The organism is Trichococcus sp., from assembly GCF_055118575.1.
Genome location: NZ_JBSQPW010000012.1, coordinates 1 through 56,928, shown reverse-complemented (window position 1 = coordinate 56,928; position 56,928 = coordinate 1). Strand labels below are relative to the sequence as shown.

Here is a 56,928-nt window from a genome sequence, read left to right as displayed (position 1 = left end):
AGGTTTCGCCCAAAGTTTGTCCGTAATCTGCTGCCACTTCTTGCATGCCGTTGTAGACATCTTTGTCGATTGTACTGTATACGTTGTAGCCGGACAAGCGCAACGTGTTGTCGGCATCGGCGTAATATTCGTTGTACAATTCAATGTTGGCTTCCAGATCGTCCATCGTAAGCTCGTTTGCGGCTGCGGCCTGTTCCATCAGAACAAGGATTGCTTCACGTTCGACAGCTTGATAAAGGTAACTGTTCCGGTCCTCTTGTGTGGCATTAGCAGGTACGAAATCTTGGGTGATGTCATACGCGATTGCAGCATCATATTCTTCCTTGGTGATATATCCCTCGCTGAGCATCCGGAAAAGCACAGTATTTTTTCGGTTAAGGGCTGAAGTCAAATCTTCTTTTCTTTCTCCGTATTGGGTGAAAGGGGTATGAGTGTATGGGTTCTGTGGGATACCTACCAAAAATGCCGCCTGAGCCAACGAAACATCGATAGCATGGACGCCAAAAATACCGTTCGCCGCTTCCTCTATACCGGCGATGTTGGAACCACTGCTGTTTCGGCCGAATGGCGAGACATTCAGGTAGGCTGTCAGAATTTCATCTTTCGTAAAGAAATTTTCAAGCCTTAGCGCCAATAAAATCTCATTGGCTTTGCGGGAAAAAGTCACTTCATTCGTCAAAATCTGTTGTTTGACGAGCTGCTGCGTCAATGTTGAACCGCCGCTTTGACTGCCGAATCCGGTCAGTTCAGTCACCAACGCCCTTAAAATGGCCTTAGGTACAATCCCATTATGCTCATAAAAATTTTCATCTTCTGTTGCGATGAGTGCTTCTTTGATGAGCGGAGAGATGTTTTCTGATCCGACAGTTGTCCTGACCAAATCGGTGCGTATTTCCGAAATGGCTTCGCTGTTCGCATAATACATAGTGGAAACGAGTTCGACATTCCCGATGTCTTCAGCCATGCTTTCATAGGTGGGTACAGTTTCTTTTGAAATTAAATTAGCGAAATAACCCAGACCAACGCCACCGCCGAACATGCCCAACAAGACCATCAGAAGTAGGATTCCGGTAAAAATGTTCCGGATGACACCGAAAAAAACATTGAGACCGAAAGCTCCTTTTGAGAGGAGCGGCTTCATGTTTGTTTCGGTGTCCAACTTTTGTTTCATTTTTCGCAATGAAGTCTTACTTTGGTTTATACGCTTGTGGGTTTTTTGTTCCCAAAGCAAAGCTTTCTCTTTTGTTTTTGAAGCATTTTCTTTCGTGAAAATCCGCTGGAGGCGGCTATTTATTGATTGCCCAAGGCGTTTAACAAATTCGCCGGTTTTTTTCAGCCATTTTTCCGCATTATTTCCATCTGGATTCTTCATAAATTCCCTCTTTCCTTTTCAGGTGGTCACTTATAAGTATAACAAAAAAGCTTTGCCCTGACTATTACATAGCGTGAACAATCACTAAGTGAGAGGAACACAAAAAATCAGCAAGGAATAATATCCTTGCTGACAATGTTATTGCTATACTGTTGTAGTAGCAGTATTCTCAAATGTTTCACCGATGGCAGCCAAACGTTCCTCAACGTCAGACTGCGTCAATTGATTACGTTGCACATAATAATTCGGCTGATGGACGCGACATTCATGCGAACAGCTGCGCATGTATTTGTGCTCGTTTTCTTCGGAACAAAGTATTCTCCGGTTGCAGCTTGGATTGGCGCAATTCACGTAGCGTTCGCATGGTGTTCCATCGAACCAGTCCTTTCCGACCACGACATGTTCGATACGATTGATATCCACACCGATGCGCTCATCGAAGACATACATTTTCCCATCCCAAAGATCGCCTTTAACCGTTTCGTCTTTGCCGTAGGTTGCGATCCCGCCATGCAGTTGGCCGACATCTTTAAAACCTTCTTTGACGAGCCAACCTGAGAATTTTTCACAACGGATGCCGCCGGTGCAATAAGTCACAACTCGTTTTTCCATAAATTGTTCTTTGTTTTCACGGATCCATTGCGGCAATTCGCGGAAGTTTGCAATATCCGGACGAACAGCTCCGCGGAAGTGGCCGAGGTCGTACTCATAATCGTTGCGGGCATCAATGACGACAGTATTTTCGTCTAGAATGGCTTCGCGGAAAGCTTCCGGAGATAAGTATTCACCAGTAGTTTCGTTGGGATCGAGATCGTCTCCTCCCAAATGCAAGGAAACGATTTCCTGGCGTGGGCGGACGAACATCTTTTTGAAGGCATGACCGTCTGTCTCATCGATTTTGTAGGTGATGTCGCTGAAGCGCGGATCTGCATTCATTTGAGCGATGTAGGCTTGTGTTTGATCGATTGTTCCGGAGACCGTGCCGTTGATGCCTTCCGGTGCTACCAAAATTCTTCCTTTTAAGCCGATTTCTTTGCAGAATCGTAGATGTTCTTGCGCGAATGTTTCTGCATCCTCTATCGGTGTATATTTATAATAGAGTAGGACACGATAGTCTTTTGTCATACTGCTCCCCCTAATTCAATCTGTTTTACTTCGAACGTTATGAAATTATACACATTTTGTAAGCGAAAAGCCAAGGATATGCTCAAAATTCGAAAAATGGTGTTCTACTTTATGGATGTGAGTGTTGCATGCTATACTTACATTAGAGATAAAATGAAAGTGGGGGAATGAAATGGGCATTTGTACATTGATCGTCAATCCATCATCAGGGGGCGAAATGGCCTCTAGTTATCTGGAATTGATGGAAACGCAATTGAGAAACATGTTCGAAGAGGTGACAGTCAAAGAAACAGGGAAACAGGGCGATGCCATGAAGTTTGCGTATGAAGCTGCAAAGAACGGCCATGAAGCTGTGTTTTGCATGGGAGGTGATGGCACAGTCAATGAAACCATCAACGGCTTGGCGGCTGCCGGAACAGATGTCGCTTTCGGTTTCGTACCATTGGGCACTGTCAATGATCTGGCAAGGGCGCTCGGCATCCCTTTAGACCCCGGGCAGGCTATCGAAATGTTTGAAACTGCGGTCTTGTTGGATTTGGATATCGGCAAAGTCAATGACCGATATTTTGTGTCTAATGTAGCTGCCGGCGCGATTCCTGAAGCTGTGGAAGAAGTGAGTGTGGAGCAAAAAACAAAATTAGGTCCACTGGCTTACTTCATTGAAGGAGGGAAAGCGCTGGCGAACCAGCCGATGCATCGTTTCCGCATAACAGTGGATGAGGAAACATTTACTCAGGAATCCCCGCTCCTCCTGATTGCTTTAACGAATTCAATCGCCAGTTTCGAGCGTTTCATGCCACAAGCAGAAGTCGATGACGGGAAAATGCGAATGGTCGTTTTCAAGGAGTTCAGTCTGTTGGATTCTCTGAAAATCCTGCCTCAGCTTATCATGGGTGAACTCAAAAATTCGGATACTGTCATCTATAGAACATTCAAACACGCTACTGTCGCCATTGCGGATGGCGATAAACTGATCACGAATGTAGACGGTGATGAAGGCCCTGCATTTCCGCTTGAAATCGCGATACTACCTTCCTTTATAAAGGTTTATGGACCGGCACGCTCTTAAAAACACATCCCTACGACCCAAAATACAGGTCGCAGGGATGTGTTTTGTCTTTTGTCTTTAGACATACTTTTCGGTCAGGCGCAGGAATTCCTTTACATCAGCTGCCATGATCTCCAATCCTTGATTCCAGAAGTCCGGCTGCGTGATATCGGCACCAAGATGCTTCAGCACAAGGTCTTCAGTTGTCATCGAACCAGTATCCCGCAGTAACGAAATATAGGTTTCTTCAAAATTTTCAGTCTGCTGCAACGATTGCGCATAGATTCCCAGGCTGAACAGGAACCCAAACGTGTAAGGGAAATTGTAGAAGGGCACATCATCGATGAAAAAGTGCAATTTACTCGCCCAGAATAGGGGATGGTAGTCACTCAAGGCATCTTGATAAGCCTCTTTTTGGGCGGCTTCCATCATTACTGACAGTCGTTCTGCAGTGACAAAGCCGTTCATCCTTTCGGTGTAGAAGGTCTTCTCGAAAAGATAACGAGCATGTATATTCAGAAACATGGCCGTCGCATTTTCGAGCTTCGTGTTGAGCAAGGAAATTTTTTCTTCATCGCTGCTCGCTTCCCTGACTGTGGCAGCGCTGATGATGGTTTCCGCAAAAGTCGATGCCGTTTCGGCGACGTTCATGGCGTAGCGCGTGTTCAGATCCGGCAGATCGCGCATCACGTGTGAATGGAAGGCATGTCCCAATTCATGGGCCAGTGTACTCATATCGCTGGCTGAACCCGTAAAGGTCATGAAAATCCGTGACTCTTTCGATTCCGGGTAATCTTCGCAATAGCCTCCAGGTCTTTTGCCTGATCGGTTCTCGGCTTCTACCCAGCGGTTTTTGACGGCGTCCAAGGAAAAGTCTGCCAGTTTCGGACCGAAGGAGGCAAAGTGTTCGATGATGTAATCGACTGCTTCGTCGAAGCTGAAGGTTTTTGACTGGAAACTGCCGAGTGACACAGGGGCATCGACATCATACCAAGCCAGCCTGTCTTTGCCCATCAGAGCGGCTTTGCGGTCCAAAAATGAAAGGAAGGGCTGTTTGTTCGCACTGATGGCTTGCCACATCGTATCCAGTGTCTCGCGTTTGATGCGGTTGTAACGCAATGGCTCCACCAAGAAGTCCTCATCCTGATGCGCCTCGAAATCCGCCAAACGGAAACCTTGCAGGTGATTCAGCGTATCGGCGAAGGCTGGAGCAAGGTATCCCCAAGCTTTTTCCCACTCGACGAATATTTTTCTGCGGACGCTCGGATCAGGATCGGCATACATCCGGTTCATCGCTTGACCAGCTGATAGTTCGTTCAAAGTTCCGTCAGCTTCTTCAAAAGGAATCTTGATGAAGGATACGAGCGTGTCATAGTGCGCGCTCCAGCCATTGAATCCATCGACACGCAAATTTGCCAATAAGGCTTCTTCCTTATCGGAGAGGAGGCGACTGCCCTGTTGGCGCCATTCTGACAGTGCAAATGCAAGAGCTGAAAAGGCAGGCATTTCCACCAACAACGTCCAATCGTTTTCTTCGATGGCGGTTATTTTTTTCTTCAGAGTCGTTTGAATAATCGTTAATTTGCTGTACAATTGAATTATTCGCGCATGGATTGCGCTTGCATTCAAATCCGATACATCGGCGGATTGGACACCTGTTATGAAACTGTTGCACTGCATCAGGGCTTTTGTGTACTGTTCCTCGTAATGAAGCAAATCCTTCAAATCAGAGTATTCCGGTTTATCACGTTCAGGGTTCCAATTGTTTGCTGCGGATTCAAAATCCTTCAATCCGTCTTGGATGGATTTTATCTTTTCTTGTAGGTCCGGTGAAGAACTCCCGCCTTCGAAAAACGAGTCCAAATCCCAGGTAAGGCTATATTTCATGCTGATCATCCTCTCAGTCTTGATTGACTAATTTATTGCCATAAGTACATTATATCCGTTTTACATCAGAAATAATAAAAGAATTCACATCAGGAAAGGAAAATTACTACATGCAAAAAGAGCAAAGAAGCAATTCATATATAGTGGGAGCAGTTTTGATCATGGGTTATCTCTATTACCGTGCCACTTTCCGACAAGATTTTTATGCTTTGCCGAACATCATCGCGAATTTCCTGCAATCGCAACCGCTCTCCGGGTTATTCGCAACATTCACCTTCCGATACGGTGAGCAGGTGGTCAGCACGGAGGCTTTGGGCTATTTCGGTTTTCTGGGATTCTTCGGCAGCAAGATATGGTTGTTCCTTTCCTATTTCATCTTGACTTATCTTTGGTATGGCGGTCTTTCCGGGAAGATGCGGGATGTAGTTACACCTGTTGTTGTGGCGCTGCTGCTTTCCGTCAGTTACGCGGCTGCGGATGAATTTCATCAATCGCTGGTGTCTCCGGCATTTGCGATGAAGGAAGATGTGGTCTTGGCCGGTGCAGGAGCAGTTTTGGCGGTAATCACCGGTTGGTTCTTCTTTACAGTCAGAAAAGGCAGAAAGTGAATTGCCATAAGCGGTTACTTTTGATAAAATGATTGAGTAAATTAATAGATGAGAAGAGGGATCTGAATGTCAGGACATTCAAAATGGAGTAAAATCAAAGGTGCAAAAGGCGCTGCAGATCAAAAACGAGGTAAAATTTTTCAGAGATTATCTAAAGAAATTTATATGGCTGCAAAAAACAGCGGTCCGGATCCCTCATCTAATCCGAGCCTGCGCTTAATGATCGATAAAGCGAAAGCAGCGAACATGCCGAATGATAACATCACGCGTGCCATCAAAAAAGCAACATCTGCTGGAGAAGGCGAAAATTATGAAGAAGTCACTTACGAAGGATACGGTCCGAACGGTGTAGCCGTTTTGGTCCATGCTTTGACAGACAACCGCAACCGTACCGCCACTAATATCCGGGTTGCTTTCAATAAAAATGGAGGATCTTTAGGTGAATCAGGTTCGGTTAGTTACATGTTCGACCGTAAAGGCTATATCGCAATCGAACGTGAAGACTTGGATGTGGATGAAGATACAATGTTGATGAGCGTATTGGAAGCCGGTGGAGAAGAGCTGCAGACGAGTGATGAAGTTTTCGAAATCTACACGGATCCTGCCGATTTTGATGCTGTTTCCGAAGCTTTGAAGGCAGAAGGCTATGTCCTGGCTGAAGCTGAGGTCACAATGGTTCCGCAGACTTTGTCGTCTATTGCAGCGGACAAAGAAACGCAATTCAGAACGATGTTGGAAAAACTGGAAGACGATGATGATGTCTCCGAAGTATTCCACAACGCTGATCTGGACGACGAAGAATAATATAGTACAGATAAAATAAAAAACGGTTGCTTACCACTGTCTGCGGACAAGGTAGGCAACCGTTTTTTCGGATTCGACTCGGAGCCTAGTAATAGGCAGTGCCGCTTGATTGGAATCGTTTTCTTTTTAGGCTTGTAGTATAATTTAGATAGCCAAAGTCGGATTTTCCTTGGGATTTTCGATCACGGCTCTTAAAGCGAAGCGATCATTATCCAATCGGGATAAACTATGAATGGGGGACAGCCGTATGGCAAAAGTAATATTTGTGATTGCACCTGAAGACTTTCGTGATGAAGAATTATTCATGACCCAGGAAGAGGTTGCGAAATGCGGGCATGAGATGTGGATCGCAAGCCACAAGACCGGAACTTGTATGGGGGTGCATGGCGGGATTGCGCAGTCGGATCTTTTGGTTGAGGATGTCGATACGACCAGTTTTGATGGAGTGGTGTTCGTTGGAGGTCAGGGGAGCCGTGTTTTCTTCGACGATCCGCATGCCTGGATGTTGGCACAGGCGATGAACGGGCAGGGCAAAATGGTTGCTGCAATCTGTATCGCGCCGGTGGTCTTGGCGAATGCTGGTTTGTTGAAGAAGAAAAATGCGACTGTTTTCGAATCCGAAATCGCAACTATTGAAGCCAAAGGGGCCATTTATTCTGAGTCCGCGTTGACAGTCGACGGCAATATCATCACTGCGAGCGGTCCGGATCAGGCAAGGCAGTTCGGACTGGAAATATGCAAATTTTTGACGGCATAAAGAGCTAAGACAGCTGTTTTTGAGGAATTGGAGGCGGTAAGGTATATGGAAGAGTTGAAAGCTAGAATTGAACGATTGAAGTAACAGAATCCGATAAAAATACAAGATCTGGAAAGGAAATTCGAATTGTTGAAGTTCGAGCTGCAGGAAGCGAAGAAAATACTGGAGCGTCAGGAAATCGCCTTAGCGGATGTGAGAGGTGAATGGATCAAAAACAATTCGGAAAAAAATCTCGCCGTAATGCGCGAAGAAGAGCAGAACCTAAAGATTGCCAGAATGAACTACAATGCTGCGGTGGAGAAAATGGATATCATGAAGACCGTCGTTTTTCTGCTTTCCTGAAGGTCCAACTATTTGTATGATCATCACAGCATCCTAACGAAAAAGAACGACAAGGACATTTTTACTGGTCCTTTGCCGTTCTTTTTCGTTGTGTCGTCGCTTTATTGTTGTTGCGACTTTTCATCAATGAAATCGTTGATTTTCTGCTGGTATTGCTCATCCGAAATCAAATAAGAGAAACCTTCTCCGATGACGCTTTGAGCTTCGCTGATAGTGAAGAAAGCTTTAGGATCGATGGCTGTCACAATACGGTTTAACGGCATCAATTGCTGTCTGTTGACGACTATCAAAATCACCTTCTTCTGGCTTTTGGAGTAATAGCCTTCACCTTGCAAGAAGGTCATTCCGCGGCCGATTTTTTTATCGATCGCATCAGCGATTTCCTGATGCCGCTCCGAGATGATCAGGACTTGTTTTTTCGGATTGAACCCTTCCAGGATGAAATCCAGCACTTTCGTTTGCACATAGAGATGCACGACAGTCAAAACGACATTCTCCAGCCCGATGACGAAGATGGAGGGTCCAACGACGAACAGGTCCAATACGACCAGTGCGATACTGGTGCTCCAACCGAGATATTTATTGAAAATCAAGGCGATGATGTCGGTCCCGGCCGTTGAACCGCCTGCCTGCATCACGAGTCCCAAGCCTGTGCCGACCAAAAACCCGGAGCAAAGCGGAGCCAGAATGATTGTTTCCATCGGATAGCGCCAAGCAGCCGTCAGATGGAGAAACACCGACATCAACAGTGTGGCCAAAAGCGTCAGCCTCATGGTCGATTTTTCCAAAAATCGGAATCCGATGACCAGTATGATGCCATTCAACACGAAACTCGTGATGGCTACAGGGACATCCAAGGTATAGAAGGCCAACAAACTAATGCCGGTGACACCGCCTTCGCCAAGATGGTTCGCCACGGAAAACATATTGATGCCCATCGCGAACAGAAATGTTCCGATTGCAATCAGAAGAATCGAACCAACAACGTTTTTTTTCAAAAAAGTTCACCTCCCTTATATCAAGTGATCCCGCTTGTTTTTCGCGTGTAGGACCGCTGTTTATGCCAATATAACATATTTTTAACTAAATTTCTCGTTGGAGAAAGAGCGGAAGCCAGGATTTTGCAGAAGCTATAAGTGACGGCAAAATAGAAATGAGGTGATGAATATGGAAGAAAAAGCAGAGAGCTTGTTGGCCGATGCGATGCGACTGGGTGTTTCCGACATCCATCTGCTCCCTTATGAAGACCACTATGAACTTTTTTTTCGCGTGAGTACCGGATTATCGAAAGTAGCGGTGTATTCAATCGAAAAGGGTGAGCGGTTGATTTCTTATTTCAAATTTCTTTCGAACATGAATGTGGGTGAAAGGCGGAAACCGCAATCCGGTGCTGTCAGGTACCGGCTGAACGGCAAAAAAATTGAACTGAGGCTGTCCACCATCGCAAATTTCCGCTACCAGGAGTCGCTTGTCATCCGCCTGCTTTATGCCAATCCGAGTTTTGAGCCGGGTTTGCACGCATTTTTCCCGGCCCAGGAGGCGGAGTTGCTCGAACTGTTGGACCACAAGAGCGGTCTTGTCCTGTTCTCTGGCCCTACCGGATCCGGCAAAACAACGACGATCTATCATTTGCTGCGCAGGAAATATGCCGATGAACCGCTGCAGATCATTACCATGGAGGATCCGGTCGAAATTGAGGAGCCGCTGTTTCTGCAGGCCGAAGTGAATGAAGCGGCAGGTATCACATACGACCTGCTCATCCGCCAGTGCCTGCGTCATCATCCGGATATTCTCGTCATAGGCGAAATCCGGGATCAGGAAACAGCTAAAATGGTCGTAAGAAGCGCTTTGACGGGGCATTTGGTGATTGCGACAATCCATGCCAAAGAGTCATTCGGGGTATTGGAAAGGCTGCGGGAATTGGCGATTTCTTCCGAACAAATAAAGCAGACGTTGCTCGCTGTCGTTTCCCAACGTCTGATCGCAAAATATTGTCCGCTGTGCTCCGGTAAGTGCACCATTCTCTGTGCCCATTATCATGTAAACGAAAAGTCGGCTGCTATCTATGAAATTTTGGCAGGTAAGGAACTGCAGAACCATCTGCAGAACAAGGAGGACGGAAAGCGGTTTGTCACACTGAATGATAAATTGCGAAAAGCCTATGCGTGTGGATACATTACAGAAAAAAATTACTTGGAGAATCTCGTCTGAAAAACGTTGGCTGGCAAAAGAGCAGGCTTATTTTCTGAGGCGCTTAGGTGAATTACTGAAGGAAGGTTTTTCGTTGTCGGAAGGGCTCGCCTTTCTGAAGGTGATGCAGCCGAAGCGCTCGGGCGATATCCAGCGCATGTTGGTCAAACTGGAAACAGGTATCAATCTTCCGGATGCATTGGCTGGATGCGGATTTTCGGAACAAGTCGTATCGCAGCTGCGCTTATCCTTCCTTCACGGAAAATTGACGGAAACCTTGCTGTTTTGTTCCGATTTCCTGACTGAAAAGGATAAACAACTGCATAAGCTCAGAAAAGTCTTGATCTACCCCTTGTTTTTGCTGGTGTTCGCGAACGTAATGCTGATTGCGATCAGACAGGTCCTACTGCCCAGTTTGGAGACGATGCTGGTTCCCTCGGAAGAGGGTTCCGGCTTGCTGGTCCGCATCATCCTGCTTTACCTGGAGAACCTGCCGCTCATCATACTGGGTACGCTAGCCTTAGCCGCCAGCTTAGTCCTGTTGGCAAAAAGTTATTTGAAAAAGAAATCAGCTTTCCAAAAATCTTTGCTGTTCTGCCGGATTCCGCTATTCAGCAAATGGGTACAGCTCTACTATTCCTTTTTTTTCTGCCGGGAATACGCTTATTTCTTCCGCAACGGCATGCAGCTGAACCAGATCGTTTCGCTGATGCGAGGCGATGAAGGGACTGCCTGGATGAAGGACATATCCGGATTGGTGGAGGAAGGGTTGATGCAGGGCGATAGCCTGACGACGATCATTAAACGTTATCCCGTTTTCAAAGAGGAGATGGGCTGGATTATCTATCACGGCGAGCTAACCAGCCAATTGCCGATCAAATTGAGCATGTACAGCGAAGAATGTTTCCGGCTGTTGATAGCGGACATCGAACAGAAAATTGGCTGGTTGCAGCCTGTCTTGTTCCTCATGGTCGCCGTCATCGTGATGGCGATCTATCTCATATTGTTGATGCCAATGCTAAGTTCATTAGGAGGAATGTATTAATGAAATCAATAAAAAAAACACTAAAAAATAAAGAAGCCTTTACACTTATGGAAATGGTACTCGTCCTTTTCATTATTTCTGTGCTGATGCTGATGATCATCCCGAATGTGGCGAACACGAAAACTAGTGTAGAGAATAAAGGCACGGATGCTTTGGCGGTTGTGGTGCAGACACAGGCTGACATGTATGAATTGGATACAGGGACGGAAGCGGCCAGCTTTACCGTCCTTGGGGCTGATGGTTATCTAAACGATAATCAAGTGACCCAAGCAACCGCCAAGCTCACAATAGCAGGCGGTAATGTTTCCATAATCGAGTGATTTGAATGAAGGCTTGAATAATGTATAAAAGCGGATTCACATTATTGGAGAGCCTATTGGTACTGATGATCGCCTCCATGATTTTGCTGCTGACCCCACAATTGGAAACCGCAACGGAGGAACTCGCGTTCAATCTGTTTTTGGACGATTTCTTGACGGAACTTCACACGGCTCAGAGTTATGCGGTCATCACAGGGAATGGCGTCAATATGGATGTCCTGCGACCAATCGGCGCAACGCATTATGCTGTTTTTAAAGACGGTGCCGGATCGGACCGTTATATCAATCGGAAGTTGCTTTTGCCTGAAGGATCAAAAGTGATTCAAGGCTACACCGGATTCATCAAAGGAGGAAGCGGATATTTGCAGCCGAATACCATCATCATGGAAACGGACCGATATCGCTATACCATCACAATCCAATTGGGGAGCGGTCGTTATGAAGTCAATAAAGCTAAACGATAGCAGTGGTTATATGCTTTTCGAAAGTCTGATCGCTTTGGCCATGGTCAGCATCTCAATCTATGTGCTGATGCCGCATTCCGTTCAATTTTTCACGACTTTAAAAGCGGCGGGAGCGGAAGTTGCCTACTGGCGGGTCGCGCAGGACCAGATGCAGGTCATCGCCAAAGGAGGAAACCCAATCGAAAGCCAGGCTTCCGGAGGTATACTGTTCACCACAACTTGGAATCCGGAAACTTCAGAACTTATAGTGAGCGGTGATGATGGGCCAGAAAGGGTGACGGTGCATGCCGACGAAATCGATGCAAAAGAACCCTGAACAATCGCAAGCCGGATTCACTTTATTGGAAGCGGCGTTTGCGCTGACTGTCAATACGTTGGTGCTCCTGCTGATAGTTGGAGGGATGGGAGTAATCCGCACTGCGAATATTCAGCTGGAGCAGAGACAAGAAGCAGAATGGCATCTTTTCCTGATCCAACTCGAGCATGAGTTGGAAGACGAGTTGATGGTGCAAAAGACAAATACGACCGTCCGCACCAAATCAAAAAATCCTGCTGATCCTGCTGTTTATACTTATGAGTTCCGTATCAATAAAGTGCTTCGTTACAAAAACGGAGAAGGCTATCATCCGATGCTGCTGCAAGTCAAAGCGTTGAAATACGAGGTGACCAATGAAGGGATTTCTATCCAGGCTACGCTTTCGGACGACCAGACGCGCAGAGCGCATCTCATCCTGCCGAAAGCCCCCATTAAACAGTGATCGATCACTAGGCAGGGGAGGCTCGATTTTGCCGATCACCATTTTTTACTTGTTCCTTTCACAAATGATGCTTTTCGGAATCATAAGAGTTTATGAGAATCAGCTCTACCTGTACAGATTGACGGAAAACCACTACAAAGCGCAAACTTTACTGGCGTATACAGATTACTGGCTGAAGGAACATAACAAAATATCGAGTCCGGAAAATCGGATCGTACCGGCTTCGCTGTATTTTGAAGAAGGAATCGTGCACTGCGTGGCGGATGCGAGCGGCAAAGTCACTGCCACCGTGACCCTGCAAAATGCCTACAGCGAAACGCTGGTATTGGAAATCCTGTCCCCGGAGTGATATGCAAAATAAAAGGTCATAAAGGTCATATGGAGAACCAGACCTGAGGTAAACAGCATAAAGAACCGCACAAGTAACCCGTAGGTACGTCGGGTTATTTGTGCGGTTCTTGGCTGTTTCATCGGATTTGGGGTCTAATACTGGCCTCAAAGCTCTTATTGACGAATTCCCCCTATCTATACGAGCACTTTTTTGATATACTGGATAGGTATGTTCATAAACAAACAGGATTTTTTTGGAAGGAAGTATGTGAAATGAGTAGAGTCTCAAAATTGCAAGATGCCATCAAAGCGAAGAAGATGGATGCAATGCTGGTGACAAGTCAATATAACTTACGTTATGTTTCCAATTTTACGGGTACGACCGGTTTGGCGGTCATCACTCAAGAGGAAGCTTTTTTTGTGACCGACTTCCGTTACACCCAACAAGCTGCTTCACAGGCACAGGGTTTTCAGATTATTCAAAATAAAGGACCAATATTCGATGAAGTGAAAAAGATCGCGGAAGAAAAAGGTCTAGCATCAATGGGATTCGAAGATGCCATCCTGTCTTTCCGAAGTGTCGAGGATTTAGAGGATCTTGTGACTTGTGACCTGATTCCTGCCTCGGGCATCATTGAAGAGTTGCGTGAAGTCAAAGACGAAGATGAAATTCGAACTATCAGCCGTGCTTGTGAAATTGCAGACGCCGGTTTCCTGTTCATCCTTGATCATATCCGTCCAGGAGTTTCGGAAATAGAAATTGCTAACCGCTTGGATTTCCACATGCGTGAATTAGGTGCGAGTGGCGTTTCATTCGAAACGATTGTCGCCAGTGGCATTCGTTCCGCTATGCCGCACGGTGTCGCCAGTCCGAAATTAATCGAAAAAGGCGACTTCGTGACGCTGGATTTTGGTTGCTATTACAATGGCTATGTTTCGGATATGACCCGCACGGTTTCAGTGGGGCAACCGCATGCAGAATTGAAGAAGATTTACGAGATTGTGCTGGCTGCCCAATTGCGCGTGAATGCAGCGGCAAAAGCTGGCATGAGCGGCATAGAAGTAGACAGTGTCGCACGCGAGTACATTACGGAACACGGGTACGGAGATGCGTTCGGCCACTCAAATGGCCACGGAATCGGTTTGGAGATTCATGAGGGGCCGAATACATCGCAAAAAGCCGGGAAAGTGCTTGTTCCGGGAAATGTCATCACAAATGAACCGGGCATCTATCTCGCTGGTCTTGGCGGTGTCCGGATTGAAGATGATCTTGTGATCCGTGCTAACGGCAACGAGATTTTGACGCATTCTCCAAAAGAGTTGATTATTTTATAAAAAAATAGAATCCGCATTAAAATAATGGTAAACTTAGTTCAAATGAGCTGCCACAGGAGGAATTATAAATGATTTCAGTAAATGATTTTAAGACAGGCTTGACGATCGAAATTGATGGAGGGTTATGGAAAGTTGTCGATTTCCAACACGTAAAACCAGGTAAAGGTGCGGCTTTTGTCCGTTCAAAATTGAAGAATCTTCGCACTGGAGCTGTACAGGAAAAAACTTTCCGTGCGGGTGAAAAAGTCGGAAAAGCGCACATCGCGAACCGTAAAATGCAGTTTCTTTACGAGAGTGCCGGTGCTTACGTTTTCATGGACACAGAAAACTATGAACAAATCGAATTGAACGCAGGCCAAATCGAGTACGAATTGAACTATCTGAAAGAAAACATGGAAGTCAATATCCTGATGTATGAATCAGAAACAATCGGTGTCGATCTTCCGAATACAGTAATCCTGCGCGTGGAAGAAACTGAGCCAGGAATCAAGGGCGATACAGCTTCAGGCGGTTCAAAACCGGCTAAAATGGAGACTGGATTGATGGTCAATGTACCATTCTTCGTGAATGCGGATGATATGCTTATCGTCAACACAACGGACGGCTCATACGTATCCCGCGCATAGTGTTTCCCAAGAAAGGAGAATGACAGATGATGGAAGAAACAAACATTCCTTTAGCAAACGGTCCGGCTCCGCTGGGAGAGATTGAAATTGCTCCTGAAGTGATTGAAGTAATTGCTGGTATTGCAGCGAATGAAGTAGAAGGTGTTTATGCGATGCAAGGGTCTTTCAAGACTGGCGTCAATGAACTGTTGGGTCGCACTACCCATAACAAAGGCGTACATTTGACTGTCGATGAGAATGGTTTGTCGGTTGATGTCTATTGTTACATCAAATACGGCGCTTCCGTGCCGAAAGTTGCTTTGGATATGCAAGAAAAAGTGAAAGAACAAGTCCTTTACATGAGCAATCTGGAAGTGTCGCAAGTGAACGTCCATGTGGTCGGTCTCGTTGCACCAAAATCCGAAGATAGTACTTATCTTGATTTGGATACAGAATTGGGGGAGAATGCGTGAGCAATTCCCGTTTAACAAGAAGAGAAATCCGTGAAAAGGCGCTTCAAGCTCTTTTTCAATTGAAGACAAACGAAGAATTGACCCCTGAAGAAGCCATCAAGCAAGCTTTGTTGAGTGATTCAGAAGAATGGAACAGCGAAGAGGATGTCGAAATTCAAGATTATCCTTACTTGATCACATTGGTGCATGGCGTATTGGATAATCAAGCGGCGATCGATGAAGCGATTCAACCTTATCTGAAGAACTGGACCGTGGGCAGACTGGCCAAAGCAGACGCTTTGATCATGCAGATTGCTGCTTATGAGATGCTGTTGGGAGATACGGAACAGGTACCTCAAAGGGTAGCGTTGAATGAAGCAATCGAAATTTCAAAGCTATATTGCGATGAACAATCGAGCAAATTCATCAATGGCGTATTGTCCAACCTCATTCCTAAAACGGAAAATCCTTAATGCTTCGGCTTAAGGGTTTTCTTTTTTTAGTTGATGAAATCGGATATACCAGGCCCGCTTTTCTAACTGTAATCAAAGATATTATGGTAAAATAAACGATAACACCGAGGAAAAGGAGATTGATTAATGGAAACGATTATCATGGATGGAAAAGGCTTAGCCAAAAAAATGCAGGACCAGATGAAAAAACAAGTAGCAGCATTGACAGCGGAAGGAAAAACTCCGGGGCTTTGCGTCATTTTGGTCGGCGAAGATAAGGCAAGTCAAGTCTATGTCCGCAATAAAGAGAAACAATCCGAAGCAATGGGCATGAATTCGCGTGTCGTTCGCCTTGCGGCAGACATTTCCGAAGCGGATCTGCTGGCTGAAGTTGAAAAGCAGAACCAAGACGACAGTATGCACGGTATTTTGGTGCAGTTACCATTGCCGAAACACATAGATGAGCAAAAAGTTTTGCGCGCCATCCGTTATGAGAAGGATGTGGATGGTTTCCATCCGATGAACGTCGGCAACTTCTTCCTGGGCAATGAATCAGCTTTGCCTTGCACACCGTACGGCATCATGAAGATTTTGGAAGAATACAACATCGCGCTTGAAGGAAAAAAAGCATTGGTTATCGGTCGTAGCAATATCGTCGGAAAACCAATGTCCATCATGTTGCTGAACAAAAATGCAACAGTCACGATTGCCCATTCCCGCACAAAAAATCTGAAAGAATTAGCTAAAGAAGCTGATATTCTGGTTGCGGCAATCGGCAGAGGCCATTTCGTCACTGCTGATTTCATCAAAGAGGGTGCAGTCGTCATCGATGTCGGGATGAACCGCAGCGCGGAGGGCAAGTTGATCGGCGACGTGGACACTGCTGCTGCAATGGGCATCGCAAGCCATATCACACCAGTGCCCGGCGGTGTAGGGCCGATGACCATCACGATGCTATTGCAACAAACAATCGATAAAGCAAAATAGTCAAGGAGGCACAAAGTTGGAACCTGTCTATCTCAGCGTCACCGCTTTAACCAAATACATCAAAAGAAAATTTGATGCCGATCCTTATCTCGAACGTGTCTACCTTACTGGTGAAATATCCAATTATCGTCCGCGTCCGGGCCATCAATACTTTAGCCTGAAGGATGACCATGCTGTCATCTCTGCGGTGATGTACAAAGGCAGATTCGACAAGTTAGCCTTCAAGCCCAAGGAAGGGATGAAGGTCCTGCTCATTGGACGGGTGAATGTCTACGAATCGGGCGGAACCTACAACATAATGGTCGAACATATGGAACCGGATGGCATCGGTGCTTTGTACCAAGCCTTTTCGGAACTGAAGGAAAAATTAACGCGCGAAGGGTTGTTTTCGCTACCGAAGAAAAAGCTTCCTGTCTTTCCTAAGCGGATAGCCATTGTGACCAGTCCAAGCGGTGCGGTCATCCGTGACATCATGACGACCGTCAAAAGGAGATATCCGATTGTACAACTCGTGCTTTATCCGACGATAGTCCAAGGGAAGGATTCCGCTGCCAATATCGTAAGCAATCTTAAATTGATTGAGGATAAAGGCGATTTTGATACTGTCATTGTTGCGAGGGGCGGCGGTTCCATCGAGGATCTGTGGTCCTTTAACGAGGAAGCGGTCGTTCGGCAAATAGCGGCTATGAGTGTCCCGGTCATTTCTTCTGTAGGTCATGAAACGGATACGACATTGGCTGACTTTGTTGCCGATGTCCGTGCCGCTACCCCAACAGCAGCGGCAGAATTGTCTGTGCCGGTGTTGAGCGATGTCATCCGTTATATCCATCAGATCGACAACAGGCTCTATCAGAAAATGCGGCATCTGCATACGATGCAACAACAACGATTGAATCGCGCCATGCAATCGTATATCTTCAGACAACCGGAGCGGATGTATGAAGGTTATGCCATCAAAGCCGACCAGGTGCAGCAACGACTGGCAAATCAGATGCAACAGCAGATCCATTTGCGCTCCAATGAGTCGCAACGGCTGCAATTGCGTCTTGAAAACCGCAATCCGGCAAGAGACGTTCAGCTGGCCGGCAATCGCAGACAGCAGGTCACCGATGAACTGCAAAGGGCCATGGACCGCTACTTGAAACAAAAGGAAATGCGCATGACATCGGCTATGCAATCGTTGGACTTGTTGAGCCCGTTGAAGATCATGTCGCGGGGGTACACTTATACGACAAGGGACGGGAACGTAGTCGCATCCGTCAAGGAATTGCAAAGCGGCGATAAATTGAAAGTGAATTTTTCGGACGGTTACGCCGAAGCGGAAGTAAAACAAGTGGTGGAGGAAAAATGATGAAGGCCGAAAAAAAAGTAAGTTTTGAAGAAGCGATGAACCAATTAGAAGCTATTGTAACAAGACTGGAAGCAGGGGATGTCCCCTTGGAAGAGGCATTGGAGCAATTCAAGGTCGGGATGGATCTCAGCAAATATTGCCAAGACACTTTGAACAATGCTGAAAAAACGTTGACAAAAATCGTTAATCCGGACGGTTCGGAAGCGAATTTTGAAGCGCCGGCAACCCAAACCGAAGGAGAATGACAGGCATGAATCTTAGTGAATTTCAATCGGAATGGATGCCTCGATTCGATGCTTTCCTCTACTCGGAATTGGATGCACGTGTGCCTTCGCAAGAAAATCTGCACAAAGCGATGGCGTATTCTTTAATGGGGGGCGGAAAAAGAATTCGCCCTCTTTTAGTGTTGGCGACGCTTTGGTTGGCCGACGGTGAGATTGCGGATGGCTTCGCAGCCGCAGCCGCTTTGGAATATATCCATACGTATTCCTTGATCCATGATGATCTGCCGGCCATGGATGATGATGATTACAGACGGGGGCGCTTGACTTCCCATAAAGTATTCGGAGAATCCACCGCAATCCTTGCAGGTGATGCGTTGTTGACGGCGGCATTTGAAATCCTTGCACAATCCTCTGACATTCCGGCGGAAAAAAGAATCAAACTGATCGACTTGTTGGCGAAAGCCTCGGGTCCGAACGGCATGATCGCCGGCCAGATGGATGATGTTGAGGGTGAAAAGAAGGCACTGACAATAGAAGAGTTGAAGCAAGTCCACGATAAAAAGACCGGCGCATTGATAAGGTACGCTGTCACGGCGGGATGCCTCATCGCGGATGCGGATGAACTGTTCATAACCGAGATGGAAAGATACTCCAGACACTTAGGTTTGGCATACCAAATCCACAACGATCTGAAGGATGTCGTGTTGGATGAGGCCGAGACAGGCAAAACCATCCATCATGATGCCGCATTGAACAAAAATACATACCCATCCTTATTGGGTATCGCCGGAGCCATTCAAGAACTGAACGACGTCATTCGCCAAGCGGAAGACTGTTTGAATCGAGTGGTACTATCCAATGGCGATACGGAGAACAAAATAGATGTATTCCGCCAAATATTGGATTATGTCAGAATATAACGGGAGATTATCATGGAAAAAGAAAGATTGGATTTACTTGTAGTACAACAGGGCTTGACAGATTCCCGTGAAAAAGCCAAAAGATTGATCATGGCCGGGCAAATCTATGACGAAAACAACCAGCGCTACGACAAACCGGGCGAAAAAATTTCCGTCGAGAAAACGCTCCACATAAAAGGAGAAACATTGAAATACGTGAGCCGTGGCGGATTGAAACTTGAAAAAGCCATCGCTTTATTCCAAGTGAACCCTAAGGACAAAATCTTTTTGGATATCGGCAGTTCAACGGGCGGTTTTACGGATGTCGCGCTCCAAAATGGAGCGAAATTATGCTACGCACTGGATGTCGGCTACAACCAATTGGATTGGAAGTTGCGCCAGGATGAGCGCGTCGAGGTGATGGAACGGGTGAATTTCCGTTACAGCAAGCTTGAGGATTTTGAAAAAGGAAGGCCCGAGATGGCTTCCATCGATGTATCCTTCATTTCGTTGAAACTGATTTTGCCTGTCCTGAAGGAAATCATCGCTGTCGGCGGAGACGTCGTTGCGCTGATCAAACCGCAATTCGAAGCTGGAAGAGGGAAAATCGGCAAAAAAGGCATCGTCAGTGATCCGGCAGTCCATAATGAAGTGTTGCGGGACATCTTGGATTTCGCTTCGCTGACCGGGTTTGATGTGAAAAATCTGAGCTTTTCGCCCATCACAGGTGGGACCGGAAACATCGAATTTTTGGTCCATTTAGAGGCTAATGATCATGCGCCGGGAATCATTTCTCCGGAAATAGACAGCCAGCAAGTCGTCAAAGAGGCTTACCTGCAGCTTAAGAGCAAATCAATCTCGATTTCCGATAAATAGGTGACTAAGGAACCATTGCGAAGGGGAATACGGAATGTTACAAGAGTTGTCCATTAAAAATTTTGCAATAATTGAAAATCTTCAAGTGAGTTTCGACGAGGGTATGACCGTGCTGACTGGGGAAACCGGCGCAGGGAAATCCATCATCATCGATGCCGTAGGTCTGTTGGCAGGCGGAAGAGGATCCAACGATTTGATTCGATACGGCGAAAACAAGACGGTCATCCAAGGGCTTTTCAGTATTCCCGAAAACGCCAAGACAGTTTCCGTGTTGGAGTCATACGGAATCGAAGCAGACGGGAACCAAGTTTTGCTGCAGCGGGAACTTTCCCGAAACGGCAAAAACATTTCCCGCGTCAACGGGACAATCGTGACAGTTGCGACTCTGCGTGAAGTAGGCGAAACGCTGATCGATATCCACGGGCAGAACGAGCATCAAGAATTGATGGATCCGCAAAAACATATCGACCTGCTGGATCAGTTTGCCGGGAATGAACTGAGAGAAGTCAAAACGACCTATCTCAATACTTATGCCAAATATGTGGATACACGCAAGCAACTGATCAAACTGAAGACGGACGAGAAAGAAACGGTCCAAAGAATCGACTTGTTGACTTTCCAAATCCAGGAAATCGAACAAGCGCAGTTGAAAGATGCTGCAGAGGATGAAAAATTGGAAGAGGAGCGGAACCTGCTCGTCAACTACCAAAAAGTCATGCAGGCTTTAACGAGTGCGTACGATTCAATGCAGAACAGTGAAGAGAACGGCATCGACAAAATCGGTCTCGGCATGGCGGCGCTGGAAAAAGTGCAGGACATCAATCCAGTCTACCAGGCAATTGCATCCTCGGTCTCGGCAGCGTATTACCAACTGCAGGAATGCGCAGGTGACATCCTGTCGGAGATCGAGCAATTGTCCTACGATGAAGGGCGCTTGAACGAAATCGAGAACCGATTGGAATTGATCCGCCAGTTGAAGCGGAAATACGGAAACACAATCAATGAAGTGCTGGGGCATTACGAAAAAATTTCCCAAGAGCTGGATCTGATCGAAAACCGGGAAAGCTACCTTGAGAAACTCAATGTGGACTACAACAAAGCAAAAGAAGAGATCTTGGCTGTCGGCAGACAATTGACCACTATCCGGAAGAAAGCTGCAACCGTTCTGGAAGAACAGATCCAACTGCAGCTGAAGGAATTGTACATGGACAAGGTCCTTTTCAAGACGGTGTTCCATGAACAACCAGGAAAGGTTCAAATCACTGATAACGGCTTGGATCAGGTGGAATTCTATATTGCGACGAATGTCGGCGAACCTTTAAAAGCATTGGCGAAGGTTGCCAGCGGTGGCGAACTTTCAAGGATGATGTTGGCGATGAAAGCCATTTTCACCAAAACCCAAGGCATCACCAGCATCATCTTTGATGAAGTGGATACGGGTGTCTCGGGCAGGGTAGCGCAGGCGATAGCCAATAAGATCCACTTGGTGGCCGGTTACTCACAAGTGCTTTGCATCACGCATCTTCCGCAAGTGGCGGCGATGGCGGATCAGCACATTTATATAGAAAAGGAAATCATTGCCGATCGGACAAAGACGCATGTCAAGTCGCTGTTCGGTGCTGAACGCATCAACGAAGTGGCGCGGATGTTGGCAGGTACCGATATCACGGAACTTTCGCTGGCTCATGCGAAAGAATTGCTTGAGTTGGCCGATACCGAAAAAAACAAAGCGTAACAGAAGAACTGCGCAGTAGAACAGACCGGAAGGATTGAAGAGATTGGCATACACTAAAATCATCGCGCATAGAGGCAGCCGCGGAAACCGGCCAGAAAATACACTGGAGGCTTTTCAGGAAGCTCTGAAAGTTTCCAGCGACGGTATCGAACTGGACGTCCATTTAAGCAGGGATGGTCAGGTAGTGGTCATCCATGACGAGACCGTGGACCGCACGACATCCGGAAAAGGCTATGTCAAAGAGATGACGCTGAAGCAATTGAAGGAACTGGATGCCGGCAGTTGGTTCGATCCGAAATACAGCAACGCCCGTATCCCGACGCTCCAGGAGGTGTTGACCCTTTTGGCCGAGAATCACTTTACAGGCGTCCTTAATGTTGAATTGAAGACGGATGTGTTTCAATATTCCGCAATCGAAGAAAAGGTGCTTGCTTTGGCAGAGCCTTATCTTGCCCAATTTTCGGTCATCTACTCCAGTTTCCATTACGAAACCTTGAAAAAAATCAAGGAGTTGCGCCAAGACTCGAAAATTGCCCTGCTTTTCAGTAAGAAAGGCAAGCAACGACTGGATCTAGGTGAAGGAATTGCTGTGGAAGGTTGGCATCCAAAATTCTCGATTCTGCGCAGTCTGCCCCCTTTCGAACAATCAAAGATTCCGCTACGCGTTTGGACGGTGAATCGAAAGGTCGAAATGCAGGTTTGTCTGCGCAAAAATATCGATTCGATGATCACGGATTATCCGGAACGCGCACTGCAGATGAGAAAGGTGATTCAGGGTGTCTGAAACAAAGAAAAATTTAGAGAAAATCATGGTCATTGTCGGACCGACAGCAGTGGGGAAAACCGCACTGAGCATCCGACTGGCAAAAAAATATAACGGTGAAATCATCAATGGCGATTCCATGCAAGTGTACGCAGGGTTGGACATCGGTACGGCTAAAGTGACCGAGGAAGAGGCTGAAGGCATCCCGCACCATCTTTTGGATATCATTCCAGTGGAGCAGGATTACACGGCGTCCGATTTCAAAAGGGACGCCAGACAAGCAATCGAGTCGATCCTGGCCAGAGGCAAGCTACCGATCGTTGTCGGAGGTTCGGGACTTTATATAGAAGGACTATTGTTTGATATGCAGTTTGGCGGGGTGGCTGCCGAAAATCCTGACTACCGGAAACAACTGGAGGCTGAGTTGGAGCGGACTGATGCCATGTGCATATGGAAACAATTGCAGGCGAAGGATCCCAAAGCAGCTGAACAGATCCATCCGAACAACAGCAGAAGGGTGATCCGCGCTTTGGAAGTGATCCACTTCAGCGGAAAGCGTTTCTCGGATCAGGCAGATCGGGAGACAGCTCCACATTATGACGCCTTGCTGATTGGGCTTGACACCGATCGCGGTATCCTTTACGATCGCATCAACAGACGGGTGGATCTGATGACTGATAAGGGTCTGGTTGAAGAAGCTAAAGCTCTTTTTGACAGGAAACTGCCCGTCAAGACGCAAGCGACAAGAGGCATCGGCTACAAAGAATGGTTCGGTTATTTCAATGGTGAAATCACATATGAAGAAGCCACAGAAATGCTGAAGCAAAATTCCAGACGCTATGCCAAACGGCAGTTGACCTGGTTTCGAAACAGAATGAGCGGCATCCATTGGTTTGATTTGGTTCGGAACAGCCATGATATGCAGAAAATCGAAGATTTAGTCGAGGCGTTCTTAGCCTGATGGATGATAAAGAACGTATAAAGAAAGTTGGAAATTCTATGGAAAATACGAAAGAAAAAGTAATTTTGGTTAACGTTCAGACGAATCAAACAGATGAAGCCTTTGAATATGAGCTGAGAGAACTGGCTGAATTGACCGAAACCGCATTAGGGGAAGTTGTCGGCGTATTGACCCAAAAGAGGGAACGTAAGGATTCGCGCACTGTCATCGGCAAAGGGAAAGTGGAAGAGCTAGTGAATTTGTGTGCAGAATTAGAAGCAGATACCGTCATTTTCCAACAGGAGCTTTCTTCCAAGCAAATGCGCAACATCCAAGAAACTGTCGATTGCAAAGTCATCGATCGTGTTCAACTGATATTGGATATCTTTGCAATGCGCGCACGCAGTAAAGAAGGGAAACTTCAGGTAGCCTTGGCGCAGTTGAGTTATCTGTTGCCGCGTTTGATGGGTCAAGGCGTTAATTTATCCCGTCTAGGCGGTGGAATAGGAACAAGAGGACCGGGTGAGACAAAACTCGAGACCGACCGTAGACATATACACAGTCAGATGCAGGAAATCAAAAAGACATTGGAAGAAACAGAACTTCACCGTCAAAGGGCAAGAGAAAAGCGCCATGCCAGCGAAGTTTTCCAAATCGGCTTGATTGGTTACACGAATGCAGGCAAATCGACGGTCATTAACCGCTTGACTGATGCAGCAACGTTGGAAGAAGATAAATTGTTTGCAACGCTGGATCCTTTGACAAGGAAGCTGACATTGCCTAATCAATTCCAGGCAACTATAACCGACACTGTAGGTTTTATCCAGGACCTTCCGACACAGTTGATCCATGCTTTCCATTCAACGTTGGAGGAGAGCCGCAATATGGATGTATTTTTGCATGTAGTGGATGCTTCGACTTCCTTCATCGATCAGCATGAGAAGACCGTCTTGGCATTGTTGAAGGATTTGGACATGGATAAGACACCTATGTTGACGATCTACAACAAACGGGATCTTGCAAGCCCGGATTTCCAGCCGAGACTCTTCCCGAACATCGTAATTTCTGCCCTTGAAGATGACGACATCAACCGATTGAAGGACTTCATCTGGGATGAAATCGCCAAAATGTTGGTTCCGTATACAAAGGACATTGATGCAAGCGGCCCTGAAGCCCGGACGATGAATAAGATGCAGCAAGAGACCTTTGTGGAATCCATTGAGTACATAGAGGAAACAAACGCATATCGCTTAAGAGGATATGCTAAAACGAATTCAAAGTGGTTAGGAGACAAAGTAACTGATGCAAGTGACGAATAAAGAAGAACTACTGGCGGATCTGGTCGTTAAAGTGGACAACAAAATCCAGCCCGTGTTTAAAGAAATACAGGAGAAGGCTTTATTTAATCAAGGCAAGGTGCTTGAGGCTTTCCGGAAGCACCGCGTCAGCGATTACCATTTTAATCCTAGCACAGGCTATGGCTATGATGACGACGGCCGCGATACGCTCGAGAAAGTCTATGCAGAGATTTTTCAGGCTGAAGCCGCTTTGGTCAGGCCGCAAATCATTTCCGGAACACACGCTATTTCGACTGCGCTCTTCGGAGTCTTGCGTCCCGGCGATGAATTGATCTACGTAACCGGAACGCCATACGATACGTTGTTGGACATCGTTGGTTTGACCGGAAACGGAATCGGCTCCCTAAAAGAGTTCAACATCGCTTATCAGCATATCGATCTGCTTGCGGACGGCAAAGTGGATATTCCGAGTGTTCTTAGAAAAATCAGTACAAAAACAAAAATAATCGCGATACAACGCTCACGTGGCTATGCAGCCAGACCTTCCTTTACAATAAACGAAATTAAGGAGATGATTGCGGCAATCCGACCGCACGTTGGTCCGGAAGTTGTCTTTTTTGTCGACAACTGTTATGGCGAGTTCGTCGAAACACTTGAGCCGATTGAAGTCGGAGCGGATCTGATTGCCGGTTCCCTCATCAAAAACCCGGGCGGCGGCATCGTGAAGATGGGTGGTTACCTCGCTGGCAGAGAGGACCTGATTGAACGGTGTGCATACCGACTGACAACTCCCGGTATCGGTCGTGAAGCAGGCGCCTCACTCTACAGCCTTTTGGAGATGTATCAAGGCTTATTTTTGGCGCCCCATGTTGTCGGCGAAGCGGTGAAAGGTGCTGTCTATACAGCAGGATTATTGGAGGAGTGCAACGTACCGTCTACCCCTGCTTGGGACAGCCCCCGCACTGATTTGATCCAGATGGTCGCATTACCGAGCAAGGAAGCGATGATTGCTTTTGCCCAGACGATCCAGAAATATTCGCCGGTTAACGCAGCAGTCAAACCGATTCCGGCCTATATGCCCGGTTATGAAGATGATGTCATCATGGCTGCCGGAACCTTCATTCAGGGCGCAAGCCTGGAATTGACGGCAGACGGGCCGATCAGACCGCCTTATCTCTTGTATGTGCAAGGCGGACTGACCTACGAGCATGTCAAATTGGCAGTCACTGCAGCCGTGAAGGATACGTTCTTCGCAGAATGATTTGTGATTTCAGGTTGAGTCAAATCTGTACTCAGCCTGAAAATCACTTTTTTTTTTACATAAGGAGCTCACCTGCAGGAAAACCTCGAAACCTTCCTACGAAATAGTATTGACTTTAAGCTGGTCATCGCCTATAATATTAAATGTTGTGAGTCGTTTTGAGGACTCAAAATTTTGTCTCAATAGCTCAGCCGGATAGAGCATTCGCCTTCTAAGCGAACGGTCGGGAGTTCGAATCTCTCTTGAGACGTCCTATCTGTTTTCAGGATCAAATGTCCTTGTCAGAGAAGGGGTTACATCCGTTGTGAAGCGGGTGTGACGCTTTTTTTCTCGGCACAGAGCGATGTTCAGTGCTGAAGATGGATAGCAAAACATAATTATCTATTTGTTGCAGCAGTGAAATTTTTTTGTGGAAATAGTCAAAATTATGGTGACTATTTAAACGGATTGCTGTATAATCATTTCTTGTGGCACTGGTTTGAAACTTCTTCAAATTTGTTTGGCCGAATAATCATTTTGTCTCAATAGCTCAGCCGGATAGAGCATTCGCCTTCTAAGCGAACGGTCGGGAGTTCGAATCTCTCTTGAGACGTCTAAAAATAATTGAAAAGACCGCTGCAAGGACTATTATCCTTGCAGCGGTCTTTTTCTGTAGAATGGCTTGTAAGATATCCGGAAATCAATCCAGATATTCAAAGATATTTTTTGTCGTCTCGTCGAAAAGAACCTCATGCGAATCGCTGTTATCAATTTTTTTCAGCGGAAAGTTGGTGCGATAGATGCTTTGGTCAGGGAACTGCTCCAAATAGATGACAAAATTTTTGGGATAAAAACTTACCATTTTCGTGAATACATGATCCTGGTCGATGATGACAGTCTTCACTTCAGACATGTTTTTTACCCAGTAGGTATCGACATTGAAATATTCTCCTGGGTGCACCGTGTATTCATATTTCAGTATCGTAATCAGATCATTCAACATCATAAATCCCTCCTAAACAGAATGTTAAAATCTTCACATCCTTATTATACCTCATACTGAACAGATAATTAATACCTATTTAGAATGAAATTGCGGACAGCTGTCAATAAAATGAAAGATATGTTTCGATGTTAAAGGCAATAATTGGAAAAATAGGCTAAATGATGAAAAGTGTGGTATACTACTACTTGTAAGTGTGTTGTAGTTCCTGGTTCTTAAAAGTGAGGCGATAATGGAGATGGTACGAAATATTACTGATGAAACAAAAACCATGATTGAGAGCGAATTACGTAAGGGCACGAGCAACTCACGTATTGCGAATCTGCTTGGCGTATCGTATGAGCAGGCTTTGGAAGTCGTCGAAGCCATCAAGGAATCTATACGACCTGAAATCGGTGACGAAATAAAATTTACCTTCCGCAAGCAGGAAATGGTAGGAGTAATCCGGAAATTATTGACAAATAGCGCCGTCGTAGAGATCTACTGGGATTTGTCCTCCGGCACGATGAAAGACATCTGCGAGGATAAAACAATCGTAAATTTCAAAGACATTGAAGAATTTGTTAAAGTTGATTAATACATATATGCAAAAGAAGCGGCCCTCATCGTCGCTTCTTTTTGTTGTGGCATGCCATATCAAGCAAGCTGGTTATCCTGCAGTTCAACGTAACCGTTTTAAATGTAGCAGGGATTCAATGAATCTTGCAGCACCGGAAGAGATAACGGAAGATATAAAAGAAAAATTATTATCGAAATGCTTGACAGGTTGTATAAAAATTTATATAGTTTGATAGTCGAAAGGTTTGAACATCAAACTATTTTGACCTTCAAGCGCATGTGGTTTGATTGGGCATCGAAAGGAGGAGAGCTATCTTTGGATCATTCCATAGATAAAATTAACTCATATCTCGTAGCAGTCTTCAGTGAAGTGTTGGATATCGAAGAGCGTGCTTTGCGTGTCAGTACGTTTTCTGATTTATCCATCAAGGAGATGCATACAGTCGAGGCAATCGGCATGTATCAAGCTCATACAACTTCTGAAGTAGCAAAAAAATTGAACATCACTGCGGGAACTTTGACGGTGGCCATAAACGCTCTGGTAAAAAAGGGGTATGTCGAACGCATTCGGATGGAGAATGACCGCAGAGTCGTAAAACTAGGATTAACCAAAAAAGGACGCTTACTGTATCGTCTTCATGATAAGTTCCATAGAGAGATGGTAAAAAATACTATTCGCGATATGGAAGATCAGGAAGTGAAAGTTTTGCTGAAAGGCCTAAACAATCTTCACGGTTTCTTATTTGGGTTAGTTCAAAATATCAAGGAACAGGGTTGATGAAATTGGGTTCAAAGATTAGCGCAACAGGTCACTATCTTCCTGAACAGGTCATCTCAAACGAGGATCTGTCTAAAATCATGGACACAAGTGATGAGTGGATCAGCAAAAGGACAGGCATCCGCAGCCGACACATTTCGAAGGATGAAAATACTTCCGATTTATCAAGCAAAGCGGCCGTCAAAATTTTGCAAAACGGTAAAATCACTGCAGACCAACTGGACTTCATTATCGTAGCAACAATGACGCCGGATGCTCTCAGCCCATCGACTGCTTGTTTAGTGCAAGAAAAGATAGGCGCAGTAAATGCTTTCTGTTTCGATATCAATGCAGCTTGTTCCGGCTTTGTCTACGCATTGTCTACCGGTCTCCATATGATGCAGAGCGGTCTCTATCAATATGGCATGATCATCGGTGCTGAGACAATGTCAAAAGTCGTCAACTGGGAAGACCGTTCTACGGCTGTTCTGTTTGGGGATGGCGCTGGCGGTTTGTTGTTGGAACGAACGGAAGATGATTGCTTCGTTGCAGAAGCGATCCATTCTGATGGTGGACGCCATATGGCATTAGTGGCGAACACGATGAAAGTAGAAAATCCGTATGGAGACTCCTCGCAAAAGGAACAAGCTTTCCTTACGATGGATGGCAGAGCCATCTTTGATTTTGCAATTCGCAGTGTGCCAAGCGTCATACGCGAAGTGATGGAGAAGGGAAATCTTTCTGATGGCGATCTGAAGAAGATTTTGGCTCATCAAGCAAATGTGCGCTTATTGGAGGCAATCAGCAAAAAAGTGAAATTGCCATTTTCACTGTTTGCCACAAACATTGCGGAAACGGGCAACACTTCAGCAGCAAGCATTCCGATATTGTTGGATCAGCTTGTTCAAACCAAGGAAATTCAACTCGGCACCAAAGATAAGGTGCTGATGACAGGATTTGGTGGCGGCCTCACTTGGGGAGCCATCGTAGTATCATTAAACTAAAAAAAACATATTTGGAGGAATTTATTATGACATTCGAAAAAATTCAAGCTATTATCGTGGACCAATTGGACAAAGAAGTAGAAGAAGTACAATTAGCAACTAACTTCAGAGAAGACTTAGATGCGGACAGCTTAGACTTATTCCAAATCATCAACGACATCGAAGACGAATTCGACATCAAAATCGAATCAGACGAAGGCATCAACACTGTTGAAGATTTAGTTAAATACGTTGACGCTCAATTAGCAGAATAAGCAGTAGCAGGAAAGTAGGCCTTGTATGAAATCAGAATTATGTGAATTATTAGGTATTCAATATCCCATCATTCAAGGGGCAATGGCGTGGGTAGCGGATGCTGATTTGGCAAGTGCTGTTTCCAATGCTGGTGGTTTGGGTCTTATCGGGACTGGACATGATAGTGTGGATGTAGCGAATGAGAAAATTTCGAAAATGAAAGCATTGACGGATAAGCCTTTCGGTGTAAACATCATGCTTTTGAATCCGCATGTCGATGCTATCGTAGAAGCAGTGATCGCTGCCGGCGTTAAGGTTGTCACAACCGGCGCCGGAAGTCCAGCCCGTTATATGAACCAATTCAAAGAAGCAGGCATCACCGTTATTCCGGTAGTGGCCTCCGTAGCTTTAGCGAGAAGAATGGAGAAAGATGGCGCACACGCTGTCGTAGTCGAAGGCATGGAATCCGGTGGTCACATCGGGAAAACAACGACACTTGCCCTGGTTCCTCAGGTTGTCGATGCCGTTTCGATTCCAGTCATCGCTGCCGGTGGTATCGGCGACGGACGTGGGATGGCAGCTGCTTTCATGTTGGGCGCATCTGCTGTTCAGGTAGGTACTCGTTTTGTAGTTGCCACAGAATCCAATGCACATCAAAACTTCAAGAATGCTATTCTCAAGGCGAAAGATATCGATACAGTCATTACCGGTCAGATTACCGGACATCCTGTTCGTGTGTTGCGCAATAAGTTGACCAGAGAATATCTGCAAGTCGAAAAAGAAGAGACAAGCAAGGAAAATCCGGACTTGGCAAAACTTGAAGAAATGGGCAAAGGCGCTCTGAAAAGAGCGACTGTTGATGGCGATAAAGACTACGGTTCGATGATGGCCGGACAAATCGCCGGTTTGATTTCGAAGGAACAAACGTGTCACGAGATCATACAAGAGTATATGACGGAATGCAAAGAAGTTATTTTGGCCCAAGCTAAATTGTGGGCTGAGTAACAAATTTATAGAGGTGAAATAATGGCAACAGCTTTTGTCTATAGTGGTCAGGGTGCACAATATTTCGGTATGGGTCAAGAACTTTATAACGAGTATGCCGTTGTGCGCGCTGTTTTTGAGGAAGCCTCAGCAACACTTGGTTACGATGTTGCAGAATTATGTTTCCAAGAGAATGACAAGCTTCATTTAACTGAATATACACAACCAGCAATCTTAACGGTTAGCTACGCCCTTGATCAATTACTAGCTGAAAAGGGAATTCAGCCAGATTTTGTTGCAGGATTGAGCCTCGGAGAATATACAGCACTGGTGAAAGCCAATGCTTTTTCTTTTAATGAGGCTATTTCGCTCGTAGCGAAACGCGGAAAATACATGAGCGAAGCTGTGCCGGCAGGCCGTGGGAAAATGGCTGCCGTCATGAATGCGGAACGTTCTGTCATCGAAGAATCTTGCCGGGAAGCGAGCGAGACAGCCTATGTCGCGCCTGCCAACTACAACATGCCGACGCAGATTGTTATCGGCGGAGAAATCGAAGGCGTGGATAAAGCCATCGAAATTCTTGAGTCCAAAGGCGTGAAGCGCATTATCCCGTTGAACGTCAGCGGTCCTTTCCATACAGCACTGTTGCATCCTGCAGCGGAAAAGTTGGAAGTGGCTTTGGCTGAGGTGAACGTGGGTGAACCGAGGATACCTGTCGTAGGCAATACCGAAGCGACGATCGTAGCGAAAGACGCCATCAAGGGCCTTTTAGTGCGTCAGATCGAATCGCCGGTACTTTGGGAAGACAGCGTCCGCAAGTTGGTTGAACTGGGAGTGGACACCTTTGTGGAAGTCGGCCCAGGCACGACTTTAAGCAAATTCATCAAAAAAATCAACAAAGAGGTCGCTGTATATAATGTGGAGGATTTGAAATCCCTCAGCAAGACCCTTGAAGGATTACAAAAATAAGAAGATCAGACAAGAAATGAGGGATAGTCTTGGATTTAAAAGGAAAGACGGTCATCGTCACTGGTAGTTCAAGAGGAATCGGCGAAGCCATCGCTGAAGCTTATGCGAAACGTGGAGCCAATATCGTTCTGAATGCACGTAAACCGATTGCTGAAGAAAAAGTTGCGCATCTGGAATCTTACGGTGTAACTGTAAAAACGCTCCTAGGAGATGTCAGCGATTTTGAGACTGCCAAAGAAATCGTCAGCCAAGCCAAAGAACTATTCGGTTCCGTGGATGTTTTGGTTAACAATGCTGGGATTACCCGCGACAAATTGATCATGCGCATGGATGAGGAGGACTTTGATGCCACTTATCAAGTGAATTTGAAGGGTACCTTCAATATGATCCGCCACGCTTTGCCGCTAATGCTGAAACAAAGAGCCGGCAGCATCATCAACATTTCAAGCGTAGTCGGTGAAACCGGAAATACAGGGCAGGCCAACTATGCTGCCAGCAAAGCCGGCATCATCGGATTGACGAAATCTGTCGCCCGTGAAGCTGCAACAAGAGGCATTACATGTAATGCCATTGCACCAGGATTCATCGAAACGGAAATGACGGATGTTCTTTCGGAAAAGATTCAAGAACAAATGTTGACGCAAATCCCATTGAAACGATTTGGAAAAGCCGAAGAAGTGGCAAACACTGCTGTCTTCTTGAGTGAGAATACTTACATCACCGGCCAGACCATCAGTGTCAATGGCGGCATGTACATGTAAGACAGGAGGATAAATATGAATCGCGTTGTTATTACAGGTATGGGTGCTATCACCCCTTTAGGAAATACAGTCACTGAATTTTGGGACGGCATCAAAAACGGTAAAAACGGTATTGCTGCCATCACAAATTTTGATGCAAGCGAAACGGGCATATCCGTCGCAGGTGAAGTGAAAGACTTTGATGCGACCAAGTATATGGACCGAAAAGAATACAAGCGTATGGATTTGTTTTCGCAATATGCGGTAGCTGCCTCTGCTCAAGCCGTGGAACAAAGCGGCATCGACATGGAAAAAATCGATGCGGACCGCTTTGGCGTTACCATCGGCTCTGGTGTCGGCGGTTTCATTACAATGGAATCCGGCATCATCAAAATGCATGAAAAAGGACCGAAACGCGTCCCACCTATGTTCGTTCCGATGGCAATCGGCAACATGGCGGCAGGAAATACTGCCATCAAATTCGGTGCTAAAGGACCAAGCATGGACATCGTTACTGCTTGTGCTTCTGCGACAAATTCAATCGGAGAAGCATTCCGCAGCATCAAGCATGGTTATGCCGATTTGATGCTTGCAGGTGGATCGGATGCTACGGTGTGTGAAATCGGTATCGCTGGTTTCGCGGCTCTGACTGCTTTATCCACTAGCACCGATCCGGACCGTGCGTCCATTCCTTTCGATAAAGAACGAAATGGTTTTGTCATGGGTGAAGGTGCGGGCATTTTGATGCTTGAAAATCTTGATCACGCACTGGCACGCGGCGCAAACATCTTGGCTGAAGTTGTCGGTTATGGCGTCACCTGTGATGCCTATCATATGACGGCTCCATCAGCTGATGGAAGCGGTGCTGGCAAAGCGATGATCCTAGCGATGAAAGAAGCAGGCATCACTCCAGCGCAAGTCGATTACATCAACGCTCATGGAACAAGTACGCCTGCAAATGATTCAGGCGAAACGGCTGCAATCAAGTACGCATTCGGCGAAGAAGCTCACAATGTCGCTATCTCAAGCACAAAGAGTATGACGGGACATTTGCTGGGCGCAGCCGGCGGTATCGAAGCGGTTGCCTGTGTCAAAGCTATCCAAGATGATTTCATGCCACCAACAATCGGCTTCCAAACGGCTGATGAAAATTGCGATCTGGACTACATCCCGAATGTAGGACGTGAAAAAGAAGTCACTTACACATTGAGTAACTCTCTGGGCTTCGGCGGCCACAATGCCATACTATGTTTCAAAAAATGGGAGGCTTAATACATGAATATTGAAGATGTAAAAAGCCTGATCTCCTTGATCGATGATTCAACCTTGACTGAGTTGCACTATCAGACAGGTGACTTTCAGCTCCTGTTGTCGAAGAACAAGTTGGTTCAAACGAACCAGCAGTCAAGCGACAACATCCCGGCAGAAGTTCCTAGTCCAGCAGTGATCGCTCCAGTCCAAAACCTCAAGGAGGCTGTTTCTGAAGAGGCTACTGCAAAAGAAGGGAAAATCATCACTTCTCCGATCGTCGGCGTTGTTTACTTGGCACCGACTCCTGATGCGAAACCTTACGCTACTAAAGGACAAAATATCGCAAAAGGCGATGTTGTCTGCTTGGTCGAAGCAATGAAACTAATGAATGAAATCAAAAGCGAGTTCGATGGGGAAATCGTTGAGGTTTTGGTTGAGAATGAGCAAATCGTTGAATACAACCAACCTTTGTTCCGTATCGTCTAATAAAAAGGAGACTAATATAATGAGTTTATTAAGCGCACAAGAAGTAATGGATATCATCCCTAACCGCTACCCGATTTTCTTCATCGATAAAGTTGAGGAATTGACGCCCGGTGAACACATCGTCTGCTATAAAAATGTAACAATCAATGAACCTTTCTTCCAAGGACATTTCCCAGGCGAACCAGTAATGCCCGGCGTACTGATCGTTGAAGCATTGGCGCAAGCGGGTTCTATTCCTTTGTTGACTTTGCCTGATTTCAAGGGACAAACTGCTTATTTAGGCGGATTGAATAAAGTCAAATTCCGTCAAAAAGTAGTTCCTGGCGATGTAGTGCGTCTTCAAGTAGATATCGTCAAATTGAAGAAATTTGCGGGCATCGGTTATGGACAAGCTTTTGTCGGAGACAAAAAAGTTTGTGAAGTTGAAATGACATTCATCATTGGTAGATAATATGTTTACGAAGGTATTGATCGCAAACAGAGGAGAAATTGCTGTCAGGATCATTCGTGCTTGTCATGAGTTAGGAATCCAAACGGTAGCGGTCTATTCTGAAGCCGACCGCGAAGCATTGCATACACAGCTGGCCACTCAGGCTATCTGTATCGGTCCCGCAAAAGCGAGCGATTCCTATTTGAATATGACAAGCATCTTGAGCGCAGCAGTTGTTACAGGAGCCCAAGCCATCCATCCAGGCTTCGGTTTCCTTTCGGAGAACAGCGCATTCGCCACAATGTGCGAAGAAATGAATATCCGATTCATCGGACCTTCTTCCACCATCATCGACCTGATGGGCAATAAAGCAAATGCCCGCAAAACGATGATAGCGGCAGGTGTTCCTGTCACTCCGGGAAGCGAAGGCTACATCTCTTCATACGAAGAGGCAGTGGCTCAAGCAAATAAAATCGGTTATCCAGTCATCCTGAAAGCTGCTGCTGGTGGTGGCGGTAAAGGGATGCGGAAAGTCTACCAGGAAAACGGCTTGGAGGCAGCATTCAGCCAAGCAAAAGCGGAAGCAAAAGCTGCTTTCGGGGATGACCGCATGTATCTTGAGAAGATCATCACGCCGGCTCGTCATATCGAAGTACAGATTTTAGGCGATTCGTTCGGCAATGTCGTCCATCTGGGCGAGCGCGATTGCTCCCTTCAGCGCAATCATCAGAAAGTGTTGGAAGAAAGTCCATCCACATTCATTTCTGAGGAGACACGCAAAGCAATGGGGGATGTCGCTATTCGAGCGGCTAAACATGTCGGTTACACCAACGCAGGCACAATCGAGTTCCTCGTTGATACGGAACAACGTTTCTATTTCATGGAAATGAACACGCGTATCCAGGTTGAGCATCCGGTAACTGAAATGGCGACCGGCATCGATATCGTCAAAGAGCAATTGCGTATCGCGAGCGGTGAGCCTTTGTCCTTTACGCAGGACGAGGTTGTCATCAGCGGCCATACGATTGAGTGCCGCATCAATGCTGAAAATCCGGCTTTGGGCTTCCGTCCTTCATCCGGCAAAATCGACTACCTTTTCTTGCCTAGCGGCGGGAATGGACTGCGCGTCGAAAGCGCCATGTATGGTGGTTATATGATTCCGCCATTCTATGACTCGATGATCGCCAAAATCATCACAAAAGGCGACGACAGAAGTGAAGCTATCGCCAAAATGAGGCGAGCGCTGCAGGAACTGGTCATCGAGGGAGTCGACACGAACCAATTTTTCCAGGAAGATATTCTCCAGGATCCGAATTTCATTTCCGGAGATTATGATACGGAATATCTTCAGAACGTGTTCCTTAAAACTTGGGCACCTGAAGAAGTGGAAAGTGTATAAATCAAATAGTCAAGAAGTCACACTAGAGGTGAGGAAATGAAATTATTTCGTAAGCGTCCTTACATTCCGATAGCTCAAGTTCCCGCTTCAAAAGCAGCCGATCAGAAACCGATCGTTCCTGAAGGCTTATGGGAAAAATGCCCGAATTGTCAAAAGACGATCTACAGCAAGGACTTAGGGAAAGATAAAGTATGCCCGCATTGTGCCTATAATTTTAGGATTTCGGCATACGAACGTATTTCCAATATCGTTGATGAAGGCTCTTTTGATGAATGGAACGCCCTTATGCCCGAAGAAAATCCATTGGCTTTTCCGGGTTATGAGAACAAATTGAAGCTTGCCAAAGAAAAAACGGGACTTGACGAAGCGGTTGTGACTGGCGCGGCATTCATCAATAATCATAAAGTTGCTTTGTGTGTGATGGATTCGAACTTTATCATGGCAAGCATGGGGAAAGTGGTCGGCGAGAAATTGACGCGCGCGTTCGAACGCGCAACGATTGAAAAGCTCCCGATCATTGTATTCACAGCTTCGGGCGGCGCCAGAATGCAGGAGGGCATCATGTCCTTGATGCAGATGGCGAAAGTCAGCGTTGCAGTCTCCAATCACAGTAAAGCCGGTCTGTTGTACATCACAGTCCTGACAGATCCGACGACCGGGGGCGTAACGGCCAGCTTTGCGATGCAAGGGGATATCATCCTGGCTGAAACGGGGGCGACTGTCGGTTTCGCCGGCAAACGCGTCATCGAGCAGACAATCAAAGCGAAATTGCCTGAAGGCTTCCAGACAGCCGAAAAAGTGCTGGAAAACGGCTTTATCGACAAAATTGTGGCCAGAAAAGATTTGAAAAGGGCATTGCAGCATATCTTGCTGATTCATGCTCCTGCAGAAAAGGCGGGTGAAGTGCAGTGAAGGATGTCAAAGAAATTATCACCGCTGCGAGAAGCATCTCCCGTCTGACAGCGACTGAAATGATCCATGCCATCTGTGAAGGTTTTGTTGAATTCCACGGCGATAGAAAGTTCGGTGACGACCCTGCTATCGTCGGTGGGATCGCATTGCTGGATGACATGCCGGTAACTGTCATCGGAACGCAAAAGGGGCATGATGTGACTGAAAATGTCTATCGTAATTTCGGATCACCGCATCCGGAGGGCTACCGTAAAGCGATCCGTTTGATGAAACAGGCGGAAAAATTCAATCGTCCGATCGTCACATTCATCAATACTTCAGGCGCTTTTTGCGACGTCGACTCTGAGGATCGAGGCATCGGTGAGGCAATCGCTGAGTCGCTTTTGGTGATGAGCCAATTGACGGTTCCTTTCATCGCCATCTTCATAGGAGAGGGTGGCAGCGGCGGAGCTTTGGCGTTGGCTATGGGCAACGAAGTGTGGATGTTGGAGAATACCATGTATTCTGTTCTGTCCCCGGAAGGTTTTGCTTCCATTTTATGGAAAGATTCCTCTCGATCCGATGAAGCAGCCAAAGTGATGAAGTTGACGCCGGATGATCTTTTCTCATTGGACGTCATCGACAAAATCATTATGGAATCCCGTAGGAAAGTAGCCCGCAAATCGGATGATGTCATGCTTGAACTGAAGCGTGAGTTAAGTGCCAAGCTGAAAGAGCTGAAGCAACTGACTCCAGCAGAATTGGTTGAGCAACGCCAGAAACGATTCCGGAACTATTGATTCAAGAACAGTTATCGACCGTCCGCACAGCAGCAGCTGTGTGGGCGGTTTTTTTCGCGTTCGCATTTGTGTTATAATAACCTAACAAGAAAATCAGCTTAGATTGGGGTGATGGAAATGGGAGAAAAAATTGTTTTTCCATTAAATTACGAGGGATACTTGAAAAAAGGACTGTTGGCATTCGAAGAGGGAAATCTGCAGCTTGCGGAAGAATGGATCGGAAAAGCCATAGCCATCAAGCAAGCCGACGATATTCTCCCGCTTTATCTCATGTTGCTGCAGGAGACCGATCAAGCAGAGAAAAGTCTGGCCATCATAAGCGAAATGCGGCCAGACATAGCGGCATCCTTCTCGGTTGATGACATCGATTTCCTCTACATGAAAGGACTGCTCCAGTCCGGAGCTTATGATGCGGCTCGCGAACAAATCGAAGCGCGGAAAAATATTATCGGCCTGTCGATGGAGCATCAATTCGCTCTGGAACAATTGGAGGCTGAAGTCGAAAAAGTTGAACTGAAAAATTTGGAGAAGAAGCTTAAAAAAAGTTCGGAAATCCTTCAGACAGAAAAAAACATTGATACGCAGCCATTCCACAAGCAACAGGCATATGCGCAACAATTGAAGGAGTTGGAGGATGACCAATTCAGTAAGATAGCGCAACGTTTGCTTATGAACAGCGGTCTCCATCGGATGCTCAAGACCGAAATCATCCACCAATTTCTGGCGCGCGGCCTACATCCCTCGGTAACTGTCAGATTGGATGAAGCCGAAGAAAAAGTCGATCTGGCTAAAGTTGTTCCCTTGATAGATTCAAAAATGTACAAAGATGGGATGGCTTACATCAAAGAAGAAATCGCCAATAAAAATCCGACTTTGGCGGATGCGATGGAGAATGCCTTCTTCATGCAATTATCGCTTCTTTATCCGTTCGAAGACAGGACGATCCCATCCGTGACGGAGTGGTTGGAGGTGCTCTACCGCATTTACAACGGGACCGGATCGACAGGCGAGTCCAGCGAACAAAGCATCCGTGCTAAAATCGGACAATTGGAAAATAAGCTGGCCGATTTTTTTGGTTTTTTCGGATGAATCCAGCAGAATAATTGACTCGGTTGGGTTTCCTCTCTATAATGAGGGTAACCCGTCTTTGTGAAAGCAGTTCCAAAGAATTGAGTGTTGAAGGAGGATGTACAATGGAATTTGGCAAAGTAAAGTGGTTCAATAACGATAAAGGTTATGGTTTTATTGAACTCGATCAGCAGGATGACGACATTTTCGTACATTTTACCGGTATAGCTGGAGAAGGCTTCAAAAGACTTGAAGAAGGGCAACGCGTTCAGTTCGAAATCGCTGAAGGCGTAAGAGGACCGCAGGCCACAAATGTGATGGTCTTGGCAGAATCATAAGAATAAGTACAGTAAACCGCAAAGGTGAAGGGAATCCATCCGGGATTTCCTTTCACCTTTGTTTTTTAGGATGTGGAACAGGTGATAAAACTATTTGTGGATGGGGCGGCCACCGGGAAAGAAGGCTACGCTGCCATCGGGGTTTTGATCGTCGAGGACGGCGTACAGGAACAGTTAGGCCTGTCGATGGATGCCAGAATGGACAATCATCGTGCCGAATTCGAAGCGCTCCTTTATGGGTTGCGCCATCTGAAAGCGAAGAACAAACAGGAACAGCTCATTTTTTGCTACACGGACAGCAAACTTGTTGCCGAATCGATCAGGAAAAAATACACAAAAAAAGCGGAACACAAACCGTATCTGGAGGAGGCTTTGCAGGCCATGGCCGGGTTCCCCAATCTGTATTTGGAATGGATTCCGGAAAAGGAAAACAAAGGGGCCGATAACCTCGCCAAAAATGCGCTCTATCAGCTCACAAAGAAGAATAAATGAGAGTCAAGGCGGCAATGTCCGAAAATAGCCGACAAGCTGCCCATCGCCCCAAAAAAGGCCATCCCTTGCATTGAAACGGGGATGGCCTTTTTGAGTGACTAATGCGCAAACGTATCGAAATTGTCGAATATTGTGGAATAATCCGACAGTCGGAGCACAATTTCAGCAAAGTTTGTCGGATACATGGAAAGTATCCGACAACCGGACCGGGTTCATACAAAAAGTTGTCGGATAACCTGATTTAATCCGACAAGGGATGATCTCCTATCAAAAAAATGAAGCAGGCTGGAAACCCCCGCATCAACGGTGCCGTCCAGACTGCTTTTATTCATATAACCAGAACTATTTTTCTTTGGTTTCGCTTGTATCAAGCTCTTTTTTAATTCTTGGGGGGCGCGTACCCCAATATTGGAACAGATCAGTCCGCAATCTGCCGTTATAGAGTTTGCGTTTTTTGGTGGCTCTTTCGCCGTAGAATTCTTCGAAAAGCAATTCGCTTGTCAGGATGTACTTGCTCCATGTCTTCAACGGACGGAAAACTTGCCCCATCTCTTTGTAGAGGATCTCGATTTCTTCTTGATCGGAGAGGCGCTCACCGTAAGGCGGGTTGCAGACGATTGTGCCATATTCCTTGGTTGTCGTGAAGTCGGCCAAAGCCAATTGTTTGAAAGTGACATAATCCGCTACGCCTGCTTTTTCGGCATTGCTCTTCGCGATGGCGATGACATGCGGATCGATATCCGAACCGCCGATGTCCAATTTCACATCGAAGTTTGCAGCAGCTTTGGCTTCATTGCGGATGCGATCCCATAAACCTTCTTCAAAAATATTCCATTCTTCGGAAGGGAAGGAGCGTTTCAAGCCCGGAGCGATGTTCAAACCGATCAAAGCCGCTTCGATCGGAATCGTGCCTGAACCGCAAGTCGGGTCGTAGAAGGGGCGGTCAGGGAACCAATTGGTCAGCATCACCAAAGCGGCCGCCATGTTTTCCTTCAGAGGTGCGCCGCCTTTTTCGGAACGGTACCCGCGTTTGAAAAGGCTGGAACCGCTTGTGTCGATCGTCAGGATCACTTCATCCTTGTTGATGGCTACTTCAATCGGATAGAGTGCGCCGGATTCAGGCAAACGGGAACGACGGTGGTAGTATTCGCTCAAACGGTTGACGATGGCCTTTTTGACGATTGCTTGGCAATCGGGGACACTGTAAAGAGTCGATTTTTGCGACTTACCGGAAACAGGGAATTCCGCATCCATCGGCAGGATTTGTTCCCAAGGTAAAGCTTTTGTTTGCTCGAAAAGGTCATCGAATGTTTTTGCCTCGAACTTGCCGAACACGATTTTGATGCGGTCAGCGGTGCGCAGCCATAGGTTGGTGGTGATGATATCCGCTTCTGTGCCGGTGAAGTAGGCTTTGCCGTTCTCCACTTGGACGTTGTAGCCCATTCTCTTCAGCTCGTTGCCGGTGATGGCTTCGATGCCGCTTGCGGCCGTGGCCACTAATTGATATGTTCTCATTGAAAACTCCTTATTTGTTTTGCCTTAGAAATTGCCGGATAATGCACGAAAAATGGGACAAAAATTAGCTTGTCCCATCCTCGATCGTATTCTTTTGAAGAAAAAAGCCTGATTTGTAAATTTCTGTAAGCCATGTTCTGTCGCGCCACCGGAGCCAGGCCTCTGATGGCGGAGGTAATTATCTATCTGCATTTCTGCCTCTTTCCCTCGTTCATTTCCTTGGAAAGAGTGCCCCTACCAAAGTTTGGGTTGCTCGCTCGAGGGGTTTACCGCGTTCCACCAGAAAGGTTTCCCCGTCTGCTTCGTCACTGTGGCACTTTCAAGAATACTCAGGCATAGGCGGAGCCCTTAGCCTTTTTTTCTGCCGTCAATCTATCGATTGCCTTAGCTTATTGTTTCGCTAAGCACGAACACTACAAGCATCTCAGCTTGTGCGAGCATGGACTTTCCTCAGCCTCCATGAAGGAGACCGCAATTACCCGAAATTTACAAATGTCTTTTGCTGCTAGTTTGCTTCTTCGTTGGTTTCATCCAGTTTTGAACCGAATACATGTTTTTCCAAGTTGGAAAGGCGTTTCAGAATATCAAAATTCGTAACACCGCTGCCGACTGAAGATACATTTGATTGGGTCGGCTTAGCCAGAACTGCTTGCTTCGTCAACTCGTCCACACGGCTCATCAAACGTTCATTTTCGCTTTGAAGATAAGAAAGATCTTTTTGGTAAGATTCATAATCTCTTATGATCATATCAAGATATTCATCGACTTCTGCAACATTATAGCCTCTCATAGCGCTTTTGAATTCTTTTTGCAGAATATCTTTAGTTGTTAGATTTTTATCTGCCATATTTGCACACCTCGTTAGTTGTCCTTGTTACCTAAACAGTATAGCATAAAAAAGCAATATTAATAAGCAAATATTCTAATCAACATCATATCAGGCTTTTCGCATAAACTCAACTTAATTTTTTTGTTTTCCTGCCAACGCTGATGTAGGCCTTGTGAGATAGGAAAGCTTAATAGGGCAAGGCTCCTTGGAAATTGATGATGATGTATCGGTTGTTGTCTGATTTAGTGGTCGTGATGGATAAATTTTCATTAAGAACCGGCTGCATACCGAATATATCCAACAAAAAGCTTTTGAAGACCTTGTCCGTCTTGGTTTGCAGGATCTCTTTGAAGAGCTCGCTTTTGATCGCCGGATCGATGTCGTCTTCAAAAATGATTTTTTCATCCGGGGTGAGGTAATCGTCACCCAGCAGTATTTCAGCCCTTCGGCCGAAAGGAATCTGGATTTTCAAGCAGTCTTGATATTCTTCTTTTTGGTAATCCCTGGCGATGCGCGTCACTAAATAATCGATGGATTGTCTGAGCTCTGATTGTTCTGTCATGAAATATCCCTCCAACTTTTTGCCTGACTTAAATATAGCACAAACCGCCCTTATAGAAAACGTTCCCAAAGAATCGTAGGCCATTTTTGAGAAAAGGATCTGCTGGTGCATAGCCCGGAATATATCTTTTTCTCATTTTTTGCTACAATGGATTGAGAGCCTCATCACAATGCGGTAAACAGCGAGAAAACGATATTGAAGCGAAAGAAAGAGGTGGATGAAAATGGACAAAAGTATGCTCGACAAAATCCAGGAGGAATTGGAGGACCAGCACTTGCCTTGCGAATGGCGATTGGAGTGGCATAAACCCTTCCATACAGTCGAAATTGTGTTATTATTAGAAGTCAGTTATCCTCCAGACAACAGTATTTCAGATCTATTTGGCCACTCGAATCACGAAGACCGGTTCATTTTTGAGGATTCTGTTCTGTTTTATGATCGCGCGTCCTCAAAAATCAAAACAGAGGCGTATTTGACCGGCATCCCCTTCGATCGGAAAAAAGGGATTCAGGGCGGGCTGGCCGAAGCGGTGGTCAAGAACCTACGATTGTCGGTCGGCGAAGCCAACAGCAGGCTTAGGGATTTCCTTAACAATGAAGAAGACTCAAGCTTCGAATTGTATTGGAATGAGCTGAATTTTACGCAGACAATCGAAACACTGAAAGAGTTAGGAAGATTTGATGAAACGTATTATCGTTACCCTTGATGACAGGAAAGGTGATTGCAAATGGAATGGAATGAAGTAAAAGTTGTGACTGCTACCGAAGCGGTTGAGGCTGTATCGAATATATTGATGGAAGCAGGTGCGAAAGGCGTCGCGATAGATGATGAATTGGACTTCGTCAATCTACAGGATGATGGTTTCGGCCAAATCAAAGAGGAACGGGCTTTGCCTGAAGAAGGGCATCCCGTCTATATCATGGCCTATTATCCGAACAATGCGGGTTTTCAGGACACGGTGTTGTTCATCAAAGAACAGCTGGCGGAACTGGAAAAATTTGATCTGAAGATCGGAAAGAACGAGCTGCAGATCAACCAAGTGAAGGAAGAGGACTGGGAAAATTCTTGGAAAGAATATTTCCATCCGATCCGCTTGACTCGTTTTTTGACGATCGTACCGTATTGGGAAGACTACACACCTGAGGATGAAAAAGAAATGCTGATTCAATTGGATCCCGGGATGGCTTTCGGAACCGGCACACATCCAACCACGCGTCTCTCCCTCGAAGCGCTCGAAGCAGTGATGCGCGGCGGCGAAAAAGTGATCGATGTCGGGACCGGGTCGGGGGTGCTGAGTATCGCAGCTAAGGCAATGGGTGCGGAAACTGTCTATGCTTATGATATCGACGAAATCGCAACACGCGTTTCCAAAGAAAATATCGCCTATAATGCCTATGCTTCGGATGTCATCGTAAAAGAGAACAATCTTTTGGTAGGGATAGCCAATGAGGAGGCGGATATCATCGTTGCGAATATTCTGGCGGAAATTCTTTTGCTGCTGCTTCCTGATGCCTACAAGAACCTGAAGGACGATGGCTATTTCATCCTTTCGGGCATCATTGAATCGAAGAAAGCGGAACTGATCACTGCTTTGATCAGCAATGGCTTTGTGATCGAACAAGAAAAGCAAATGAAGGATTGGGTCTGCCTGATCTGCACTAAAAATCTGGAGGGTTGAAGCATGCAGCGATACATCATTCCGCCACTGAACAAAGACTATCAAACGCAGCCAATCAGCTTGTCGGATGATTTCCATCACCACATGGTGCATGTGATGCGCATGAAACAAGGGGAACAGGTATACTTGGCCGACAACTCCGGCATTTCGTTCGTTGCGGAAATCATTGACATATCTGCTGATGCAGTCAGCCTGAAGTGGGTGGCCGATGAAGGCCGCTCGACAGAGCTGCCCGTCAAAATCGCAATTGCTTGCGGTTTGCCGAAGGGCGACAAGCTGGAATACATCGTACAGAAGGGTACAGAGCTGGGCGCGACAGCCTTCATCCCTTTCGCAGCAAAAAATGCGGTTGTGAAGTGGACAGCAGACAAAAGCGCAAAAAAACAGCAGCGCCTGCAAAAAATCGCAAAAGAGGCAGCGGAGCAATCGCACCGCCAAAAAGAGCCTTTTGTGCATCCTGTCCACAACCTCAAAGAGTTGTTGGCGGAAGCGGAAAAGTACACCAAAGTGTTGATTGCCTATGAAGAGGATGCAAAAGCCGGTGAGGAAAGCGTCCTGGTGAACACATTGGAAAAACTTGAAGCGGGCGATTCCTTATTATTGGTATTCGGTCCTGAAGGCGGATTGGCGCCTGAAGAAGTGGCAGCATTCCGACAAGCCGGCCACATGAGCTGTGCGTTGGGACCAAGGATTTTGCGGGCTGAAACAGCGCCGTTGTACGCATTGGCGGCAGTGTCCTATGAAATGGAATTAAGAAAAGGAGCGGATAAAAATGGTTGAAAGATTAAACAAATACATCGATCACACTTTATTGAGACAAGATGCGACAGAGGCGGATATCAAAGCCCTATGCGAAGAAGCGAAAGAGTACGATTTCAAATCCGTCTGCGTCCAACCCTACTGGGTCAAAAAGGTTGAGGCTTTCCTGACCGGATCGGATGTGCTTGTCTGCACCGTTGTAGGTTTTCCGCATGGCGCCAATACGGCTGAAGTAAAGACTTTCGAAACGAAACAGGCGGTTCAGAATGGTGCTGATGAAGTCGATATGGTCATCAACATCGGGGCTTTGAAGGATGGGGACTATCAAACGGTCGAACATGAAATCGCAGCTTTAGTCGAAGCGGTCAAAGGCAAGGCAATCCTGAAAGTCATCATCGAAACGTGCCTGTTGACCGACGAAGAGAAAGTGATTGCTTGCCAGTTGGCCCAAAAGGCCGGTGCAGACTTTGTTAAGACTTCCACCGGTTTTTCAACTGGGGGCGCAACATTGGATGATGTTGCCCTGATGCGCAAGACAGTAGGGCCTGTAATGGACGTAAAAGCAAGTGGAGGTGTGCGTTCGTATGAAGATGCCTTAGCCTTCATCGCAGCCGGCGCAACTCGCCTGGGTACTTCCAGCGGCAAGAAAATTGTAGAAGGTTGGCTTGCGGCTAAATAAATGCAAGGGATGCTTCGTTTGCATCCTGATAATTGAATGATCAAAAAACTTTGAGGGACTTCTTTATTTAGTTCTCCCTCAAGGTTTTTTTGATTCTTCCAGGTTGTAAACAGAGGACAATTGTTGATGGCGCATCGTTTCAATATAAAGTATAATAAAGAGAAATATATTCACTTTTTTGTTTGCGGAATAGGATATATTCAGCAACTTTTCCGTTTACGGACGGAATCGCAGTAAGTAAATACATAATCTTAAGAGTCAGGAGTGACAACATGCCGAAAATCAAAACCTATTCGCCTGAAGAGGTTGTGCAACTATGCGCGGAATATATGAACGAAACCCATGTGGCATTTGTCCAAAAAGCGTGTGATTTTGCCAGGGATGCTCATAGCGGACAGATGCGGAAGTCCGGTGAGGAGTACTTCGTTCATCCGACCCAAGTCGCAGCGATATTGGCAGATTTGAAATTAGATCCAGAAACGATTGCAACGGGATTTTTGCATGATGTTGTGGAAGATACTGAATATACCTTGGAGGATATCGAACGGGAGTTTTCCAAAACCGTAGCCATCCTGGTCGATGGCGTCACCAAGCTAGGAAAAATCGAATACAAGTCGCATGAAGAGCAACAAGCCGAGAACCACCGTAAAATGTTGATGGCCATGGCGAAGGACCTACGCATCATCATGGTCAAATTGGCGGATAGACTGCACAATATGCGCACGTTGAAATACCATAAGCCGGAAAAACAAAGAACCATTTCCAATGAGACGATGGAAATTTATGCACCATTAGCACACCGTTTAGGGATGAACCGAATCAAATGGGAACTGGAGGATACTTCGCTCAGATATCTGAATCCGCAACAATATTATCGGATTGTCCATCTGATGAACAGCAAACGCGATGAGCGGGAACTGTACATCAAGGATACGATTAATAAGATCAAAGATTCGATCGATGAATTGGAGATTGAGGCCGATATCTACGGCAGGCCGAAGCACATCAACTCCATCTACCGAAAAATGAAGGATCAGAAGAAACAGTTCACGGAAATCTATGATTTGTTGGCTATCCGCGTCATCGTCCATTCCATCAAAGACTGTTATGCCGTTTTGGGTGCCATCCATACGAAATGGAAACCAATGCCGGGCCGTTTCAAAGACTATATCGCCATGCCCAAGGCGAATATGTATCAGTCGCTGCACACGACCGTGATCGGGACTCAAGGAACACCCGTCGAAATTCAGATCCGGACGATCGAAATGCATCAAGTCGCAGAATATGGGGTTGCTGCGCACTGGGCGTACAAAGAGGGCATCACCAAAAAAATCGATCCGGAAAAAATGCCCCATCAGATCGATTGGTTCCGCGACCTGATCGATTTGCAGGATGATTCCAAGAACGCCAGCGAATTCGTGGAAAGCGTCAAAGAAGATATTTTCAAGGACAAAGTGTATGTCTTCACCCCGAAAGGCGATGTCGTTGAATTGCCATCAGGAGCAGGTCCTTTGGATTTTGCCTACAATATCCATACCGAAATCGGACACAAAACCATCGGGGCGAAAGTCAACGGCAAGATTGTCCCCCTGAATTACAAACTGCAGAACGGCGATATCATCGAAGTGATGACCTCACCGAACTCATTCGGCCCAAGCAGGGACTGGGTCAATTTGGTTTCCACCAGCAAAGCCAAAAATAAAATCAAACGCTATTTCAAGTTGCAGGACCGTGATGAACACGTCATCAAAGGCCGGGATATGCTTGAAAAACAACTGACGGAAATGGAGTTTTCGCCAAAAGAATTCCTGACGAAACAAGCTATCAAAGATTTATTGAATCGCTTCAATGTTAATTCGGAGGATGATCTTTATGCAGCCATCGGATTCGGTGAATTGTCCGCGTTTATTGTATCCAACCGATTGACCGAGAAAGCACGCCGGGAGCGGGACAAACACAAAGCGGAACAACAGTTGGACACAATCGAGCAAAAAACGAAAAAAGACAATCCCAAAATGAAAATCCGCCATGAAGGCGGCGTTGTCATTCAGGGTGTGGATAATCTGCTTATACGCATCAGCCATTGTTGCAACCCGGTGCCAGGGGATGAAATTGTCGGCTACATCACAAAAGGGCGTGGCATTTCGGTTCATCGGAAAGATTGTCCGAATGTACAGGTTTCAGGGGAACATGGTGACCGTTTGATTGAAGTCGAATGGGAAGATACAGGAACGTCCAATATCGATTACGAAACTGAATTGACTGTCGAGGGCTATAATCGCTCCGGTCTCTTGAACGAAATTTTGCATGTAGTGAACACAATGACCAAAAATCTCAGCAGCGTCAATGGGAAAGTCGACAGCAATAAAATCGCGGTCATTACGCTGAAAATCGGAATCCAAAACTTGAGTCAATTGGATAAAATCGTCGATAAAATCAAGAATATCCCGGATGTTTACACTGTCAGAAGAGTCACATCCTAATACCAAAATGAAACGAGGATTTATATGCGTGTTGTTGTGCAAAAAGTGACGGAAGCATCCGTCTTGGTCGATGGGGAAATTATCGGAGAGATCGGTGAGGGATTTATGCTTCTGGTCGGGATTGGTAAGGACGATACTCAAGAAGATGTCCACTACCTTTCCCGTAAAGTTTCGAATCTCAGGGTTTTCGAGGATGCAGAGGGCAAAATGAACCGCTCCTTGAAAGATGTTAGTGGAGCCATCCTTTCGATATCCCAGTTCACATTGTTCGCCGATACAAAAAAGGGGAATCGTCCAAGCTTTACCCAAGCAGCTGCTCCTGAAACGGGAGAAGCGCTCTACCAAGCGTTCAATGAGCTGCTAAGATCGGAAGGTTTCTCAGTAGCATCCGGTAAGTTCGGTGCGCACATGTCTGTCCGTTTGAACAACGATGGACCAGTAACCATTCTCATTGATTCCAAAAACAAATAACAGAGCCGTCATATCGAACCCTTCGAGGTTCGATATGACGGCTCTGTTTTGTTTTGATATAGTAGGAAAGTACAAAATTTTTCGGATTGAAAAGAGCTTCACCGTAGGTGTTTCACACGTTTGCAAAATGTTTCATGCACCTCAAATGATGGCCAGCTTCACGGGTTAGCCCTTCGGAAAAGTAAAAAGGAACCTCTTGTCTCTGCGAGCCAAGACATACTGTTCGACTAACCTACTGACGAAGGAAGTCTCTCAGCAATTGCGCTCTTCGATGCTCAGTCGGACAGATTTCCTAAATTGTCATGACTCTTGCGATTTCAATCGCTTAGAGGCATGATACACTTGACCGATTAGGTCACAGTGTTTCCTTAATCAGGGCTGAACGAACCCGTTCAGCTTTTCTGATAGCCAGCTTCAAAGCTGGTCAAACCCGTTCCGATTTTCTTATTGGAAATATTCTGTCAGTGCCTGGTAAATGCTTTCTGCCACCAACGAGCGGTAATAATCAGAGTTGAAGGTTTTCACGTCAGAGTCATTATTCATGTAGCCAAGCTCCAGCAATAAGGCGGGCTGCTCATTTTCGCGAGTGACCAGGAAATCACCGAATTTGGAACCATTGTCCTGCAACGGTAAATTGTCGGCCAAGTGATCATCAACGAGATTTGCCAACGGAATGTCCGCGTCCGCATAATAATAAGTCGTGAAGCCAGTCGCGGAAGTTCCGCTTGCGGTGGAATCATAATGCAGACTGATGAAGAGGTCTGCATTATTGACATTGCTCATTTCTGCCCGATCCTCCAAAGTAACATAGACATCAGAGGTGCGCGTCAAGATGACGTTTGCTCCGGCACTGCGTAATTTATCAGCCACCGCTTGAGCGGTTTTGAGTGTGACTTCCTTCTCGTAAATATAAGTTCCTTCCGCGCCCGGATCCTCTCCGCCGTGGCCAGGATCAATCACGATGGTCGCTTCGGCAAGCGTGGTGGTGGACGAAGCAGTGACCGGCGTAGTGATCGACTCGGATGTTTCCACCAACCAGGAAGCAACGTAGCCTTCCTGGGTTCCCTCATAAAGGATCTTATAAAAATCGCCAGATTCGCTGATCAGCTCGTACTCTTCACCTTTTTCGGCAATGAACAGGATATCGCTGCCCGTTGAAGGACCGCTGCGCACATTTACACCATCCATCGTGATGATGACCTTCGGATTAGTGTCGTCTGCAGCAATCGCTGTGGTATCAATCGTTTCCGGCGCCAGTTGGATATTGCCTGGTGAAATTTCGATCAGTTCCGATAAAATCCAAGCTACTTTATTGTTGTACTGAATTTGGCTCCAGCCGTTTTCTTCATATAAGAGAGCGAATTTTTCGCCTTCACTGGCCGTTCCGACAACTTCGGATGTTTCGCTGTTCTCTTGCCGGACGTTGGCGGAAGGCACAAGGACCGTCGCCAGCAGTTCGGATGTTGCCGCAATCTCAGTGTTGTTGATCAGCCAGCTGGCGACCCAACCGATTCTTCCGTCCGTTAGCCGGACTTTGTACCATTCGTTCTTTTCTGCCAAAACGTTGACTGATGAGCCGCCTTGGATTTGCGTCATGATGTCGTAGGATAATCCTGGTCCGGAACGGACATTTACGATGCTGGCGGAAATGCTGACTGTAGTATAGTTGGCTAATGCTACCGTACCGAAGGAGCCCAATCCGACAAATAGCAAAACAAGCGTCAAGAAGAACAGATGTTTATTTTTTGCGATAGTCTTCACTAGTTGTCTCCTTTCTGGTCTGGGATGCATAAAATTTACAAAAAATGTTCAATTCTTCTCTCATTATAGCAAAGATACAGTATCCAATGCAAAGCCTTTTCAGAAATTGTAAAAGTGAAAGTTTGATGAAAACAGTATTGACAATTCGAAGCTTATCTTGTATCGTTAAGGAAATTATAAATGTCCAGTGAAGATCGAAGTAGAATAGATAAGTTTGATTCAGAGAGGATTGCCGCGGCTGAGAGCACTCCCAAACGTTTATTCGAAAGACAGGTTGGAGGATTAATAGTGCAAAGCTATTACGCCACGAACGTTACTCGTTAAAGGAAAGCTATGCTTTCGAATAAAGGTGGCACCACGTCTGACTAATCGTCCTTTTCCATGATGGAAAGAGGGCTATTTTTTTGCTTTTTTTCAGACATAAGACAGTACGAAGCTTAAGGAGTGATAAAAATGATACAAAAACCAAAAGGGACTGCCGACATATATTTGCAGGAAGCGGAAATTTGGCAATATGTGGAAGAAACGGCCCGCATCATACTGCACGACTATCAATTTTCAGAAATCCGCACCCCAATGTTCGAAAGTTATGAACTGTTCTCCAGAGGGGTCGGCGACACGAGCGATATCGTGTCGAAAGAAATGTATGATTTCTACGACAAAGGCGAACGCCACATCGCATTGAAGCCGGAAGGAACAGCTCCAGTTGTTCGGGCCTACGTCGAAAATAAACTTTTTGGTCCGGAACATCCGAAACCACTGAAAGTCTATTACATCAGTCCGATGTTCCGCTACGAAAGACCGCAAGGCGGAAGAATGCGCCAATTCCACCAATTGGGTGTCGAAGTTTTCGGAAGCGTCAATCCGGCGACCGATGTCGAAACGATGGCACTGGCATGGGATATACTGAAAGAACTGGAATTGAGCGATCTGAAATTGGTCATCAATTCGTTGGGCAAAACGGAAGATCGGATCAGATACCGTGAAGCCCTAATCGCCTATCTGGAGCCATTCCATGATGAACTGAGTAAAGATTCCCAGACCCGTCTGCACAAGAATCCGCTGCGCGTGCTGGACAGCAAAGACAAACGCGACAAAGAAATCGTTGCCCAAGCACCGAGCATACTGGAGTTCTTGTCGGAAGATTCGAAGAAACATTTTGAATCGGTCCAGGAAATGCTTCAGGCATTGGAAATTCCGTTCACAATCAACAGCAACATGGTCCGTGGACTCGATTATTATCAGGATACTATCTTTGAAATCATGACATCATCCGCAGTATTTGGAGCGGAAACGACCATCTGCGGCGGTGGCCGCTATGACGGCTTGGTCCAGGAAATCGGTGGACCGGAAGTGCCAGGGTTTGGCTTCGGGATGGGACTGGAAAGACTGATTCTTTTGATGAAGGACCAGCAAGTCGATGTACCGAAACTATCCGAGTTGGATGTTTACGTTGTCGGCCTGGGGGAAGCCACGAACATTGAAGCCTTGAAATTGGTCCAAAATGCGCGCCAAGCAGGATATTCGGCAGATCGGGACTTCCATGACCGCAAAGCTAAGGCGCAATTCAAAACTGCTACGAAAAATGGCGCCAAAGTAGTGCTGACAATCGGTGAGGACGAACTGGAGAACAAACAAGTGCAATTCAAAGTGATGTCGACCGGCAAAGAAAAGACTTTATCATTGACTGAGATTTATGCTGATTTTGATAAAGTGTACAAAACACAGACAGCCGACATGACAGCTTTTAATGAATTTTTCGGAAAAGAAGACTAGATCATACAGAAGAGGGTAGTGAAAATGGAAAGAAGAACAGAGTATTGTGGATTATTGACGGAAGCATCCGTTGGACAGACTGTCGTCGCCAATGGTTGGGTTAACAAAAGAAGAGACTTAGGCGGATTGATCTTTATCCATTTGCGTGACCGCGAAGGCATCGTCCAAGTCGTTTTCAACACAGAGTTCAGCGAGGAAGCCTTCCGCATTGCGGAAACGATCCGTGGGGAGTATGTCCTCCAAGTCAAAGGTAAAGTAGTCCTGCGTGAGGCAAATCAGATCAATCCGAACATCGGCACAGGCACAATCGAAATCGAAGCGGAATCCGTGGAAATTTTGGCGAAAGCTAAAACGCCTCCGTTCTATATCGAAGGCGATTTGAACGTATCCGATGAATTGCGCATGAAATACCGCTATATCGACTTGAGAAGAGACAAAATGATGAATAACATGAAAATTCGCCACCAAACGACGCGCACTGTCCGCAACTATTTGGATGACTTGCATTTCATGGACATCGAAACACCTTATTTGACTAAATCTACTCCGGAAGGCGCTCGTGACTATATCGTTCCATCCCGTGTCCACGAAGGCGAATTTTATGCACTGCCGCAATCGCCGCAACTGTTCAAACAGATGCTGATGGGCGCAGGCTTTGACCGCTATTACCAAATCGTGCGTTGCTTCCGCGATGAAGATCTGCGCGGAGACAGACAGCCTGAATTTACGCAAGTGGATATCGAAACCAGTTTCTTGTCTGCTGAAGAAATCCAGGAAATCACGGAAACTATGCTTCAGAAAGTCATGAAGGACGTTTTGGGCAAAGACATTCCGGCTCCATTCCCGCGCATTTCCTACGATGAAGCGATGAACCGTTTCGGTAGCGACAAGCCGGATACCCGTTTCGCTTTGGAACTGATCGACCTGAATGAATTTGCGAAGACATCTTCCTTCAATGTATTCAAAGCCACTAGCGAAAGCGGCGGCCAAGTCCGCGGATTGAACGTCAAAGGCAAAGCCGATGCCTATTCGCGCAAAGACATGGATAATCTGATTGAATATGCCAAACAATACGGCGCAAAAGGCATGGCCTGGATGAAAGTCGAAGAGGACGGACTGAAAGGTGCCGTGGCGAAATTCTTCTCGGAAGACAGCGAAGAGTTGATCAGACTGATGGATGCGGAGCCTGGTGACCTGCTGGTATTCGTTGCTGACAAAAAAGAAATCGTCTATCAAGCGCTGGGAGAACTTCGTCTGAAGTTCGGCCGCGATCTTGATCTGATCGACAAATCCCAATTTGCTTTCGTTTGGGTTGTGGATTGGCCATTGCTTGAGTACGATGCTGATGCAAAACGCTATACTGCTATGCATCACCCGTTCACCCGTCCAAATGATGAAGACCTTGATAAATTAGCCGATCATCCGGAAGAAGTCTATGCACAGGCCTATGACATTGTCCTTAACGGCTATGAAATCGGCGGCGGCTCTTTGCGTATTTACACACGCGAAGTGCAGGAACAGATGTTTGCTGCACTGGGCTTCAGTAAAGAAGATGCTGAAGAGGAGTTCGGTTTCTTGTTGGACGCTTTCGATTACGGCTTCCCACCACACGGCGGCATCGCTTTAGGTCTTGACCGTCTGGTCATGCTGTTGGCTGGCGAATCGAATATCCGTGAAGTGATTGCGTTCCCTAAGAACGGGAAAGCTTTCGATCCGATGACGAACGCACCGAGCGAAGTAAGCGCAGCGCAATTGAAAGAGTTGAGCCTGAGAATTGCTGCATTGGACTGATAATTGCACTAAAAAGAGCATCTGATGGTAAGGAAAACAAGCCTTATGATACAATAATCGTATCATAAGGTTTGTTTTTTCGTCTCTGCGTTTTCTGAAGGCGAAAAGGCTGTTTAAGATAATACACAATAAAAGGGTGAAGATATGTTAAAGATAGGTTCACATGTTTCTATGGGCGGTAAAAAAATGTTGTTGGGTTCAGCAGAGGAGGCAGCATCGTACGGTTCTTCGGTGTTCATGATCTACACAGGCGCCCCGCAGAATACCCGGAGAAAAAATGTCGATGAGATGAACATTCCGGAAGGCATGGATTTTATGGCGAAGCACGGCCTGATTGAACTGGTCGTTCATGCTCCCTATATCATCAACTTGGCAAATACCACCAAACCGGACCATTTTGAGTTCGCAATCGGTTTTTTACGCGATGAAATCGTGCGGGCTCAAGCTCTTGGGGCAAAACAGATCACGCTGCATCCGGGTTCGCATGTCGGCGCAGGTTCCGAGATCGGCATCAAACAGATCATCAAAGGCTTGAATGAAGTGCTGGAGCCCAGTCAGACTGCGCAGATTGCGCTGGAAACGATGGCCGGGAAAGGCACGGAGATTGGCCGTACCTTCGAAGAGTTGGCTGCCATCATGGATGGCGTAGTCCATAACGACAAATTATCGGTGACGTTGGATACGTGCCATACAAACGATGCAGGTTACAACGTCAAAGAGGACTTCGACGGTGTTTTGGAAGAATTCGACCGCGTGATCGGACTGGAGCGCTTGAAAATGGTCCATGTCAACGACTCTAAAAACGAAAGAGGGGCCCACAAAGACAGACATGCAAACATAGGGTTTGGCACGATTGGCTTTGAAACTTTAAATAAAATTGTTCACCATCCGCAACTGCAGGATTTGCCAAAAATATTGGAGACGCCGTTCGTCGGCGAGGACAAAAAGAACAAAAAGGCGCCTTACCGATTCGAACTGGATATGCTGAAGTCGCAGACATTCAATCCACGTTTGTTGGAGGACATACTGAATCAGTGAGAAATACATCTTTGGATGGATGCCATTCCGGTTTAAATAAGGGATAATACTATTCAAGCACAAAAGAAAACATAAAGGAGATGGAAAGATGAAAGGTTGGCTGAAGGGATTAATTGGTGTTTTTATTGCAGTGCTGCTGTTGGGAGTGCCGTTGATCAGCTCCTACAACGGGTTGGTGACGGAGGAGAGCAATGTCGATGTCCAATGGGCGAATGTGGAAACCAAGCTCCAAAGGCGTTATGATCTGATCCCTAATTTGGTGGAGTCGGTAAAAGGAGCAATGGAACAGGAGCAGGAAGTTTTCGGGGCAATCGCTGATGCCCGAGCAAGAATCGGCAGCGCCCAGACGACCGAAGAGCAGGTTGCAGCCAGCAACGAGATGGAATCCGCGCTTTCGCGTCTGTTGGTGATTGTCGAGAACTATCCGGAACTGAAATCGAATGAACAAGTGACGGCTCTTATGGACGAGTTGGCGGGAACCGAAAATAGGATTTCGGTCGAGAGGGACCGCTACAATGAAGCGGTGCAAAAGTACAACAACAAGGTCAAACGGTTCCCAGGCTCATTGATGGCTGGCCTGTTCGGATTTGATGAAAAATCTTATTTTGAAGCGGTCAGCGGTGCTGAAACCGCGCCTAGTGTGGATCTGAATACTGACGATGAATAATTGAGGGGCTGATGATGCTTTGTTTCATATAAGGAAAAAGGCGCGATGGCAATTGCTTGCGGTTTTAGGGATATTCTTCTTTTGGATGGCGTTCGCGCCATCAAAAAAAGCCCAAGCATTGCCTGATCCGACAAACGAGTTTTATGTCTATGATCCAAGCGGCACGCTCTCCGAAGAAACGAAAACATTCATCATGAGCGTGAATGAGCAATATGAATTGACGACAGAAAAGCCCCAAGTTGTTGTGGCGGTTGTCGATTCACTGCAGGGCGAGACAATTGAGGAGTACTCTGTTGATTTGTTTGAAAAGTGGGGAATCGGACAAGCTGCTACTGACAATGGGGTGCTGATTTTATTGGCTCTCGAAGAAAGGGAAATCCGCTTCGAAATCGGCTACGGTTTGGAAGGTGCCCTTACGGATAGCCGGACCGGCAGAATTCTGGACAATCATCTGGAATATCTTTCGGCCAATGACTTTGATTCCGGGTTGAAAGAAATCTTTACGGAGGCTGCGGTTGTCGTCAATGAAGAGTACCAATATGATGACGAAGTGATTTTCTCCGGTTATCCTGTCTACACAACCCAATACGCGGAAGACGATTCATCATTCTTTGCGGGCATTGTTCAATTCCTGTTCATCCTTTTGCTGTTGTCCTTCTTTTTTGGAGGCAGAGGCGGGCGTGGTGGACGCGGTGGCGGAATGAACCCATTGTGGTGGCTGCTTCTTGGCGGAGGTGGCGGTGGTTACCGCGGTAACAGTCATCGCGGAGGATATGGTGGAGGCGGCTTCGGAGGCGGTGGCTTTGGCGGAGGTGGCGGCTTCGGAGGCGGTGGTTCTTCCGGAGGCGGCGGATCCAGCAGAGGCTTCTGACCCAGAGCATGCACCAATAAACCAGAGGGAAAAAGAGGACTCGAATATCAACAAGATCATTGACTTAAGGGTGTTGACTAATAAGAGACAGTGGCAATCGGGGGTAAATGCTCTCGTTTCCACTGTCTCTTTCTTTTCTGACGAGCGAATAATTCCAGGAAAGCAATCCGCTCAGCACAGCGGATCGAAATTGTCGAATAGGTGAAGAACATTCGATTATTTTCTTTCGCATCAGGCTGAGATTGTCGAATGTTAAGAAACATTCGGTAATTTTCTTTCGCATCGCACTGGAATTATCGAATACGCGAGCGACATCCGGCAATATCGGCCCTGCAGTCAATCAAAACCACCCGTGTGAACGGGTGGTTTGCTCTGCGGCTGAAAGCCTTTGTTACTAACCAACCCCTAAAGGGGCTCTGAATGGTTCGCCAATTGTA

Annotated in this window: 62 protein-coding genes, 2 tRNA genes and 1 other RNA gene (1 of these 65 only partly in view); 55 read left to right on the top strand and 10 right to left on the bottom strand. The window is 46.3% G+C overall.

Annotated features, from left to right (window positions below):
- Positions 1-1,372: the start of a transglycosylase domain-containing protein gene (locus ACTCCX_RS04995; RefSeq protein ID WP_463275017.1), read on the bottom strand. Its footprint begins 1,385 nt before the window's first position; 1,372 of the gene's 2,757 nt are visible here — the first part of the coding sequence; the start codon lies at positions 1,370-1,372; its stop codon lies beyond the left edge, outside the window.
- Positions 1,373-1,516: 144 nt separating this feature from the next.
- Positions 1,517-2,497 carry an oxygen-dependent tRNA uridine(34) hydroxylase TrhO gene (gene trhO / locus ACTCCX_RS04990; protein ID WP_086988088.1) on the bottom strand — a complete coding sequence of 327 codons (981 nt, stop codon included), beginning with the start codon at positions 2,495-2,497 and terminating at the stop codon, positions 1,517-1,519.
- Positions 2,498-2,669: 172 nt separating this feature from the next.
- Between trhO and ACTCCX_RS04985 the strand changes: the two genes are divergently transcribed.
- Positions 2,670-3,566, top strand: a complete 897-nt coding sequence (locus ACTCCX_RS04985; protein WP_463275016.1) for a diacylglycerol/lipid kinase family protein — start codon at positions 2,670-2,672, stop codon at positions 3,564-3,566.
- 57 nt (positions 3,567-3,623) lie between these two features.
- On the opposite strand, the gene ACTCCX_RS04980 is transcribed toward ACTCCX_RS04985, so the two are convergent.
- A complete protein-coding gene (locus ACTCCX_RS04980; protein ID WP_463275015.1) occupies positions 3,624-5,432 on the bottom strand; it encodes a M3 family oligoendopeptidase in 1,809 nt (602 codons plus the stop codon).
- Positions 5,433-5,542: 110 nt separating this feature from the next.
- On the opposite strand from ACTCCX_RS04980, the gene ACTCCX_RS04975 reads away from it, so the two are divergent.
- The 4 genes from ACTCCX_RS04975 to ACTCCX_RS04960 all read left to right on the top strand — a co-directional run bounded on the left by ACTCCX_RS04975 (position 5,543) and on the right by ACTCCX_RS04960 (position 7,943).
- On the top strand, positions 5,543-6,040 hold the full coding sequence (locus ACTCCX_RS04975; protein ID WP_463275014.1) for a VanZ family protein: 498 nt from the start codon (positions 5,543-5,545) through the stop codon (positions 6,038-6,040).
- A gap of 66 nt (positions 6,041-6,106) precedes the next feature.
- On the top strand, positions 6,107-6,844 hold the full coding sequence (locus ACTCCX_RS04970; RefSeq protein WP_068559763.1) for a YebC/PmpR family DNA-binding transcriptional regulator: 738 nt from the start codon (positions 6,107-6,109) through the stop codon (positions 6,842-6,844).
- 247 nt (positions 6,845-7,091) lie between these two features.
- On the top strand, positions 7,092-7,601 hold the full coding sequence (locus ACTCCX_RS04965; RefSeq protein WP_177187466.1) for a DJ-1/PfpI family protein: 510 nt from the start codon (positions 7,092-7,094) through the stop codon (positions 7,599-7,601).
- A gap of 126 nt (positions 7,602-7,727) precedes the next feature.
- Positions 7,728-7,943, top strand: a complete 216-nt coding sequence (locus ACTCCX_RS04960) for a hypothetical protein (protein ID WP_463275013.1) — start codon at positions 7,728-7,730, stop codon at positions 7,941-7,943.
- 101 nt (positions 7,944-8,044) lie between these two features.
- Here the strand turns inward: ACTCCX_RS04960 and ACTCCX_RS04955 are convergent, their stop codons facing one another.
- Entirely contained in the window at positions 8,045-8,941 is an 897-nt protein-coding gene (locus ACTCCX_RS04955; RefSeq protein ID WP_463275012.1) for a YitT family protein, read from the bottom strand.
- A gap of 169 nt (positions 8,942-9,110) precedes the next feature.
- Here ACTCCX_RS04955 and comGA point away from each other — a divergent pair, with 169 nt between their 5' ends.
- The 23 genes from comGA to ACTCCX_RS04840 all read left to right on the top strand — a co-directional run bounded on the left by comGA (position 9,111) and on the right by ACTCCX_RS04840 (position 26,820).
- A complete protein-coding gene (gene comGA, locus ACTCCX_RS04950) occupies positions 9,111-10,154 on the top strand; it encodes a competence type IV pilus ATPase ComGA (protein ID WP_463275011.1) in 1,044 nt (347 codons plus the stop codon).
- Entirely contained in the window at positions 10,111-11,178 is a 1,068-nt protein-coding gene (comGB, locus tag ACTCCX_RS04945) for a competence type IV pilus assembly protein ComGB (RefSeq protein ID WP_463275010.1), read from the top strand. The genes comGA and comGB overlap by 44 nt, the downstream gene beginning before the upstream one ends.
- Positions 11,178-11,498 (top strand): competence type IV pilus major pilin ComGC, encoded by a 321-nt coding sequence (gene comGC, locus ACTCCX_RS04940; RefSeq protein ID WP_463275009.1) that lies wholly within the window; start codon positions 11,178-11,180, stop codon positions 11,496-11,498. Before comGB ends, comGC begins: the two co-directional genes overlap by 1 nt.
- Before the next feature lie 20 nt (positions 11,499-11,518).
- Entirely contained in the window at positions 11,519-11,962 is a 444-nt protein-coding gene (comGD, locus tag ACTCCX_RS04935; protein ID WP_463275008.1) for a competence type IV pilus minor pilin ComGD, read from the top strand.
- Positions 11,937-12,278, top strand: a complete 342-nt coding sequence (locus tag ACTCCX_RS04930; protein WP_086988080.1) for a type II secretion system protein — start codon at positions 11,937-11,939, stop codon at positions 12,276-12,278. The genes comGD and ACTCCX_RS04930 overlap by 26 nt, the downstream gene beginning before the upstream one ends.
- Positions 12,247-12,720 carry a competence type IV pilus minor pilin ComGF gene (comGF, locus tag ACTCCX_RS04925; protein ID WP_463275007.1) on the top strand — a complete coding sequence of 158 codons (474 nt, stop codon included), beginning with the start codon at positions 12,247-12,249 and terminating at the stop codon, positions 12,718-12,720. The genes ACTCCX_RS04930 and comGF overlap by 32 nt, the downstream gene beginning before the upstream one ends.
- A gap of 28 nt (positions 12,721-12,748) precedes the next feature.
- A complete protein-coding gene (locus ACTCCX_RS04920) occupies positions 12,749-13,069 on the top strand; it encodes a hypothetical protein (protein WP_068559741.1) in 321 nt (106 codons plus the stop codon).
- A 254-nt stretch (positions 13,070-13,323) separates the two neighbouring features.
- A complete protein-coding gene (locus ACTCCX_RS04915; protein WP_321433050.1) occupies positions 13,324-14,385 on the top strand; it encodes a M24 family metallopeptidase in 1,062 nt (353 codons plus the stop codon).
- Between the two features lie 68 nt (positions 14,386-14,453).
- Positions 14,454-15,011, top strand: a complete 558-nt coding sequence (gene efp, locus ACTCCX_RS04910) for an elongation factor P (protein ID WP_086988077.1) — start codon at positions 14,454-14,456, stop codon at positions 15,009-15,011.
- A gap of 26 nt (positions 15,012-15,037) precedes the next feature.
- A complete protein-coding gene (locus tag ACTCCX_RS04905) occupies positions 15,038-15,463 on the top strand; it encodes an Asp23/Gls24 family envelope stress response protein (protein WP_068559736.1) in 426 nt (141 codons plus the stop codon).
- The gene (nusB, locus tag ACTCCX_RS04900; RefSeq protein WP_068559734.1) at positions 15,460-15,915 is read left to right on the top strand and encodes a transcription antitermination factor NusB; all 456 of its coding nucleotides are present in this window, start codon (positions 15,460-15,462) and stop codon (positions 15,913-15,915) included. Before ACTCCX_RS04905 ends, nusB begins: the two co-directional genes overlap by 4 nt.
- A 126-nt stretch (positions 15,916-16,041) precedes the next feature.
- On the top strand, positions 16,042-16,881 hold the full coding sequence (gene folD, locus ACTCCX_RS04895; RefSeq protein WP_068559731.1) for a bifunctional methylenetetrahydrofolate dehydrogenase/methenyltetrahydrofolate cyclohydrolase FolD: 840 nt from the start codon (positions 16,042-16,044) through the stop codon (positions 16,879-16,881).
- A 16-nt stretch (positions 16,882-16,897) separates the two neighbouring features.
- Positions 16,898-18,232, top strand: a complete 1,335-nt coding sequence (xseA, locus tag ACTCCX_RS04890; protein WP_068559729.1) for an exodeoxyribonuclease VII large subunit — start codon at positions 16,898-16,900, stop codon at positions 18,230-18,232.
- Entirely contained in the window at positions 18,232-18,477 is a 246-nt protein-coding gene (locus ACTCCX_RS04885) for an exodeoxyribonuclease VII small subunit (RefSeq protein WP_068559727.1), read from the top strand. Before xseA ends, ACTCCX_RS04885 begins: the two co-directional genes overlap by 1 nt.
- 5 nt (positions 18,478-18,482) lie before the next feature.
- A complete protein-coding gene (locus tag ACTCCX_RS04880) occupies positions 18,483-19,376 on the top strand; it encodes a polyprenyl synthetase family protein (RefSeq protein ID WP_086988074.1) in 894 nt (297 codons plus the stop codon).
- Positions 19,377-19,388: 12 nt separating this feature from the next.
- Entirely contained in the window at positions 19,389-20,231 is an 843-nt protein-coding gene (locus tag ACTCCX_RS04875; protein WP_068559723.1) for a TlyA family RNA methyltransferase, read from the top strand.
- Between the two features lie 34 nt (positions 20,232-20,265).
- Positions 20,266-21,966, top strand: coding sequence for a DNA repair protein RecN (gene recN, locus ACTCCX_RS04870; protein WP_068559722.1), 1,701 nt, complete (start codon positions 20,266-20,268; stop codon positions 21,964-21,966).
- A 43-nt stretch (positions 21,967-22,009) separates the two neighbouring features.
- Entirely contained in the window at positions 22,010-22,750 is a 741-nt protein-coding gene (locus ACTCCX_RS04865; RefSeq protein ID WP_068559719.1) for a glycerophosphodiester phosphodiesterase, read from the top strand.
- 25 nt (positions 22,751-22,775) lie between these two features.
- Positions 22,776-23,690, top strand: a complete 915-nt coding sequence (gene miaA / locus ACTCCX_RS04860) for a tRNA (adenosine(37)-N6)-dimethylallyltransferase MiaA (RefSeq protein WP_068559839.1) — start codon at positions 22,776-22,778, stop codon at positions 23,688-23,690.
- Positions 23,691-23,728: 38 nt separating this feature from the next.
- Positions 23,729-24,988, top strand: a complete 1,260-nt coding sequence (gene hflX / locus ACTCCX_RS04855; protein ID WP_463275006.1) for a GTPase HflX — start codon at positions 23,729-23,731, stop codon at positions 24,986-24,988.
- Entirely contained in the window at positions 24,972-26,228 is a 1,257-nt protein-coding gene (locus ACTCCX_RS04850; protein ID WP_068559717.1) for a methionine gamma-lyase family protein, read from the top strand. Before hflX ends, ACTCCX_RS04850 begins: the two co-directional genes overlap by 17 nt.
- A gap of 176 nt (positions 26,229-26,404) precedes the next feature.
- Positions 26,405-26,478 (top strand) — tRNA-Arg (locus tag ACTCCX_RS04845).
- 268 nt (positions 26,479-26,746) lie between these two features.
- Positions 26,747-26,820, top strand: a tRNA-Arg gene (locus ACTCCX_RS04840).
- An 87-nt stretch (positions 26,821-26,907) separates the two neighbouring features.
- Here ACTCCX_RS04840 and ACTCCX_RS04835 read toward each other — a convergent pair.
- Positions 26,908-27,213, bottom strand: coding sequence for a hypothetical protein (locus ACTCCX_RS04835; RefSeq protein ID WP_143148175.1), 306 nt, complete (start codon positions 27,211-27,213; stop codon positions 26,908-26,910).
- A gap of 235 nt (positions 27,214-27,448) precedes the next feature.
- Between ACTCCX_RS04835 and ACTCCX_RS04830 the strand changes: the two genes are divergently transcribed.
- From ACTCCX_RS04830 to ACTCCX_RS04755, 16 genes are all read left to right on the top strand, one after another.
- The gene (locus ACTCCX_RS04830; protein WP_068559835.1) at positions 27,449-27,787 is read left to right on the top strand and encodes a hypothetical protein; all 339 of its coding nucleotides are present in this window, start codon (positions 27,449-27,451) and stop codon (positions 27,785-27,787) included.
- Positions 27,788-28,084: 297 nt separating this feature from the next.
- On the top strand, positions 28,085-28,546 hold the full coding sequence (gene fabT / locus ACTCCX_RS04825; RefSeq protein WP_463275005.1) for a fatty acid biosynthesis transcriptional regulator FabT: 462 nt from the start codon (positions 28,085-28,087) through the stop codon (positions 28,544-28,546).
- Complete coding sequence (locus ACTCCX_RS04820) at positions 28,546-29,529, top strand: beta-ketoacyl-ACP synthase III (RefSeq protein WP_463275004.1); 984 nt, start codon at positions 28,546-28,548, stop codon at positions 29,527-29,529. The genes fabT and ACTCCX_RS04820 overlap by 1 nt, the downstream gene beginning before the upstream one ends.
- 26 nt (positions 29,530-29,555) lie before the next feature.
- Positions 29,556-29,783, top strand: a complete 228-nt coding sequence (locus ACTCCX_RS04815; protein ID WP_068622893.1) for an acyl carrier protein — start codon at positions 29,556-29,558, stop codon at positions 29,781-29,783.
- Positions 29,784-29,808: 25 nt separating this feature from the next.
- Complete coding sequence (gene fabK, locus ACTCCX_RS04810) at positions 29,809-30,768, top strand: enoyl-[acyl-carrier-protein] reductase FabK (protein WP_068559708.1); 960 nt, start codon at positions 29,809-29,811, stop codon at positions 30,766-30,768.
- A gap of 21 nt (positions 30,769-30,789) precedes the next feature.
- A complete protein-coding gene (fabD, locus tag ACTCCX_RS04805; RefSeq protein ID WP_463275003.1) occupies positions 30,790-31,716 on the top strand; it encodes an ACP S-malonyltransferase in 927 nt (308 codons plus the stop codon).
- 29 nt (positions 31,717-31,745) lie between these two features.
- Positions 31,746-32,477, top strand: a complete 732-nt coding sequence (gene fabG / locus ACTCCX_RS04800) for a 3-oxoacyl-[acyl-carrier-protein] reductase (protein ID WP_068559704.1) — start codon at positions 31,746-31,748, stop codon at positions 32,475-32,477.
- A gap of 15 nt (positions 32,478-32,492) precedes the next feature.
- Positions 32,493-33,728 carry a beta-ketoacyl-ACP synthase II gene (gene fabF, locus ACTCCX_RS04795; protein WP_463275002.1) on the top strand — a complete coding sequence of 412 codons (1,236 nt, stop codon included), beginning with the start codon at positions 32,493-32,495 and terminating at the stop codon, positions 33,726-33,728.
- A gap of 3 nt (positions 33,729-33,731) precedes the next feature.
- A complete protein-coding gene (gene accB, locus ACTCCX_RS04790) occupies positions 33,732-34,193 on the top strand; it encodes an acetyl-CoA carboxylase biotin carboxyl carrier protein (RefSeq protein WP_463275001.1) in 462 nt (153 codons plus the stop codon).
- A gap of 19 nt (positions 34,194-34,212) precedes the next feature.
- Positions 34,213-34,644: a 3-hydroxyacyl-ACP dehydratase FabZ gene (gene fabZ, locus ACTCCX_RS04785; RefSeq protein ID WP_276646254.1), complete on the top strand. Its 432-nt coding sequence runs from the start codon at positions 34,213-34,215 to the stop codon at positions 34,642-34,644.
- Position 34,645: 1 nt separating this feature from the next.
- Entirely contained in the window at positions 34,646-36,022 is a 1,377-nt protein-coding gene (locus ACTCCX_RS04780) for an acetyl-CoA carboxylase biotin carboxylase subunit (RefSeq protein WP_463275000.1), read from the top strand.
- 36 nt (positions 36,023-36,058) lie between these two features.
- Positions 36,059-36,934 (top strand): acetyl-CoA carboxylase, carboxyltransferase subunit beta, encoded by an 876-nt coding sequence (accD, locus tag ACTCCX_RS04775; protein WP_463274999.1) that lies wholly within the window; start codon positions 36,059-36,061, stop codon positions 36,932-36,934.
- The gene (accA, locus tag ACTCCX_RS04770; protein WP_463274998.1) at positions 36,931-37,713 is read left to right on the top strand and encodes an acetyl-CoA carboxylase carboxyl transferase subunit alpha; all 783 of its coding nucleotides are present in this window, start codon (positions 36,931-36,933) and stop codon (positions 37,711-37,713) included. Before accD ends, accA begins: the two co-directional genes overlap by 4 nt.
- Before the next feature lie 117 nt (positions 37,714-37,830).
- Complete coding sequence (locus ACTCCX_RS04765; RefSeq protein WP_463274997.1) at positions 37,831-38,802, top strand: tetratricopeptide repeat protein; 972 nt, start codon at positions 37,831-37,833, stop codon at positions 38,800-38,802.
- Between the two features lie 104 nt (positions 38,803-38,906).
- Positions 38,907-39,119, top strand: a complete 213-nt coding sequence (locus ACTCCX_RS04760) for a cold-shock protein (RefSeq protein ID WP_463274996.1) — start codon at positions 38,907-38,909, stop codon at positions 39,117-39,119.
- Between the two features lie 81 nt (positions 39,120-39,200).
- The gene (locus tag ACTCCX_RS04755; protein ID WP_463274995.1) at positions 39,201-39,611 is read left to right on the top strand and encodes a ribonuclease HI family protein; all 411 of its coding nucleotides are present in this window, start codon (positions 39,201-39,203) and stop codon (positions 39,609-39,611) included.
- 342 nt (positions 39,612-39,953) lie between these two features.
- On the opposite strand, the gene ACTCCX_RS04750 is transcribed toward ACTCCX_RS04755, so the two are convergent.
- The 4 genes from ACTCCX_RS04750 to ACTCCX_RS04735 all read right to left on the bottom strand — a co-directional run bounded on the left by ACTCCX_RS04750 (position 39,954) and on the right by ACTCCX_RS04735 (position 42,517).
- Positions 39,954-41,126: a THUMP domain-containing class I SAM-dependent RNA methyltransferase gene (locus ACTCCX_RS04750; RefSeq protein ID WP_463274994.1), complete on the bottom strand. Its 1,173-nt coding sequence runs from the start codon at positions 41,124-41,126 to the stop codon at positions 39,954-39,956.
- 121 nt (positions 41,127-41,247) lie between these two features.
- Positions 41,248-41,613: RNase P RNA component class B (gene rnpB, locus ACTCCX_RS04745), an RNA gene on the bottom strand.
- A gap of 18 nt (positions 41,614-41,631) precedes the next feature.
- Positions 41,632-41,973: a cell division regulator GpsB gene (gene gpsB, locus ACTCCX_RS04740; protein WP_068559682.1), complete on the bottom strand. Its 342-nt coding sequence runs from the start codon at positions 41,971-41,973 to the stop codon at positions 41,632-41,634.
- 169 nt (positions 41,974-42,142) lie between these two features.
- Positions 42,143-42,517 carry a hypothetical protein gene (locus ACTCCX_RS04735; RefSeq protein WP_463274993.1) on the bottom strand — a complete coding sequence of 125 codons (375 nt, stop codon included), beginning with the start codon at positions 42,515-42,517 and terminating at the stop codon, positions 42,143-42,145.
- Between the two features lie 223 nt (positions 42,518-42,740).
- On the opposite strand from ACTCCX_RS04735, the gene ACTCCX_RS04730 reads away from it, so the two are divergent.
- The 6 genes from ACTCCX_RS04730 (at position 42,741) to dtd (ending at position 48,587) form a co-directional block, all read left to right on the top strand.
- On the top strand, positions 42,741-43,223 hold the full coding sequence (locus tag ACTCCX_RS04730) for a DUF3013 family protein (RefSeq protein ID WP_463274992.1): 483 nt from the start codon (positions 42,741-42,743) through the stop codon (positions 43,221-43,223).
- A gap of 21 nt (positions 43,224-43,244) precedes the next feature.
- Positions 43,245-44,195 carry a 50S ribosomal protein L11 methyltransferase gene (gene prmA / locus ACTCCX_RS04725; RefSeq protein WP_463274991.1) on the top strand — a complete coding sequence of 317 codons (951 nt, stop codon included), beginning with the start codon at positions 43,245-43,247 and terminating at the stop codon, positions 44,193-44,195.
- 3 nt (positions 44,196-44,198) lie between these two features.
- Complete coding sequence (locus ACTCCX_RS04720) at positions 44,199-44,975, top strand: 16S rRNA (uracil(1498)-N(3))-methyltransferase (RefSeq protein ID WP_463274990.1); 777 nt, start codon at positions 44,199-44,201, stop codon at positions 44,973-44,975.
- The gene (deoC, locus tag ACTCCX_RS04715) at positions 44,968-45,633 is read left to right on the top strand and encodes a deoxyribose-phosphate aldolase (RefSeq protein WP_463274989.1); all 666 of its coding nucleotides are present in this window, start codon (positions 44,968-44,970) and stop codon (positions 45,631-45,633) included. Before ACTCCX_RS04720 ends, deoC begins: the two co-directional genes overlap by 8 nt.
- Positions 45,634-45,905: 272 nt before the next feature.
- Positions 45,906-48,116 carry a RelA/SpoT family protein gene (locus tag ACTCCX_RS04710; RefSeq protein WP_463274988.1) on the top strand — a complete coding sequence of 737 codons (2,211 nt, stop codon included), beginning with the start codon at positions 45,906-45,908 and terminating at the stop codon, positions 48,114-48,116.
- A 24-nt stretch (positions 48,117-48,140) separates the two neighbouring features.
- Complete coding sequence (dtd, locus tag ACTCCX_RS04705; RefSeq protein ID WP_463274987.1) at positions 48,141-48,587, top strand: D-aminoacyl-tRNA deacylase; 447 nt, start codon at positions 48,141-48,143, stop codon at positions 48,585-48,587.
- Between the two features lie 444 nt (positions 48,588-49,031).
- On the opposite strand, the gene ACTCCX_RS04700 is transcribed toward dtd, so the two are convergent.
- The gene (locus ACTCCX_RS04700; RefSeq protein WP_463274986.1) at positions 49,032-50,348 is read right to left on the bottom strand and encodes an N-acetylmuramoyl-L-alanine amidase; all 1,317 of its coding nucleotides are present in this window, start codon (positions 50,346-50,348) and stop codon (positions 49,032-49,034) included.
- Positions 50,349-50,801: 453 nt separating this feature from the next.
- On the opposite strand from ACTCCX_RS04700, the gene hisS reads away from it, so the two are divergent.
- The 5 genes from hisS (at position 50,802) to ACTCCX_RS04675 (ending at position 56,491) form a co-directional block, all read left to right on the top strand.
- Positions 50,802-52,124 (top strand): histidine--tRNA ligase, encoded by a 1,323-nt coding sequence (hisS, locus tag ACTCCX_RS04695; RefSeq protein WP_463274985.1) that lies wholly within the window; start codon positions 50,802-50,804, stop codon positions 52,122-52,124.
- Positions 52,125-52,148: 24 nt separating this feature from the next.
- Positions 52,149-53,915: an aspartate--tRNA ligase gene (aspS, locus tag ACTCCX_RS04690; RefSeq protein ID WP_463274984.1), complete on the top strand. Its 1,767-nt coding sequence runs from the start codon at positions 52,149-52,151 to the stop codon at positions 53,913-53,915.
- Between the two features lie 144 nt (positions 53,916-54,059).
- A complete protein-coding gene (locus tag ACTCCX_RS04685) occupies positions 54,060-54,953 on the top strand; it encodes a deoxyribonuclease IV (protein ID WP_463274983.1) in 894 nt (297 codons plus the stop codon).
- Between the two features lie 88 nt (positions 54,954-55,041).
- Positions 55,042-55,620, top strand: coding sequence for a LemA family protein (locus tag ACTCCX_RS04680; protein WP_463274982.1), 579 nt, complete (start codon positions 55,042-55,044; stop codon positions 55,618-55,620).
- A 19-nt stretch (positions 55,621-55,639) separates the two neighbouring features.
- A complete protein-coding gene (locus tag ACTCCX_RS04675; protein ID WP_463274981.1) occupies positions 55,640-56,491 on the top strand; it encodes a TPM domain-containing protein in 852 nt (283 codons plus the stop codon).
- The last annotated feature ends 437 nt before the right edge of the window (positions 56,492-56,928 follow it).

Excerpts from the sequence above, each read along its gene's own strand:
- trhO (WP_086988088.1), bottom strand. The coding sequence starts at position 2,497 with ATGACAAAAGACTATCGTGTCCTACTCTATTATAAATATACACCGATA.
- ACTCCX_RS04985 (WP_463275016.1), top strand. The coding sequence starts at position 2,670 with ATGGGCATTTGTACATTGATCGTCAATCCATCATCAGGGGGCGAAATG.
- ACTCCX_RS04980 (WP_463275015.1), bottom strand. The coding sequence starts at position 5,432 with ATGAAATATAGCCTTACCTGGGATTTGGACTCGTTTTTCGAAGGCGGG.
- ACTCCX_RS04975 (WP_463275014.1), top strand. The coding sequence starts at position 5,543 with ATGCAAAAAGAGCAAAGAAGCAATTCATATATAGTGGGAGCAGTTTTG.
- ACTCCX_RS04970 (WP_068559763.1), top strand. The coding sequence starts at position 6,107 with ATGTCAGGACATTCAAAATGGAGTAAAATCAAAGGTGCAAAAGGCGCT.
- ACTCCX_RS04965 (WP_177187466.1), top strand. The coding sequence starts at position 7,092 with ATGGCAAAAGTAATATTTGTGATTGCACCTGAAGACTTTCGTGATGAA.
- comGA (WP_463275011.1), top strand. The coding sequence starts at position 9,111 with ATGGAAGAAAAAGCAGAGAGCTTGTTGGCCGATGCGATGCGACTGGGT.
- comGC (WP_463275009.1), top strand. The coding sequence starts at position 11,178 with ATGAAATCAATAAAAAAAACACTAAAAAATAAAGAAGCCTTTACACTT.
- comGD (WP_463275008.1), top strand. The coding sequence starts at position 11,519 with ATGTATAAAAGCGGATTCACATTATTGGAGAGCCTATTGGTACTGATG.
- ACTCCX_RS04930 (WP_086988080.1), top strand. The coding sequence starts at position 11,937 with ATGAAGTCAATAAAGCTAAACGATAGCAGTGGTTATATGCTTTTCGAA.
- comGF (WP_463275007.1), top strand. The coding sequence starts at position 12,247 with ATGCCGACGAAATCGATGCAAAAGAACCCTGAACAATCGCAAGCCGGA.
- ACTCCX_RS04915 (WP_321433050.1), top strand. The coding sequence starts at position 13,324 with ATGAGTAGAGTCTCAAAATTGCAAGATGCCATCAAAGCGAAGAAGATG.
- efp (WP_086988077.1), top strand. The coding sequence starts at position 14,454 with ATGATTTCAGTAAATGATTTTAAGACAGGCTTGACGATCGAAATTGAT.
- ACTCCX_RS04905 (WP_068559736.1), top strand. The coding sequence starts at position 15,038 with ATGATGGAAGAAACAAACATTCCTTTAGCAAACGGTCCGGCTCCGCTG.
- folD (WP_068559731.1), top strand. The coding sequence starts at position 16,042 with ATGGAAACGATTATCATGGATGGAAAAGGCTTAGCCAAAAAAATGCAG.
- ACTCCX_RS04885 (WP_068559727.1), top strand. The coding sequence starts at position 18,232 with ATGAAGGCCGAAAAAAAAGTAAGTTTTGAAGAAGCGATGAACCAATTA.
- ACTCCX_RS04880 (WP_086988074.1), top strand. The coding sequence starts at position 18,483 with ATGAATCTTAGTGAATTTCAATCGGAATGGATGCCTCGATTCGATGCT.
- ACTCCX_RS04875 (WP_068559723.1), top strand. The coding sequence starts at position 19,389 with ATGGAAAAAGAAAGATTGGATTTACTTGTAGTACAACAGGGCTTGACA.
- recN (WP_068559722.1), top strand. The coding sequence starts at position 20,266 with ATGTTACAAGAGTTGTCCATTAAAAATTTTGCAATAATTGAAAATCTT.
- miaA (WP_068559839.1), top strand. The coding sequence starts at position 22,776 with ATGGTCATTGTCGGACCGACAGCAGTGGGGAAAACCGCACTGAGCATC.
- hflX (WP_463275006.1), top strand. The coding sequence starts at position 23,729 with ATGGAAAATACGAAAGAAAAAGTAATTTTGGTTAACGTTCAGACGAAT.
- ACTCCX_RS04850 (WP_068559717.1), top strand. The coding sequence starts at position 24,972 with ATGCAAGTGACGAATAAAGAAGAACTACTGGCGGATCTGGTCGTTAAA.
- ACTCCX_RS04835 (WP_143148175.1), bottom strand. The coding sequence starts at position 27,213 with ATGATGTTGAATGATCTGATTACGATACTGAAATATGAATACACGGTG.
- ACTCCX_RS04830 (WP_068559835.1), top strand. The coding sequence starts at position 27,449 with ATGGTACGAAATATTACTGATGAAACAAAAACCATGATTGAGAGCGAA.
- ACTCCX_RS04820 (WP_463275004.1), top strand. The coding sequence starts at position 28,546 with ATGAAATTGGGTTCAAAGATTAGCGCAACAGGTCACTATCTTCCTGAA.
- ACTCCX_RS04815 (WP_068622893.1), top strand. The coding sequence starts at position 29,556 with ATGACATTCGAAAAAATTCAAGCTATTATCGTGGACCAATTGGACAAA.
- fabK (WP_068559708.1), top strand. The coding sequence starts at position 29,809 with ATGAAATCAGAATTATGTGAATTATTAGGTATTCAATATCCCATCATT.
- fabD (WP_463275003.1), top strand. The coding sequence starts at position 30,790 with ATGGCAACAGCTTTTGTCTATAGTGGTCAGGGTGCACAATATTTCGGT.
- fabF (WP_463275002.1), top strand. The coding sequence starts at position 32,493 with ATGAATCGCGTTGTTATTACAGGTATGGGTGCTATCACCCCTTTAGGA.
- accB (WP_463275001.1), top strand. The coding sequence starts at position 33,732 with ATGAATATTGAAGATGTAAAAAGCCTGATCTCCTTGATCGATGATTCA.
- fabZ (WP_276646254.1), top strand. The coding sequence starts at position 34,213 with ATGAGTTTATTAAGCGCACAAGAAGTAATGGATATCATCCCTAACCGC.
- ACTCCX_RS04780 (WP_463275000.1), top strand. The coding sequence starts at position 34,646 with ATGTTTACGAAGGTATTGATCGCAAACAGAGGAGAAATTGCTGTCAGG.
- accD (WP_463274999.1), top strand. The coding sequence starts at position 36,059 with ATGAAATTATTTCGTAAGCGTCCTTACATTCCGATAGCTCAAGTTCCC.
- ACTCCX_RS04765 (WP_463274997.1), top strand. The coding sequence starts at position 37,831 with ATGGGAGAAAAAATTGTTTTTCCATTAAATTACGAGGGATACTTGAAA.
- ACTCCX_RS04760 (WP_463274996.1), top strand. The coding sequence starts at position 38,907 with ATGGAATTTGGCAAAGTAAAGTGGTTCAATAACGATAAAGGTTATGGT.
- ACTCCX_RS04750 (WP_463274994.1), bottom strand. The coding sequence starts at position 41,126 with ATGAGAACATATCAATTAGTGGCCACGGCCGCAAGCGGCATCGAAGCC.
- gpsB (WP_068559682.1), bottom strand. The coding sequence starts at position 41,973 with ATGGCAGATAAAAATCTAACAACTAAAGATATTCTGCAAAAAGAATTC.
- ACTCCX_RS04735 (WP_463274993.1), bottom strand. The coding sequence starts at position 42,517 with ATGACAGAACAATCAGAGCTCAGACAATCCATCGATTATTTAGTGACG.
- ACTCCX_RS04730 (WP_463274992.1), top strand. The coding sequence starts at position 42,741 with ATGGACAAAAGTATGCTCGACAAAATCCAGGAGGAATTGGAGGACCAG.
- prmA (WP_463274991.1), top strand. The coding sequence starts at position 43,245 with ATGGAATGGAATGAAGTAAAAGTTGTGACTGCTACCGAAGCGGTTGAG.
- ACTCCX_RS04720 (WP_463274990.1), top strand. The coding sequence starts at position 44,199 with ATGCAGCGATACATCATTCCGCCACTGAACAAAGACTATCAAACGCAG.
- deoC (WP_463274989.1), top strand. The coding sequence starts at position 44,968 with ATGGTTGAAAGATTAAACAAATACATCGATCACACTTTATTGAGACAA.
- ACTCCX_RS04710 (WP_463274988.1), top strand. The coding sequence starts at position 45,906 with ATGCCGAAAATCAAAACCTATTCGCCTGAAGAGGTTGTGCAACTATGC.
- dtd (WP_463274987.1), top strand. The coding sequence starts at position 48,141 with ATGCGTGTTGTTGTGCAAAAAGTGACGGAAGCATCCGTCTTGGTCGAT.
- hisS (WP_463274985.1), top strand. The coding sequence starts at position 50,802 with ATGATACAAAAACCAAAAGGGACTGCCGACATATATTTGCAGGAAGCG.
- aspS (WP_463274984.1), top strand. The coding sequence starts at position 52,149 with ATGGAAAGAAGAACAGAGTATTGTGGATTATTGACGGAAGCATCCGTT.
- ACTCCX_RS04685 (WP_463274983.1), top strand. The coding sequence starts at position 54,060 with ATGTTAAAGATAGGTTCACATGTTTCTATGGGCGGTAAAAAAATGTTG.
- ACTCCX_RS04680 (WP_463274982.1), top strand. The coding sequence starts at position 55,042 with ATGAAAGGTTGGCTGAAGGGATTAATTGGTGTTTTTATTGCAGTGCTG.